The sequence below is a fragment of the Bacillus sp. V3B genome (genome assembly GCF_024494465.1).
Taxonomy (GTDB): Bacteria; Bacillota; Bacilli; order Bacillales; family Cytobacillaceae; genus Bacillus_BD.
The window spans coordinates 173,015-230,685 of the sequence record NZ_JAETXM010000002.1 but is presented as its reverse complement, the minus strand read 5'-3'; the positions used below and the strand labels follow the sequence as shown (position 1 = coordinate 230,685).

Below are 57,671 nucleotides of genomic sequence, written 5' to 3'. Positions count from 1 at the left end.
AGGTTTAAAATATTATATTGTCTAGATAAATCACCATAAGAAATTTGAATAAAAAATTCCTACTTTGATAAGGAGAAGCAATTCATGGCGTCAAAGCTTTTAAGAGGAACATTTATATTAACTCTAGGGACTATCATTTCTAAGATGCTTGGTTTATTTTATGTCATACCCTTTAATGCAATTGTTGGACAAGAAGGGACGACGCTTTATCAATACTCGTATGTACCATATACTATTTTCTTAAGTATAGCAATTGGTGGTATTCCTCTGGCTATTTCAAAATTCATTTCCAAATATAACGCACTTGAAGAGTATGCAGTCGGTAGAAAGTTGTTTAAATCAGGATTACTGATCATGCTAACAACAGGTATTGCCTCTTTTTTAGCTTTATATTTTTTAGCTCCTCTATTAGCGGATATGGTTATCAGGGATACTGACCAGGTGACGAGTGCAGAAGACGTGGTAACTGTTATTCGTGCTGTTAGTTTTGCCCTGATTGTTGTACCGTTTATGAGTTTAAACAGAGGGTTTTTTCAAGGCCATGAATCCATGGGACCAACAGCTGTTTCACAAGTAGTGGAACAAATCGTGCGCATCGTTTTTCTATTAGCTGGTGCCTTTGTTGTTCTATATGTGATGAAGGGCGAGATAGTAACCGCAGTTAGTGTGGCGACATTTGCGGCATTCGTTGGTGCCGTTGGGGGCCTCGCTGTTCTATTTTGGTATTGGTATAAACGAAAGCCCTATTTAGAAGAGTTGCTGCTGCGTGATAAAGGAACCGTTGATATTTCATTGAAAGATATGTATAAGGAAATCCTTGTTTATGCGGCACCATTTGTTTTTGTAGGTATTGCCAATCCATTATTTCAATTTATTGATCAAATTACCTTTAACAGGGCAATGGTTGAGATCGGATTAGCAAAGGAAGCGGATTTTTCCTTTAGTACCTTAAACTTTTATTCCCACAAGCTAGTGATCATACCTGTTTCCTTGGCAACAGCCTTTTCTTTAACATTGGTTCCAAATATCACAAAGACATATATTACACAGGACCATCTTGGATTGAACCGACAGATGAATCAAACATTTCAAGTGATCTTGTTTTTAGTATTACCGGCTGTTATTGGACTGTCGCTGCTTGCAGAACCTGCTTATACCGCATTTTATGGGCATGATTTATTTGGGACAGAGATATTACGACTTTATGCACCCGTAGCGATTTTATTTTCCTTATTTTCCGTTACCGCAGCTATTTTGCAAGGGATAAATGAACAACGATTTACGATTTTAAGTTTATTAGTAGGCCTGCTTATTAAATTAAGTTTAAACATCCCTTTTATTAAATTGATGGAAACGAAAGGCGCTATTTTAGCAACAGCCCTCGGGTATGGGGCTGCAGTTATCATAAACTTAGTGGTTATTAAGGTTTATACTAGTTATTCGTTCAAGCTCGTTTGGCGGAGAAGTCTTTTAATTATTTTCTTTACCATCCTAATGTCTGCAGGAGCATGGGGGACCTATAAATTGCTTTCTTTCTTCTTGACCCCTCAATCTATCTGGCAATCAGTATTGATGATTCTTATTTGTGCGATCGTTGGGATCCTTATTTATGGTTATTTAGGATTAAAATCAGGACTTGCGAACTCCTTGTTTGGTGATAGGGTTGAACGCTTGAAGCAAAAATTGCATCTTAAAGGATAAGAGAAAGGGTCTCCATATCAGGAGACCCTTGTTATTAGCTAAAAAAGAATAGATTAAAGTTGGAAAAGGCTTTAGCCTTAGTACTCGTTTGATTAATAATCTCTTCCTGGGCCGCCGAATCCAAGTCTTCTTTCAATTCGATCTACACGGCGATCTAGTCGAGTTAATTGACGTTCTAATCGATCTAACTGACGTTCAAGTCGATCAAGACGTTGACTCGTGCCTCCCCCTGGAAACCCCCCTGGAAACCCCCCTGGAAACCCTCCTGGGAATCCCCCTGGGAATCCCCCTGGACTTGGAAAGAATTGTCCTTGACCTTGTTGACGATAATCCACCTCTGGGGTTGGTAAAAGTTGATTGTGGTATGAATAATCCACCTCTGGGGTTGGTAAAAGTTGATTGTGGTATGAATAATCCATCATCATTGACATCTCCTCTTTCACTTTTTTATTGGTTTTATAGGGAATGTTGGTGAAAGAACTTTTTCAACAAAAAGGGGCCTATAAAACCTAGAAATAAAGGTGCTAGCTAAAAACGACAATAATGTAAAGACGTTCGTTTAGTAGCATGATAACAGTCTATGGATTTTTGCTAATTTGGAAATGGATAATAGCCTATAATAATACAAGAGGAGTGATCTTTTTATGCGGATCGATAAAATGTTGGCGAATTTAGGATATGGAAGTCGAAAGGAAGTAAAACAACTTTTAAAAGACGGGGGTGTCAAAGTTAATGAGAAGATGGTTAAAAATGCAAAAGAACAAGTTGACCCTGAAAAGGATACGGTCACTTTAAACGGAGAAGTTATCGAGTACAAAGAGTATATTTATTTGATGATGAATAAACCACAAGGGGTGATTTCCGCGACAGAGGATAATCATGATCAGACAGTGGTTGATTTACTTGAAATGGATGATGCCGTGTACGGTCCTTTTCCTGTAGGAAGACTTGATAAAGATACAGAGGGGTTATTATTGCTCACAAATGACGGGAAATTGGCCCATCGACTATTGTCCCCGAAAAAACATGTTCCGAAAACGTATTTTGCTGTGATTGATGGTGAGGTTACAGAAGAAGATATTGAGGCTTTTCAACAAGGCGTCGTTTTAGATGATGGATATATAACAAAACCTGGTGAGTTAAACATTATAAAATCAGGCATTCGATCAGACATTGAGTTAACAATTACGGAAGGGAAGTTCCATCAGGTGAAGAGAATGTTTCAAGCAGTAGGAAAAAAAGTGGTTTATTTACAAAGGATTTCAATGGGACCCCTCAAGCTTGATGAAAGCCTAGAGTTAGGTGAGTATCGCGGATTAACGGAGGAGGAAATCTTTCAATTACTAGAGCACAATCAGAAAGAATAAGTCACCGGCGACTTATTCTTTCTGGTTTGTTTAAAAGAAAGTATAGAATTTTAAACTTTGATTACTGTCTAGCTCAGGCGCCATCGGCTCGAGTCATAAGCCAATCCGTCAAGAAGGTTAAAGAACAACCTTCCTGCTGGCTCGTCTTATGCTTGCGGCCCGCAGGATGCGGATCATGCAGACGAAGACATACGGATGTGGCGTTCTTAGTCTACGTTCTTCATAGGCGGGCGCCTTGCGCTTTTCTTATGATGAAAGTTTTACTTTCTTCGTGGTTGTTGTCCATTTTCCACGACTTGGGCTTCTGACTAAATCGTTGTAAGCTAAGACATTTAAGTCTCTTTGAATCGTTCGAGGAGTGATTCCAAATTCTTCTACAAGCTCCTGTGTTGTTACAGTTCCTCGATTATTAATAAACATGTAGACGGATTTGATACGGTTTAACATCCGGTTAGTTGACGGTTTCAATAAACCACTCCCTATCCTTATTCACACCTTTGACAAATTCTAGCATCCAACATTTTAGTGAAGATCGTAATCTTCGAGAATTTTCGCTTCTTTTCCTCGGACAACCCCTTTTCTACAACATATAGTACATGTTGTGAAGTTTAACATCTACTTATATAATATCCATATTATCACAAAATTTCCACTATGGAGATCGAATTTACAAAAGATTAATTATATATATATATATTTTCTCCTTAATCTTTAATGGATACTATGGATATTTACACCAATATATGTTGGATATTCAGATAATATTAAAGGTATTTTTCTACTTATGATTGATTATCTCCTTTTGTATATTCCATGTTAGTTTGGAAATGCTGATTTAAGAGAAAAAAAGTAGAGTTTGTCTATGCTTGTCATAATAGAGAGTATGATATGATTTATTTAACTATTTTTTGCGCTTTTTAAGTTTGAGAAGGGTCTAGCTCAAGGCGTTAGCGACTCGATGTCATAAGCGGACACCTTGAGCTTTGCATATTGGAGGGTTTTTAAATGGAACAATTAAATTGGTTTGATGAAGTAATGAAAAGGAAAGCTGCACTGATTCTAGATACACAAAAATTATTACAAATTAAAAGTGTGTTGGACGAGGAGAATACCTCCCCAGATGCCCCGCTTGGTCATGGTGTGAAAGAAGCGCTACAATACATGCTTCAAATGGGTGAAAACGATGGATTTGTCTCGAAAAATGTTGACAATTTGGCGGGACATGTGGAGTTCGGACAAGGGGAGGAGTGCTTAGGGATTCTTTGTCATGTAGATGTTGTTCCTGAAGGAGACGGATGGTCTAGCGATCCCTATAAGGCAGAAATACGCAATGGGAAAATTTATGCTAGAGGGGCTATTGATGATAAAGGTCCTACGATGGCTGCATATTATGCCATGAAAATAGTAAAAGAATTAGGCCTGCCTTTAACGAAGCGTGTTCGGATGATTATTGGAACAGATGAAGAGAGTGATTGGAGATGTGTCGATCATTACTTTAAACATGAGGAAATGCCAACGCTGGGATTTGCACCGGACGCTGATTTCCCGATTATTTTTGCTGAAAAAGGAATTTCGGATTTCGATCTGGTTCAGGAAAAGGTAGTAGAAGATGATCCAATAGACGATATAAAAGTAGAAGTAGTTTATTTTCAATCTGGTAGAAGGTATAATATGGTTCCAGATTATGCTAAAGCTATATTACTTGTTCAAAAGGAAAAAACAGATGTTGTACAGAGGTATAATGAATTTTGGAAGCTTCATGGTTTAAAAGGAAAAAGTTATGTGGAGAATGGTGAGTTGATTCTTGAATTGGAGGGAGTTTCTGCCCACGGTATGGAACCTGATCATGGAAAGAATGCGGGTCTTTACTTAGCACAATTTATTGTGGAAAATAAAATCGATAAGCAAGCAGATGGTTTCTTTACCTTTACATCTCAATTCTTTTATCAAGACTCAAGAGGGAAGAAACTAGGTATTGATTATTCTGATGATATTTCTGGAGAGCTCACGATTAATATAGGTAAAATGGAATATGACCAGGTAAAAGGTGGCATGTTAGGACTTAACCTTCGTTATCCAGTGACAAATGATATGGCAAAGACAAAAGAGAAGATAACAGAAGTAGCAAAAGAAAAAGGCTTTAAAATGGAAAATTCCACTGATTCAAAGCCGCATCATGTTGATGAAAATAATGAGTTGATTCAAATATTAAAAAAAGTGTATGAAGAACAAACAGGAGAAAAAGCAGAGCTTTTGGCGATTGGCGGGGGGACATATGCACGTTCTTTAACATCTGGCGTAGCGTTCGGTCCTCTATTCCCAGGAAGAGAAGATATTGCTCATCAAAAAGATGAATACATGTATATCGATGATTTATTAAAAGCAACCGCTATTTATGCTCAAGCGATTTATGAATTGGCAAAATAACGAATAAAAATGAAATTGGATGTATGAAGGAGCACTCACTATTCTATTAGTTGGGTGCTTCTGAGCTACTATATAAATAAATGGAGTAAAAGAGTGAGGTGCGAAATGGAAAAGAATCCGCATTATTTCTGGGCCATCCGATTACCGGATTATACAAAACAGTCAATTCATACTCAGTTAACAAGTGTAAAAAAGTTTTTCCCTTTTAAACGCTGGGTTCATATGGAGGATTATCATATTACTCTTTCTTTTCTTGGTGCTATTGAGAAACAAAACCTTGATGGAGTAGTAGAGTTAGTCGACAGGGCAATAAAAGAAGTAAAAGCTTTTTCGTTACATATTCAAGGTCTAAATATCTTTGGAAATAAGAAGGCACCTCGGATCTTTTGGACTTCTGTTACACAAGAAAAGCAACTCGAGAGCCTCCAATCACTTGTTTTTAAGTCCTGTTTAGAGGCTGGCTTTTCATTAGAGACCCGTCCGTTTACCCCTCATATCACATTGGCGCGTAATTGGACGGGTTCCGAATTTGAACACAAATGGTTGGAACAATATAATCCCTTTAAGACTGAATCGCTGTCCTTTATAGCAGAAGAGGTTGTTTTATATAAGACAAACCTAGAAAAGACACCAAAATATGAACCGATTGCAACCATTTCGCTACTAGTTGAATAGACTATAAAAAAGCGGAAGCGCCTTGGGTACCCCCGAATAGCACAAGACGAGCCTCACGGAAAGGTGTTCTTTCCCTTTCTGGGAGGATTGGCTTGTGACCTCGAGGGGGTAGGCGCTGGAGCTAGACTATAAAAAAGCGGAAGCGCCTTTGGAACAAGGGATAATTAGACAGAGAGAAACGGAAGCCATAGTAAGGAAGATGATAATGGGACAGTTAATTAAATTACAAGATTATTCATCTCGGTATGAACAAAATATATTTCATTACCCTTCACGATTTGTGACACTTAAAAAGCAACAGTGGGAGAAATTACAAAAAAGTTGGGGGAATCCTGAAAAACAGACTTTTTCTCCACCAATGAACCAACCTAATATTGAATGGGAGGTAGAAGAAAAGCACCCGCTATTAAATAAAATTAAAACACTCTTTAACCGAAAATCTGCTAAAGAAACCGAGCAGGAACTAAGCCCTTCAGTTCATGATTTTGAAAAAGACTCAGTAGAACTTGATGTATTTCCTTCTTTCACTCATCAGGCTGAAACGATTGAAGAATTAAAACAGCAGTTTCTTAACCAACTTTTTGATTTCCAAATGAAATGGGCAACCTCAACATTAACAGAAAAATCGTTTGTGAATAAAAAGTTCTTTTTTGATGAAAACTTAAAGTTTTTTCTACAGCGTTTCCCTGACACGTATCTCGTGTTATATCAGCCTGTTTTTTTATTGAAAAAAGCAACGGTTGAGGTTGAGACGATTTTAATCAGCCCGACGGAGGTCTGGTGCATCACTTTTCTTGAAGATCAAAATTCGTCTGTATTCGTGGGTTCTAATAAAAAGTTCTGGAACGTAAGAAATGATCACAATGAAAAGATAATTGTAAACCCCGTGATTGCTATAAATCGAACAGAGACAATTGTCAAAAATATCTTTAAACATTTTGAAATCGATTTGCCGGTCCATAAAGTCTTACTTTCACGGAATGGATATATTGATTTCCCTGCAGTACCCCGAGATGTTCAATTGGTTGATCAGCGACAATATGGAGATTGGTTTCATTCATTACGTAGCTTAAAGTCACCGCTGAAAAACACGCAGCTTATGGGAGCCAAAGCATTATTGCAATTTTGTTCTACATCTTCTATCAAAAGAATTGAGTGGGAAGTAGTGGATAAGAAATAAGTTTTCTATCGTCATGCGTACGTGTTTTTGATCAACATTTATTACGTCTCTGTCTTCACCTAGGGACTCGCCAATCGACGAGTTTTCTTTATCGGGGGTAAGCGGGGCGTTTTCGCTTTTCTATTAAAGAAGTGAAGGAGTTGAATTCAAATGACTACGATTGAACGGGATTATCAAGCATACTTAGACGAGATGAATGTAATTACGATTCTAATCCCCCATGACTACAATCACGATGTTATGAGCTCCTTTCTATTAGAATGTGATGATGAAGAAATACCGCTAATGATTGTTGAGAAAATAGACCTAGATGAGTTTGTGAAATATGTTTGTCATACACAAGAAGAAGTGAGAATAGGTCGGCATTATTGGGTAAAAGATGCTTTACAAAGGAAAACCGACTTGCAAATGGGGGCCGTGACAAGAACCGATCGATTTGATGAAACATTCTATTATGATGGAGAGTTAGGGGTTTGTTATCAACCAAACGAAACCATCTTTACGTTATGGGCACCAACTGCAACGGAAGTAAAACTTAAGTTGACGTCCCCTGATGAAAGCAATCAAGAAACCATTGATTTAATAAAAGGGGATAAAGGAATTTGGACGGCAATAGTTAAGCGTGATGTTGAAAAATTTCGCTATACGTATTTAGTATGTGTGAATCTGCAATGGAAGGAAGCGGTCGACCCTTATGCTGTTGCGGTAACAGCTAATGGAACGGAAGGCGTTGTTATTGATTTAACAAAAACAACGTTTCCTAAACGGCCCTTGTCCCCGTTGGAGCATGCAGTTGATAGCGTTATTTACGAAACACATATAAGGGACTTGACGATACATCCAAACAGCGGTGTTTTGCATAAAGGAATGTATACAGGTGCCGCTGAAATCGATACAAAAGGCTCCAATGGGAGTCCAACTTCCCTCTCCTATATAAAAAGTCTCGGTATTACTCATATAGAATTCCTTCCACTTTATGATTTTGTGGGGGTGGATGAACTTGGTGAGAAGAATGATTATAACTGGGGCTACAACCCGCTACATTACAATGTTCCAGATGGAAGCTATAGTCTGGACCCTAATGACCCTTATAAACGAATAAACGAATTAAAATCATTGATTGATACCCTCCATCAAAATGAAATTCGCGTGATTTTAGATGTTGTCTACAATCATGTGTATGAAAGAGAAACCTCCTCTTTTGAAAAAATTATCCCTGGTTACTACTTCCGTCATGATAAACATGGAATGCCATCAAATGGAACCGGTGTAGGAAATGATATCGCTTCAGAGAAGAAAATGGTACGGAAGTTTATCGTTGATTCAGTTCTTTATTGGCTTAAAGAATATGATGTTGACGGCTTTCGTTTTGATTTAATGGGTATTTTGGATACGGTTACAATGAAAGAAATTAGAAACGTAGTTGACCAGATTGATCCCTCTATATTGATTATCGGGGAAGGGTGGGATTTAAACACCCCCTTGCCGCTTGAAAAAAAAGCTAATATTCACAATCAAACAGATTTACCACGAATCGGTCAGTTTAATGATTGGTTTCGCGATTGTATTAAAGGAAGTACGTTTAACCTTTATGACTTAGGCTATGCATTCGGAAATGAACATTATTATGGGTCAGCGATCCAAGTAATAGCAGGGAGTGTTGGACTTGGAAATCCAGCAGAAGGGTTATTTGATGAACCTAACCAAAGTGTGAATTATGTAGAGTCACACGATAACCATACATTATGGGATAAACTGGTTGTCTGTTTTCCGGATGAAGAAGAGGAAATTAGGAAAAAATATCATCGTCTCGCCACCACGATGGTTATCCTTGCACAAGGGACTCCATTTCTTCACAGCGGTCAGGAATTTTTTCGTACAAAAAAAGGTATCGGGAATAGTTATCAATCACCAAATGAAATTAATCAGCTTGATTGGGATCGGAAAAATGAATATGATCAACATGTAGAATATGTGAAAGGAATAATTGCTATTCGGAAATCTCATCGTGCTTTTCGCCTTCCGACAGCTGCTCTTATTCGGAAACATATTCGTTTTCTCCCTTTGAAAAAGCCACTCATTGGTTGGATTCTTCAAGATGTAGGGAAATATGGCCCGTGCCAATCTATTATCGTTCTCATTAATCCTATGAAGATGGAAGAAGAGATTGATTTACCTGATGGGAGCTGGAATGTACTAGCAAATGAAGATATAAGCGGGGTTTCGCCAATTTACCGAGTGAATAATCATAAAATCAGATTAAAAGCAGTTAGTTCATATGTGTTATTTGGGGAATGAATGTTAAAATGAATGCTGAAAACATGAGGATACTCTTGACGGACCTTCCATGTGACGATAGAATTTATAAGATGGCTATTGTAAAATATTATTGTTCAATAGCTGTCTTTTTTATCTAATATGAAAGTATACCTGTCTGAAGTTAGATAACAAGTCTAGCTTCGCCATATAGGATATATAAGTGCCGACGAAGATAATAAGGACGTAGCGACTTTTAGTTGGCGTTCTGTAGCCAAGGCGCTTGCGCTTTTCAAGCAGTAAACAGAAATTGCAGGTGAACAGCATTGGAACACTTTTTTGGACATGATTGGGAGATTGTTCCCGCAGGCGGAGCAACCGGGGAAGCCTTTTATGCACAGCACGAAGAAAATCAATATTTTCTAAAACGCAACACTTCTCCATTTTTGGCGAGCCTATCAGCGGAAGGAATCGTTCCTAAGCTTATATGGACAAAAAGATTGGAAACCGGTGATGTTTTTACAGCGCAGCAATGGTTGAATGGTCGGGAACTTCAGTCCTCAGAAATGAACCAGGAAAATGTGGCTAAGCTCCTCAAAAAAATCCATAATTCAAAGCCATTACTAAGTATGCTAAAACGTCTCGGAAAAACTCCTGTGCAGCCTGTAAAAATTCTGCAAAATTTAAAACAAGAATTAGATAAGAATATTCTTGAGTTGAATTCTGTAAAAGATTCACTCGTATTCCTTGAAGAAAATTTGGATGGAATTTACTATGAGGATACAGTCGTATGTCATTGTGACGTCAATCATAACAACTGGCTGCTAGATGAAAACAACCAGTTGTATTTAATTGATTGGGATGGTGCAGTGGTTGGGGACCCGGCCATTGATGTTGGTACTTTATTATATTGGTACATACCACGAAATGATTGGGAAAGTTGGCTAGAGCTTTATGGTATTCCATTAACTGATAGCTTGATCTTACGAATGAAATGGTATGTGTTGGCTGAGACGCTAAATTCGATCCAATGGCATAAAAATAAATCCCGTTTAGAGGAAATGAATAAATGGATTCTTATGTTGGATCAATATCTTTTATTATGAAAATTGATCAATGTTGTTAACCCATTGGGATAATTGCTGTTGATGGGATTCAATATGCTCATCTAAGTTGGCTGAACCAACACCATTATGACTATATGAATAAATTTGATCTAGAACTTGCTTACTATTTTGATCGATATTCGAATTAACCATTAATGATTTGATTATGCGTTCTAATTGTTCGCACTCAGACACAGAACCACAACAATCTGTCTGATGGTTAGTTAAAATATCCTTTAATAAATTTACTTGATCCTGATACTGAAGTGGCATGATAAAACATCCTTTCTGTTAAACTCCTCGGGCAAATATAAAAGGAGAATTCACGATTTATTTTGTGAGTTCTTTTTCAATTTATTCATGCTAAGTGGAATTATTTTAGACCTTGTTTAAGATAGTAGGGAATTAATAATAGTATTAATAAGGTTACTGAACAAAAAAGAAATATTTTATATAGGGGTGTTACCATGCGTTTAAGACACAAACCTTGGGCAAAGGATAAAATTCAGCAGTACCCGCAATATGTCATTTCTAATCCCGAACAGTTAAAAGGAAAGTGGGGATCCGTCTATGAAAAGGATCAACCTGTTCACATCGAAATTGGTATGGGAAAAGGTCGTTTTGTGACTGAAATGGCAAGATCAAATCCAGATATTAATTATTTAGGTGTTGAATTACAAGAGAGTGTTATTGTATCTGCTCTTGACCGACTGATTGAAGCAGAGCTTCCAAACGTAAAGTTACTAAATGCGGATGCAGCTAATTTGCCTTTGTATTTCTCAAAAGGAGAAGTTTCTAGAGTATACTTGAACTTTTCTGATCCATGGCCAAAAACACGTCATGAAAAACGTCGTTTGACGTATAGTAGCTTCTTGAAGCTGTATGAAGATATTCTTCCCAATCAGGGTGAAATTCATTTTAAAACCGATAATCAAGGTTTATTTGAATACTCATTAATGAGCTTTTCTGCCTATGGATTATTGTTGAAATATGTAAGTCTTGACTTGCATCAGAGTAATTTTGAAGGGAATATCATGACGGAATACGAAGAGAAGTTTTCAGAAAGAGGAAATCGAATCTATCGTTGTGAAGTTCAATATCAATAATAGAGAGAAAAGAGGCTGCTTTTGAGTCAGCCTCTTTTTTCTGGGTTCTAGCCGATTCAATAACATTGAGTAGAGCATGCTTAAAAATAGTTAGAAACGAGTAGAGATAAAAAGTAATGCGTATAAAATATTTGTAATTTTATAAATAGTTATATAAATTAAACATAAGAATAATTTCATTTGAATAATGGAGGTCTAATCGTGGAAACATTACAGTTACCCAATATAAAGTTGACATGGCTAAATGGTGGGGTCAATAATATGGACGGTGGAGCCATGTTTGGTGTTGTTCCAAAGCCATTATGGGAAAAGAAATATCCTTGTAATGAAAAAAATCAGATCGAACTAAGAACGGATCCAATTTTCATTCAAATGAAAGGGAAAAATTTTCTTGTTGATACAGGGATGGGTAATGGAAAGTTAACCGATAAACAAAAACGAAATTATGGTGTTCATGAGGAGCCAAACCTAGAGGAACAACTTGAAAAACTTGGTTTAACGACTAGGGACATTGATTATGTATTAATGACTCATTTGCATTTTGACCATGCTTGTGGACTGACAAAGTTTAAAGAAGATCAATATGTTTCCGTGTTTCCACATGCTAAAATTATCGTGAATGAAATTGAATGGAATGCGATGAGACAACCGAATATACGTTCTAAAAATACATATTGGAAGGAAAATTGGGAAGCCATTCAAGAGCAAGTCGAAGTGTTTAAGAACGAATGGGTATTGGAAGCCATAAAATTGATTCATACTGGTGGACATAGTGACGGGCATTGTATTTTAGTGATTGAGGATGAGGATGAAACGGTTATTCATATGGCAGATATTATGCCGACACATGCTCATCAAAATGTTTTATGGGTGCTTGCGTATGATGACTATCCAATGGATTCAATAGCTGCAAAACAAAAATGGCTTCAATATGGACTTGATCGAAAAGCATGGTTTGTATTTTATCATGATGCATTTTACCGTGCTATCAAGTGGGATCAAGAAGGAAATGTGACAGGTGAAATGAAGAGGGAATGATTTTAATAAAAGGCTGTGTTAATGATCATTACTGCTAAATGGCCACATACATCAAATTTATTAGACCATCAACCACATGGTTTAACAGAGCCTCATAAAAAAATCCCCTTGAATGGGGATTTTTTAAAGTAAATAAGCGTCAAGAATGGCTCCTGTTACGGTGTCAACGATAAATTCATACTGCTCTGTTTGGTCGTTAACAAGCCTTGAAATTCCTCCAATATAGACTTCATATTGAAGAAGTGACTTTGTATAGGGTTGTTTTTCCATTTGAATCCATGATCCTTGGATGGGACCATGTTTTTTAAATGCTGTTTTTGCATTCGCTAAAGCTTTTTCAGCCGTAATCCTCTGATTTTTAGCGATAGCATCCCGTAGGACAAGTCCAGCTACTAGACCTGTACCTATACCTGTGAGAAAGGTTTTCCAATTCATGATTGAACCTCCTTTTTAAAAATAACTATATATTCTTTTTAATATACTATCAGAAATATTGATCATTCGTAAGATATCGTGATTAGGGGAATACTTTCTTGTAGAAAAATGGAGAAGTTAGAGAAAGTTCTGTAATATGAAAGAGAGAAGTAGACTACATATAGATCAATAATAGAGGAGTGTGTTTGTATGAACGAAAAAACATTACAACTTTTTAAAACGTTAACAGAACTTCCAGGTACATCAGGGAATGAACATGTTGTTCGCAATTTTATGCGCGAGCAGTTAGGTCAGTATACAGACGAAATTATTCAAGATAAGTTAGGCAGTATCTTCGGTGTGAAAAGGGGAGACGAAAAGGGTCCAACTGTCATGGTTGCCGGTCATATGGATGAAGTTGGCTTTATGGTTACTTCGATTACAGACAACGGGATGATTCGCTTTCAAACGCTAGGCGGTTGGTGGAGCCAAGTTATGCTCGCACAAACAGTTGAAATTATGACAAATAACGGTCCAGTTCCAGGAGTTATTGGATCAATTCCTCCACATCTTCTTGATGAGGAACAACGAAAAAAGCCGATGGAAATCAAAAATATGTTGATTGATATTGGTGCGGATGATCGAGATGATGCAGTTAAGATCGGAATAAAGCCAGGACAACAAATTGTGCCAGTATGTTCTTTTACGCCGATGGCCAATAACAAGAAAATTATGGCAAAAGCGTGGGATAATCGGTATGGCTGTGGATTAGCAATTGAGCTCCTTGAAGAACTCCAAGGTGAAACATTGCCCAATATTCTTTATTCCGGTGCTACTGTTCAAGAAGAAGTTGGTTTAAGAGGAGCACAAACCGCGGCGGGCATGATTAAGCCTGATCTTTTCTATGCACTTGACGCTAGTCCAGCGAATGATGCATCAGGGAATAAGACTGAATTTGGACAACTGGGAAAAGGGACTTTATTAAGGATCTTTGATCGAACAATGGTCACTCATCGTGGGATGAGGGAATTTGTCCTCGACACTGCTGAGCAGAATGATATCCGCTATCAGTACTTTGTATCACAAGGGGGTACAGATGCAGGGCGTGTTCATCTATCGAATGAAGGTGTCCCAAGTGCGGTGATTGGAATCTGTTCTCGTTACATTCACACGCCTGCAAGCATTATTCATGTAGATGACTATGCCGCCGCAAAAGAATTAGTCATTAAATTAGTGAAGGCATCTGATCAAACCACATTAAATACGATTCTGCAAAATGGGTAATACGAAAAATGAAGCGATTACTACGGACATCGAGGATATTTTCCAACGATATCAAACTACTCAAGAAGCCACAAAGAAGATGATTGAAAAATGAGTAGCCGACTTTGATCGAGAAGGTACGATTGCTGGTTATACATTTAGTAGCATGGTTAGTGAAATGGCATCACTAAGTGAACCGGTCCGAAATGCTTGTTCGGATCTTTACATAAAGATTCAAGGGATTTATTCGAACAAGTTAGTAGAAGAAGGGTTTTCGAAAGAAAGTGTTCATTCCATTGCTCTCATGATGACCGCTTCTATTGAAGGTGGAATGATGCTTTGTTTAATACAAAAATCTAGTGAACCACTAAAAATTATTTCGCAAGTATTACCCAATTTATTGAAGGAGTTTAATAAATCAACACGCGTGTTAAAATAACTACATTGCGTTTTATTGGTCCAACTTGTTTAAGTCTGTTAAAATCAGAGTACCTTAATGAATAATTACTGGAGGAGAATGTATTGAAAAACCTTGAATCAATTGAACAATTTGCTGATCTACGTGATAATGGTAAACATATCTTTTTATTTTCTGCAGACTGGTGTGGTGATTGTCGGTTTATCGATCCATTTATGCCAGAAGTAGAAGAAAAATACGGTGACTATACATTCGTTCATGTAGATCGTGATCAATTTATTGATTTATGCATTGAACAGGACGTCTTTGGAATTCCAAGTTTTCTTGCTTTTGAAGATGGTCGTGAATTAGGTCGTTTTGTTAGTAAAGACCGAAAAACACAGGAACAAATCGAACAGTTTATTGAAAAATTGAACTAAAAGGGGGCTTCCCCATAAGGTGTCTGACATCCACAAAGTTGCATTTATCTAGCATCATGTTCAATCTATTGATACTAGATGTGTATTGAGGTGTCTGACACCTTTGCTATTGGAACAGTCCCGTGTAAAATAAGTGGACGTGTTAAGCGTTATGATTTAACAAAACCCCATAATAAAAGATCTTTAAAAGGGAGGGAAATAATATGAAAATGGACAGTATCAAAATGAAAAATGAACTTCAAAAACGCCTTGCCCATCCAGAGAGAACATTTGAATATGATCGTAAAAATGATCAACTCCGAATTGAACATAGTGAAACCGGAAAAGGGATTACGATCTCTCTTCCTGGTATCGTAGCTAAATGGCAGGAACAAAAGGAGAAGGCAATTGATGAAATTGTTTACTATGTAGAAGAGGGATTACAAGCATTGAAAGGGGATGCTGAACTTTCAGGGAAGGAAAAAAAGATCTTTCCTGTTATCCGTTCCACTTCTTTTCCGTTAAACACGAACGAGGAAGTGCCCTTTATATATGATGACCATACAGCAGAAACGAGAATTTATTACGCCCTTGATCTTGGAAATACATATCGGCTTATTGATGAACAACTGCTCAAAAAAGAACAATGGGATGAACAGCGCATAAAGGAGATAGCTTTATTTAATGTCCGATCCTTATCAACCGAAATGAAAACAGACCGAGTAGCTGGAAACACATTTTATTTTCTAAATAAAAATGATGGTTATGATGCTAGTCGAATTTTAAATGATGCTTTTTTAAAAGAAATGAATCAAAAAATAATAGGTAAGATGGCTGTTGCTGTTCCACATCAAGATGTTCTGATTATCGCTGATATTGAAAATGATACAGGATATGATATTCTTGCTCAAATGACGATGAGCTTTTTTGCTAGTGGACGAGTTCCCATAACAGCTCTATCCTTTTTATATGAAGAGGGAGAACTCGAACCAATCTTTATTTTAGGAAAAAATAAAAAAAGATAAATAATAGATGAAAAGAACCCTATGTGGTTCTTTTTTCATAAAAAAGAAATAGTAGTTCATGTGATGGTAAGTTTTATTATCTGAAAATAATAGGTATTTTGAAAAAACTTCCATTTCATCTTCCGTTTGTATCATTCTGCGAATTTATCTCGTAATTTTAAGAAATACTGCTAAAATAAGAATGATAGAATGATAGAAAGAGTGATAAAGCTTGAGTTGGATACAAAGGTTATTTCGATTTATAAAAGATAAAGAAGTGGAAAATATTGAAGAAGATTTAGAACGTACGCCCGAGGTTTCTAAAAATATTACTACAATTAGGCAAAAAGGGGATAGTGGAAGGGCAATGGAGGCGAAAATTGCCTATCATTACCCGAAAGGAGCTTTTCGCTTTCCTTTAATACCAGATGAAGATAAATCAGATGAAGATAAATCAGAAGAAAATCAAACGATTGCAAATAAGGAGCGGAAGAAGGAACCATATAAGGCATCGCAGAAGAAGGACTGGAATGAAAAGCGAAAAAGCCCTCAAAAAGACTGGAATGAGAAACGAGTAGTTCCTCAGCAAGAGTGGGGAAAGAAACGAGTAGTTCCTCAGCAAGAGTGGGGAAAGAAACGAGTAACCCCTCAAAAAGAATGGGGAAAGAAACGAGAGGTTCCGCAACAATCACCTGACATACAAGAGTCTGTTGTTAAGAAAAAGACTCCTGAAAAGGAAAAGAGAGGAACAAGGGCTTTTAAACCAACCAGAATTCCTTCTCCTATCTATGGGTTTAAGGAGCGGCCAGAGCATGTTAATGATGTTTCACAAGTTGAGTTTGAATTAAAACCACTTGAAAAAAAGGTCCCGTTTACCCAAGAACCTTTGCCGTTTCATGATCAGCAGAAGGATGAGGTTTCTGTATTAAAGAAAAATACCGTTATAACGAATGAGTCGAAACTTAGTGAAGATCAAGCAGTGGACCTTGATAGATTAGAAATAGTCGAAGTAAATAACGGATTACCAAAAGGAGCAACTGAAGGAATTCAAGTTGACCTAGTGACAGAGAAAGATTTTGAAGTCATTGAAAAATTACAAACAGCTGTAGTTAAGAAAGGCCAGTTTGAATTTCAATTAGAGGAAGTGGAGGACGTAGTTGAAGAAATTCAACTAGAGAAAACGAACGAAGATGATTCAGAAGTTACAATCGCGTCGGAACTCACCGTATTCTCAGAAGGTAAGATAGAGGAAGTTGAGGCAAATGGGGGACAACCTGGATTAGTCGATGATACACAAAACGTTGTACAGGAAAAAGAAGTAGAAAATCTTGAGAATGATACACAAACTGTTGTGCAGGAAGAAGAAGCTCTAAAGCTTGAGAACGTTATACAAACGGCTATACGGGAAGAGGAAGTAACCATTGAAGCGGATACACAAACAGTTATACAGGAAGAGTTAGTTGCTGAACAACTAGGGGACGATCAGACTATTGGAGAGCATGAAATAACAGAAAAAAGCATACAATCTGAACAAGAGACACCTCCTATTTCAAGTAATGAGAGTTCAAAAGGTCGATCCCCAATTCCATTCAATGTGATCATGCTTCAGCAGGACAAACGAATGATAGAACTGAAAAATCAAAAGACCGCTGTTTCTGAAAGCCTTGCTGAAGTTGTAAAAAAGGAATCTTTGCAGGTAGCAGAGACAGGACAAATGGAAGATATTAATTATCTGTTCCCTTCATTTCAGCTATTAACACCTCCAGTTGTTGTGGAGGAAAATAATCATTGGATAGAGGAACAAAAAGCACTATTGGATACAACCTTAAAGAATTTTAATGTAGGTGCTGGGGTCGTTAATGTCACGCAAGGTCCATCTGTCACTAGGTTCGAGGTTCAACCGGAGCCAGGTGTAAAAGTAAATAAAATTACAAACTTGTCTGACGATATTAAATTAAGTCTAGCTGCCCGAGATATTAGGGTTGAAGCACCAATTCCCGGTAAACATACGATTGGCATAGAGGTACCGAATGAAAAAAGCAGACCTGTTTTATTAAGTGAAATTGTCAATAGCCCTGAATTTAATCGTCAAGCCTCACCACTTACAGCGGCACTAGGCCTTGATATTTCGGGAAAACCAATTGTGACTGATTTACGAAAAATGCCCCATGGCTTAATTGCGGGTGCAACGGGTTCAGGAAAAAGTGTTTGTATTAATACGATTTTGGTCAGCCTGCTTTATAAAGCAACACCGGAAGAAGTAAAATTGTTATTAATTGATCCGAAAATGGTAGAATTAGCTCCTTATAATTATATTCCACATCTTGTCAGCCCTGTTATTACAGATGTTAAAGCGGCAACAGCTGCTTTAAAATGGGCTGTTGAGGAAATGGAGCGTCGTTATGAATTATTTGCTCATACAGGTGTCAGAGACATTAGCCGCTTTAATGAGTTAGCAGAAAAACATAAGCAATATGCTGATAAGTTACCGTATATGGTCATTGTAATTGATGAACTAGCTGATCTAATGATGATGTCCCCGGCAGATGTAGAGGAAGCAATTTGCCGTATTGCACAAAAGGCACGTGCTTGTGGCATTCATTTAATTATCGCAACGCAGAGACCTTCAGTAGATGTGATCACTGGATTAATTAAGGCAAACATACCAACAAGAATTGCTTTTTCAGTTTCCTCGCAAGTAGATTCTCGTACCATTATTGATATGAGTGGAGCAGAAAAGCTGCTTGGAAAAGGAGATATGCTGTTTTTAGAAAATGGTTCTTCAAAATCAGTACGTCTTCAAGGAACATTTGTTTCAGATGAAGAAATCGATGAAGTTGTTGCACATGTGAGGGAGCAGGGGGAACCAAACTATTTGTTTGAACAAGAGGAACTTCTTAAAAAGGCACAAATTAGCGAAGAAGAAGATGAACTTTTTTATGAAGCATGTGAGTTTGTCATCGAGCATGGCGGAGCATCCTCTTCCTTGCTACAAAGAAGATTCAAAATTGGCTACAACCGTGCTGCAAGACTGATTGATATGATGGAGCAACAAGGCTATATTTCTGAAGCGCGTGGTAGTAAACCGAGAGATGTATTCATTACTGATGCAGAGTTAGAAACTTTGCAATAAATAGACAAAATGAGTAAGTCATTTTACCCTATTTACCTTAGAGAACAAGAGGAATAATTTATTGCCATTTTTTTCGTAAATTATTCCTTCTATTCATGCTTATATACATATTTATATATGCTTTGTTCTAATGGAAAATTTGAAGTTTTCATTAGATGTCAAAGGTGTTATAATGTTTGAATATTGATCAGACCGAATAGAAATATAACTATTCTTGTGACGATAAGGAACTTAAGATTCAGAGTTTAGTTAGCAAAAATTAATAAATAATCATATACTGTTTTTACAGATTGACGATGGTTGGAGGTTCTTTAGATGACTAATTACCATTTTGTGGGTATTAAAGGGTCTGGAATGAGTGCTTTAGCACAAATTCTTCATGATATGAACTTTCAGGTTCAAGGATCCGACGTAGAAAAACATTTTTTTACGCAAATTGCTTTAGAGCAATCAGGAATAGAGATCCTTCCTTTTCAAAGAGAAAATATTAAGCCCGGCATGACGATTATTGCAGGGAATGCTTTTTCAGATACACATGAAGAAATTCAAGAAGCGATGAAGCTAGGGCTTCCGATCGTACGTTACCACCGTTTTTTAGGTGATTTTATGAAACGTTTTTCAAGTATTGCTGTTACGGGTGCTCATGGAAAAACATCCACAACGGGATTACTTGCTCATGTTATTGGAGGCGGAAAGCCGACCGCTTATTTAATTGGGGATGGTACGGGGAAGGGTAACGAGAAAGCCGAATATTTTGTGTTTGAAGCATGTGAATATCGGAGACATTTCTTATCCTACTTTCCGGATTATTCCATTATGACGAATATCGATTTCGATCATCCTGATTACTTTGCAAATATTGATGATGTTTGCTCAGCGTTCCAAGAAATGGCATTTCAAGTAAAAAAAGGGATTTTTGCATGTGGTGATGATGAACATTTGCAAAAAATACAAGCGAATGTTCCGGTTCTTTTTTATGGTTTCAATGAAGAAAATGATTTCCAAGCACGTAATATTGTCAAGACAACAGAAGGTACAACGTTTGATGTATTTATTCGGAATACTTTTTATGATACTTTCACGATTCGAAGTTTTGGCGATCATAATATTTTAAATTCTTTAGCGGTTATCGCTCTTTGTCATTATGAAGAGATTGATACTGAAGTGGTACGTAGCCAATTATTGAACTTTGAAGGAGTTAAAAGGCGGTTTTCAGAAAAAAGAGTAGACTCGCAAATATTAATTGATGATTACGCACACCATCCAACAGAGATTAAGGCGACGGTTGATGCGGCAAGACAAAAGTACCCTGAACGTGAAATTGTGGCTGTTTTTCAACCCCATACTTTTTCTCGAACACAAGCATTTCTAGGAGAATTTGCTGAAAGCTTAAATTTAGCTGATAAAACGTATTTATGTGAAATATTTGGTTCTGCTCGTGAAAATCATGGGAAATTGTCCATTAAAGATCTACAGAATAGGATACCTGGAGCAGAAATCATAAAAGAAGAAGACATGAATTCTCTTAAGAGCCATGATGATAGCGTGATTATTTTTATGGGTGCTGGAGATATTCAAAAGTTTCAGGCTGCGTATGAAAAAATTGTATAAAATCAATTGACAAAAAAAGAAGTACACTTGACTATCGGTCATTCGTTACTTCTTTTTTGTCTTTTTTGTAGCACCATATTATTCAATTCACAAAAATTTGAACAATAATAGAGGTTATGAATTGAAAGTCCTTATGAGTATGGTAAGATTTTAGATAGGGAAAACGAAAGATACATAGGAATATCTGGAATTGGTGGGTTTATATGCCATGATTACAGGGGAAAAATAAAATAGGAGGTGAATTCATTTTGATTTTGATCTTATATTTAAGTGTAGCTTTAATAGCGATCGCCTTTTTGATTTTGGTTATTTATTTATCCAAGACCTTAAAGTCACTACAGGGAACTCTTGATAATGTAGCTAAAACATTATCAGGTCTTGAAAGACAACTAGATGGTGTTACAAATGAAACAACGATCCTTTTGCATAAAACAAATGAACTCGCAAGTGACATTCAACAAAAGTCAGAAAACTTAAATAGTGTAGTAGATGCTGTAAAAGATGTAGGCGATTCAGTACGAAAATTTAATGGCTCCATTCAGTCGATTACGACTGTAATGAATAATCAATTTGAAGAAAATAAAGATAAAATGGCACAAGTAGTACAATGGAGTCATGTTTTTCTTGAATTGAAGGATAAATGGCAGAGTAGAAAAGAAAAGAAAGATGTTATACATTCATTTGAAGAAAGTTATGAACCGAAAAGAAAGAGAGCAAGGTATTAAAAAAATTAGGGGGGAATTAGGATGGCTGGAAATGAAAGAAATTATTACGAGTCCAATAAGGAAAGAGAAAATAATATTAATGCAAAGGATTTTTTAATAGGGACTCTAGTTGGCGGGATTGTCGGTTCACTTGCGGCATTACTTCTAGCTCCTAAGTCAGGGAAAGAATTGCGTGATGATTTGAATAATCAAGCCTATGTAGTACGAGAAAAAACGGATCATCTTCGTGAATCTGCCATGATAAAAGGCACTGAGTTAACGTCAACGGTAAAAGACAAAACAACGGCCATTTCTAAGAAGGTTTCTGAGCAGTCAGCTGATATTGTTAAAAAAGTAAAGGGATTAAAAGCTGATGGAGACGAACCTATAGACAGCACGAACCCTGTAGATGAATTATTTGACCAAAGTTCAAAGTCAGATATTCAGAAGGAGCTTGAGGAGACGAAAAAAGCATTTGATGAAACTGAGAGTAAAATCAATCAATAAATAGTGAAGCGCTTGCGCTTTTTAGAGGAGAATGAAGAAAATGAATCAACTGAATACGATAGAAGAATTTGATCAGGTTATTCAAAAAGAAAAGGCTGTTTTTGTATTAAAACACAGTACCACATGTCCAATAAGCCAAGCGGCATATGGAGAATATGAAAAATTCACTAGAGAAAATAACGAGATACCAGCTTATGTTTTGATTGTTCAAGATGCACGTCCTTTATCCAATCATATAGCTGAAAAATATCAAATCAAACATGAATCACCACAAGCGATTCTCTTTTCCGAAAATAATGTCATATGGAATGCATCGCATTGGAAAATAACAAATAAGTTATTAGCGGAAACAGTAGAGGAAAATAAATAAAGAAAAACATCCACGAGCCTCGTGGATGTTTTTCTTTATTTATTTTGTGACTGGCCAGACAATTTTTAAGTCGTCTCCAGGTTCAATTTTTCCAAAGAAGGTGGTTTGTTGGTTGTTTTTCAATAACATAAACCGACCGGTTGCCTTTTCTGGCATATTAATTTGAACATGATTAAATAAATCTTGAAAAATAAAAGGTTCCATTTTCTTTTGATCATACGTGATATGATCACCATCATAGATCAAATCCTCTTCAGATAAGGTTTCTTGATCACGAATAAATTCCGTTAATTTCTTCTTTATTACGATTTGTTTCCCATTAAAAGAGACAGGAATGCTTTGAGAAAGAGTGACTTGCTTTATTTCTGCCAATTCTTTAACAGTAGGTTGCTTTTTATTTTCAATGGTTAATTCATCTAAATGTTCATAGCTATTTGATAGTTTCACTTCAATTCCATTTCGATAGAGCTTCCCAGAAAAAGGAGGAATAAATGTTTCTTTTCCGTTAAGTTTTACCCGAAATGGACGACATTTTTCTAGCTCATCTTGTAAGTTTAACATAGTGAGCAATGCTTCTATCGATTCTGGAAATTTGTATTCAATTTTATCCCGATCAGAAATAAGCTTATCAGCAGTGGTAGGCAAGCCATTGCAGGTGATTTTGGCAGTGAATGTGTAGGGTTTTGCGTTAATATTGACTGTCTTTTCTGGTAAGTCGTCAAGCAAATCTTTTATATAGACTTTAGGTGATTTTCCATCTTTACCTTGAACGACCACAAGATGGTCTTCATTTTCAACAGGGTCATCTAGACTACATGGCACATCGTTTCTCGTAATCAAAGGTGCTTCACCATAACCGCCAGGAATGGTAATGGTTTGGTCATTAAGAGAGATGATCATAGCCATACCTGGCTTCCCATAGAGCTTATTCATTTTCATTCCACTTGCAAGTAAACAGTCACCAATGGTTAGTTTTTTAACCTCGAATAAGCGAACCGGTTGTTCATTCACATAAACTGTACGATATTGGACAGGAGACTTTTGTGCTGCAATAGCAATCCCAATAGGGGTGACAAGCTCAGGTCCTCTTTCAATATGATCAGCAATTGATACAGAAGAAATGGCGTTACTGTCTCTTATGGCAACCCGATTTTCTGGTAAATTCATCTTTTGAGCTATTCTATTCGTTATTTCTGGTGTTAAACTTCCACCGCCCACAAGCATAATCGCTTTCAGTGAATGATGATTATTTAATTGCATAATCTCATCACAAATTGATTGGGTTAGTTTTTCAAGAACCGGTGTAATTTTGGTGATGACTTCTTCTCTAGATACTTCGGTTTCAAAACCAAGAATATCTGTTAACCCGATGGTTTGATTCGTGAGGAGATCTCGTTTCGCTTTTTCTGCTAAGGGAAAATCAAGCAAATATTGATCACTAATGGCTTCAGTTACTTCATCACCGGCAATTGGTACCATCCCATAGGCAATGACTGTGCCCATATCCGTAATCGCAATATCGGACGTTCCAGCACCAATATCAACAAGGGCAACGTTTAATCTCCTCATCGATGGTGGAATTAGAACATTAATAGCGGCAATAGGCTCTAGCGTTAGTGCTTCCATTTCTAAATCAGATCTATGGAGTGCAGCAATTAATGATTCAACGACAACTCTTGGTAAAAAAGTAGCAATAATTTCAACTGAAGCTTCATCTCCTTGCTGATCAATTAAACTGCCAATCTCCTCATCATCAAGCCTGTAATAAAGAACAGAATAACCGACACAATAATAATATTGATGTTTTTCTCCTTTTTTGTGTTTTGCTGCAACAGAGGCTTGTGCTTGCTGAACAGCACTTAATTCAAAATGAAGAATATCTTCTTTTTGAATCATTGGTTTTCCAGCGATATTTACCGTCACTGTTGCACGTTCTGTCTTCAACGCTCGACCTGCAGCCGCAACATTCACTTTTTTAAGCGGCCCATGTTTTTTTTCTAGTTCTTCTTTAATTTCCGAAATAATGCTTGAAACAGCTAATACATCATGTATTTGACCGTCTAACATCGCTCGCTTCGAGTGTTCCTTTGATAAAATATCTGTAACATGGTAGCGTTCGTCACTCATTTCATCTATTATAATTCCGACGACAGAGCGGGTACCAATATCTAAAGCAAATAGCTTTTTTCGTCCTTCCAAATAGATGCACCTTCTTTAATAGGTTTTAATATTACTTTAGCGCTTAAAAGCGTTTAAGCGAAAAAGAAAAAAGACGTGACAATGACAGATAATTCATATATAATAACCGTAATCATAAAAAATGTATCATATTTTAGCATGTCGTTAAAGCATATATGTGTTTATCTTTTTTTATTGCTTTGCGGCAAACATAAAGGAGCGAAAAATGATGGGGAACAATGAACTGGATCAACTACGACAGAGAGTCGAAGAACTTAACTTAGAGTTGCTTACACTTATTAATGAGAGAGCACGTACTGTACAAGAGATTGGTCGCGTTAAGGAAACTCAAGGAGTTAATCGCTATGATCCAGTACGTGAACGTCATATGCTCGATTTAATAACGGATAATAATGATGGACCATTTGAAGATTCGACAATCCTACATCTTTTCAAGCAAATTTTTAAAGCGGGTCTTGAATTACAAGAAGATGACCATAGAAAAGCATTGCTTGTTTCACGTAAGAAAAAATCAGAAGATACTGTTATTAATTTAAAAGGCGAAATTATTGGTGAGGGAAATCCTAATTTTGTCTTTGGACCATGTTCTGTTGAATCATATGAGCAGGTTGCAGCGGTTGCAGCTTCTGTTAAAGCAAAAGGACTTAAACTTTTGCGTGGTGGAGCATATAAACCGAGAACTTCACCTTATGATTTCCAAGGTCTTGGTGTAGAAGGTTTGAAAATATTAAAAAGAGTCGCTGATGAATATGATTTAGCTGTTATTAGTGAAATTGTTACTCCAACGGATATTGAAACAGCCCTTGATTATATTGATGTGATTCAAATTGGTGCTCGTAATATGCAAAACTTCGAATTACTAAAAGCAGCTGGTTCGGTAAACAAACCGGTATTATTAAAACGAGGTATGTCTGCTACTATTGAAGAATTCATAAATGCTGCTGAATATATTATGTCACAAGGGAACGGGCAAATTATTCTTTGTGAACGTGGAATCCGAACATATGAAAAAGCTACAAGAAATACATTAGATATTTCAGCTGTTCCAATTCTTAAACAAGAAACGCATTTACCTGTATTCGTTGATGTGACGCATTCAACCGGCAGAAGAGACTTATTGCTTCCATGTGCGAAAGCAGCGTTAGCTATTGGTGCTGACGGTGTAATGGCTGAAGTTCATCCAGATCCAGCTGTTGCGCTTTCAGATTCAGCTCAGCAAATGGATTTGAATCAATTTGATGCATTCTACAATGAAATTCAGAAATCTGCTTACATTAAAGCATAAGTAATAGTCAAAGAACCTTTCACGATGAGTGGAAGGTTCTTTCTTTTACTAAGGCTGTGTTTATGATAATTGTTAATAAATGGCCTTTGGTGTATGTGCAGTATGTAATTTTTTATTCCATTGAATAACTTAATGTCTGCGTACACCGAAAGCTTGTAGAGTAGCAACACTATTATTTAACAAAGCTTTTGTTAAAAATATAAAATATGTGTTAAAATGTATAGTTCATATTGCGACTTTTGGTTGTCTAGCGTATGATTAAGTACATAAATCAGTAGAGAAGGATTGACTTGTGAGAGTCATTCGTTTGAGTTTTTTGGGAACTTGTGTAAAGAGAGAATTGTGGACAAAATAATACAAAGAAACTAGATGACGTAAATTTACTTTCCTATTTTAAAATAATGAAGGAGTGTTATAGATGAACATTACTATATATGATGTTGCTCGGGAAGCAAATGTCTCCATGGCAACTGTTTCACGAGTGGTAAATGGAAATCCGAATGTGAAACCTACAACAAGAAAAAAAGTATTAGAGGTTATCGAGCGACTTGGGTATCGACCAAATGCGGTTGCTCGAGGTTTAGCTAGTAAAAAAACAACAACAGTCGGGGTTATTATTCCTGATATTTCCAATGTATTCTTTGGCGAATTGGCAAGGGGAATTGAAGATATTGCGACGATGTACAAATACAATATTATTTTAAGTAATTCTGACCAAAATAAGGATAAGGAGTTACATCTTTTAAATACCATGCTTGGAAAGCAGGTTGATGGACTTGTCTTCATGGGTGGAAATATTACAAATGAACATGTTGAAGAGTTTGAAAAATCACCTGCTCCGATTGTATTAGCTGGATCGATTGAAGAAACGGGAACGATTCCTTCCGTTAATATTGATCATGAACAAGCCGTTTATGATGCTGTAACGACTTTCATTAATGAAGGACATAGAAAGATTGCGATTGTGATTGGTCCTTTACATGAGCCGATTAATGCGGTTAAAAAGATGGCTGGATATAAACGAGCATTAAGTGATGCTGGAATTGAGTACAATGAAGACTTGGTAGCTGAAGGTGATTATACGTATGACTCAGGTATTGAGGCTTTCGAAAAGTTTCTTGAATTAGAGAATAAGCCAAGTGCTATTTTTGTTGGTTCAGATGAAATGGCATTAGGAGTTATACATGGGGCTAAAGATAAAGGGTTTGTGGTTCCAGATGATTTTGAAGTAATCACATCTGATAATACAAGATTGTCCTTAATGGTGCGTCCACAATTAACAACCGTTGTTCAACCTTTATATGATATAGGAGCAGTAGCAATGCGACTATTAACAAAGCTAATGAATAAAGAAGAAGTACCTGAGCTTAAGGTCATTCTTCCACATCGAATTGAAAGAAGGAATTCAACGAAATAATAAGAGAATTGTGATTGGAAATTTGCCTTAGGGGTGTCTTTGCTATAAATGTGTAGCACTTTATAACGCACCCCTCCGTACAGGCACTAATTCCTACTTATAGAAGGAATAGAATTTTTAAAAATTGTTTATTCTGTTATTTTTGACGATTCTTTTCTATTTCGAATGGAATATAACGCTTTTTCAAGTGTTTGTTCGTTCTTTTCTGTGATTTCTGCTTTGCGCGGAATAGGTGGATAGATTTGATCTTCATCTTCCAATTTTAACGGGAGTGTATAAGACGTTTTTTCTTGCCATTCGGCAATCCAGTCTGATGGAAGAAAATCAAAGTTAGAGAAATTTTCTGTCATTTCAAGCCATATTAATGACCAGGCTCTAGGAACAACCCTCCAAATATCGTAACCACCACCCCCAACAGCAATCCATTTACCATCACAATATTGATGAGCAATTTCATGCGCAAGCTTTGGTATTTCCTTATAGGTTTTCATTGTAACAGAAAGGTGTGTTAACGGATCCCAAAAGTGCGAATCTGCCCCGTTTTGCGTCAAAATAATATCTGGTTTAAAGAATGCTGCTACTTCATGAATGGCCTTTTTATAGCAATCAAGCCATGATTCATCTTCTGTAAAGGCATCTACTGGAATATTAAAGGAGTATCCATACCCTTCTCCTTGTCCTCTTTCATTGATACTTCCTGTTCCCGGAAATAAATAACGTCCTGTTTCGTGAATCGATAGTGTACACACGTTAGGATCATCATAAAAGGACCATTGAACACCATCACCATGATGGGCGTCTGTATCAATATATAATACGCGGGCATGATATTTCTCTTGGATGTATTTCATCGCAACAGAGCAATCATTATAGATGCAAAAGCCAGATGCTTTCCCACTGAAACCATGGTGGAGACCGCCACCAAGATGTAATGCATGTTTTGCTTTTCCACTCATGACATAATCAACAGCGGTTAAACTACCTCCAACAAGTAATGAACTGACTTCATGCATATTTGGAAAAATAGGTGTATCTTCTGTGCCTAGGCCATAGCTTTCGGCTAGTTCTTTTGAAAGTTGTCCATGACCGGCTAACTTTACTGCATCAACATAGTGAGGATCATGGATGAGAAGCAATTCTTCTCTTGTTGCAGGACGTGGAGGAATCATACTTTTTGTTTCAATGGCATGGCTCTTTTCTAATAGATCAAGAGTTAGTTTTAAGCGTAATGGATTAAATGGATGATCTGAATTAAATTTATAGTTTAATAGTTCAGCTGAATAAATAAAGATGGATTCCTGTTTCATTTGTTTATCTCCGGTAAATTAGGCCAAAGGGTTTCAAAACCAGCCTGTTTTAAATCTATTATTAATCGAGTAGGATTAATAGTTTGTACTCTAATGACAACGATTTTGAATCGATTATCCTTTTTATTAGGGTAGATAAGTACGCTTAATATATTTGCTTTATGATCGCGAAAAACAGTAGTAATTTCATTTAGAACTCCTGCTCGATTTGGGGCTTTAATCTCCATTTGTGATCCAGGTTGATGGGCTCCAGTAAGTTCAATCAGTGTATGTAAAAGGTCTATTTCGGTTATAATCCCAACTAACTGGTGCTCTTGTACAATGGGTAAACAGCTAATATGATGTTCATAAAAAACAGTCCCAATTTCTTCAACAAAATCAAGGGGATGACCTGTAATAAGGTTGGTACTCATAATCGTTTTAACCGGGTTTCCAAGAACATGATTTTGTTCTGTAGGATTACTTAAAATAGAAGGGGCAGCATCTCGTATATCTCGATCAGACACAATTCCAATTAAGTGACTCTCTTCGTTGAGGACAGGTAGATGTCTGACTTTGTGTTGAAGCATAAGCTTATGCGCGTCATAGATAGACTGTTCCGGAGATAGAGTGATAATCTTTGTTTTCATGATTTCTTCAACAATCATGTAAATCCCCCTTGTTTAAAGAATTAATTGTATAAAATTTTTAAACTTAAATCATCATTTAACACAAGAGACTTACGCTTTTCCTTTAGTACATAAATCGGTTCATGAAGCGTATTTGGTCGAATTTTTGAACGGATTCAGGAGGAATTCGATTTCCGATTCTGACCATTAAGCAATTCGCGGGGTGTGAACAGATTTCAGGATCATCTGTTGCATACCATTCTAAACCAACGGTGTTCATCATTTTCTCCATGATTTTTCGATATTCCCATACATTTAATCCAGTACGCTTTAAATCCCAATGCCAATAATATTCAGTTGTGATAATAATATAATCTTCCATTGCGTCATCCATCATAGAAACAATTAAGAGGTTTTTTCCAACTCCTGCTCCGCGAAAAAGAGGGATAATTTCAATCGCGCCCAATTCGATTAAATGATCGATATTCCCTTCTGACCATCGTTCAAGTGGGTCTGGGTATAAGAAGGTAACATATCCGATAATGGTTTGACCAGATCTAGCAATGATGATTCTTCCTTCTGGTAAAAGGGCAATCTCTATAAGTGCTTGATGCTGTGTGCTGGCAGGACGAAAGGCAACAAGGTCGTTGTGAAATTCATATTGGGCTAATTGTTCAGCATGAACGGGACCCTCAATCAGTAAATGGCCAACTGGAGTTGTTAATTCTTTTTGATAATATGTTTTTTTATGTTCCATCTATTTTCCCCACCTCCTAGTAGCATCTTTTTATTGTTGTTACATTTGATTACACCGGTAATGAACTTTTTTCCTTGGTAGATCAGAAGGAGTGAAAGAAGTATTATTACCATTATACATAAAATTCTAACAATATAACTTATTCTTTATCAATTTTTACTAAAGATTACAATAAAAGGACAGAATAATATTTATTACTTGAATATTTTAAAAATTAGAAATATAATAGTTCTGTACTATAATAGATCAAATAGTAAATAAAGGAGGAAGTACTAAATGAAATTAGAAGCTGTACCCACAGTACAAGGAGATTATAATTTAACTAGTTATGAAGAAACATATAATAATTTTGATTGGAAAGAAACAGAGCAGGAGTTTTCTTGGTATACAACAGGACGAGTGAATATGGCTTATGAGGCAATTGATAGACATGCGGAAGGCTTCCGGAAAAATAAGGTCGCTCTTTATTATCATGATGGACTTAGGAAAGAGAAATATACTTTCAAAGAGATGAAAGAGCTTTCAAATAAAGCTGGGAATATTTTAAGAACATACGGAAATGTTGAAAAAGGTGATCGGGTTTTTATTTTTATGCCTCGTACCCCTGAATTGTATTTTTCAGTATTAGGTGCCATTAAACTGGGTGCAATCGTAGGTCCTTTATTTGAAGCGTTTATGGAGGGGGCGGTTCGTGATCGACTAGAAGACAGTGAGGCAAAAGTGCTTGTCACGACAAAAGAGCTTTTGAAACGAGTTCCCGTTCAAGAACTTCCCTTATTAAAACATATTATTGTCATTGGTGAAGATGTGGAAGAAAATGATTTATATATTGATTTTCACAAAAAAATGAATGAAGCAAGTTCAAAGCTTGATATTGAGTGGGTTGAACGAACAGACGGATTGATTCTTCATTATACTTCTGGTTCCACTGGAAAGCCGAAGGGCGTTTTACATATTCACAATGCCATGATTCAACAGTATCAAACCGCGAAATGGGTTCTTGATTTAAAAGAAGAGGATGTGTTTTGGTGTACAGCAGATCCAGGCTGGGTTACCGGTACGTCATATGGAATTTTTGGCCCGTGGTTAACTGGTACGTCAAATTTGATTGTAGGTGGACGCTTTAATCCAGAAACATGGTATAAAATGATTGAGGATTACGGTGTAACAGTATGGTACAGCGCTCCAACGGCATTTCGCATGTTAATGGGGGCAGGAGATGAAGTTGTGAAAAAGTTTGATTTAGCCGATCTACGTCATGTGGTAAGTGTTGGGGAACCGTTAAACCCTGAAGTCGTCCGGTGGGGCATGAAAGTATTTGATTTAAGAATTCATGATACATGGTGGATGACTGAAACAGGGGCACAGCTTATTTGTAATTACCCATGTATGGATGTAAAACCAGGTTCAATGGGAAAACCAATTCCAGGTGTACAAGCAGCGATTGTCGATGATCAAGGAAATGAGTTACCAGCTTATCGAATGGGGAACTTAGCGATTAAAAAAGGTTGGCCATCAATGATGCATACAATTTGGAAAAACGAACAGAAATATGAGTCTTACTTTATGCCAGGAGACTGGTATGTATCAGGAGATTCTGCTTATATGGATGAGGATGGTTATTTTTGGTTTCAAGGCAGAATCGATGATGTGATTATGACTTCAGGTGAACGGGTTGGTCCATTTGAGGTAGAAAGTAAGTTAGTGGAGCATCCTGCTGTAGCAGAGGCGGGGGTGATCGGAAAGCCAGACCCCGTTCGTGGTGAAATCATTAAAGCGTTTATTGCATTGCGTGATGGCTATGAGCCATCAAACGAATTAATTGAAGACATTCGTCAGTTTGTCAAAAATGGACTTGCTGCACATGCTGCACCAAGAGAAATGGAATTTCTTGATAAATTGCCGAAAACAAGAAGTGGTAAAATCATGCGTCGCGTTTTAAAAGCATGGGAACTAAAATTACCTACAGGTGACTTATCGTCAATGGAAGAATAAAGTAGGAAAATAAGTAAAAGAGGCTGACTTTGTCAGCCTCTTTTACTTATTAATGGGTTATATATTAGCTTTGACGTTTTGGTCTTAAGTGTTTTTTCTTATTTCCTTAACAGACTTATGACTCAGTTTCATTTGTAGGTGCAGAGGACGGTTGCGAATCTGGAGGTGAGTTTGCATCTGCATCTGCTTCCACTTCTGTTTTTGTTTTTGTTTCTGTTTCTGTTTGATCTTCAATTGAATCCTCAATTGGATCCTTAATTGGATCCTCATCAGGTTCCCCTACAGATATCGTATTGGACGGCGCTGACTCATTTCCGGCTATATCTACTGCTGTGACATAATAGGAGCTATTCTCAGCTTGGTATGATAGGCTTCCGCTTGCTTTTATGCTAGCAACCTTCTTACCTTCACTATATACTCTATAGCCGACAACGTCATTTTCAGGATGGTTTCCCCAATTCATGCTGCTACTCGAGAATGAAACATCAGGAGCAGAAGGTATTTTTCCATTGTCTTTCATAGTTGCATCTGGAATTGATGCATTAGCTAAGCCACTACTTTTTGGTAATAACTGATTTGCATTCGTTGTTATGCCAAATAGTTTCTTCATAGAATCAGGATTCACCATTAAGCCAGATTCGGTAAATTCTGCTGGTGTCGAATCAAGAGCAATGTATTTTTTATCTCCAATTTGGACATATTCTCCACTCGTTAAACTATCATCGACTTTTGTTGGTACGAATTTCTCGTTAAACAAGTCAGTTCGAACAAGGCCTGCCTCTGAACAGGCATCAGAAGGTAAAAGACCAGAACTAGCGCAGAATGAACGCCTAACGATCCCACTTGGCATTTTTAAAGTTTCACTTGGATCCACTAATTCAGGTGAAACATCGTATGCAGCATTCATGAAATCAGCCCATAAATAAATGTTGCGTATATAGTAGGATAAACCTTTATAGTTAACTTCCATTGGCTTTGGTTCATCATAGCCAATCCAGGTTCCGAATGATACATTCGGATTAGTTGCTACAAACCAAACATCTTTATAGTTTTGTCCAGTACCCGTTTTTCCAGCCCAATCTGAGCTGAATTTCAATCGTTTATTTAAGGGTGTTGCTGTACCATCCGTAATGACATCTCTTAACATGTCATAAGTTAAGTAGGCCGTTTGCGGACTAAATACATCGACTGGCTTGACTTCATGCTGAAACACAACATTTCCTTCTTTATCGGTAATTTTATCAATCAGATAGGCATCAATAAATTGCCCATTATTAGCAAAGGTACCAAACGCATTTGTATTTTCTTCAACAGATACACCGTTAGTCAAACCACCTAGGGCAGTCGAACGGTTGATATAATCACTTTCAGCTAAAGAACTAAAACCCATTTTTTCAAGGTATTGTGCTGGTCGTTGATCTAAAATATCAACATATGCTTTAACAGTAGGAACATTATAAGAATCAGCTAAAGCTTCTCTAGCTGTCATAAGACCATGATAACGTCCATCAAAATTGGAAGGCCATAGTCTGCTAGGAGATCCCGGATCTAAATTCAACGGTACATCAGGTAGGATACTGCCTGGAGAAAGGGTACCCAGTTCGATGGCTGGCGCATAAACAAGCAGCGGTTTTATCGTTGAACCATTTGACCGGACGGCATTCGTTGCGTGATTAAGTTGTTCCCTGTTATAATCACGTCCACCAACAAAGCTAATAATTTTACCTGTACGATTCTCGATTAGAATAGCACCGGTTTCAACTGGATTGGCAACACTTTCGGCCTTACCTGTTTCGGGGTTTATGACTGTTTTTGTTCGGTCACTCCCGTAATATTGAAAGTTTTCTGCTACTTCTTGCATGGTGTCATAAATATCCTTATTAATGGTACTGTGAATTCTATACCCATTTTGGCGGATATCTCGATCAGCAAGAGTGAGATACTTTTCTTTTAGTGCATCGTCCTGCTCTAGGTCTTCTTCTGTAAAGCCGTCTTTCTCAGCTAGAAGAACAGACATGACATTAGTTGCCCGTTTCTCAATTTCAAATGTGACCCATGGATATTCCTCAATTGGATTTTCATGTAGGGTAATAAAATCGTTTGTTATATCGTAAGCCAGGGCTTCTTCATATTGTTTTGTATTTATCTTTTCGTCATCGTACATCCTCTTTAAAACAGTTTTCATTCTATTTATGCCGGGTTCAAGATTTTGTTTAATTTCCCCTCTATTTGTAAAAGGCGTATAGCCAAATGGACTTTGGGGAAGTCCAGCAATAAAGGCTGCTTGCGGTAAGTTTAATTCTTTTGTGCTAACTCCGAAAATTCCTTTTGCTGCGGATTGAACGCCAGCAATATTTCTTCCTGATGAATTGCGTCCAAACGTCGATACATTTAAATAGGCTTCAAGAATTTCCTCTTTTTCAAAGAATTTTTCGAGTCGAAGTGCTAGTAAAATTTCTTTTGCTTTTCGTTCAAACGAAACTTCATTTGTTAAAATTTGATTTTTGATTAACTGCTGTGTAAGTGTACTTCCGCCTGATTGAATGGAGGAATTGGTTACCTCTTGAAAGATCGCACGAAAAATGGCTTTCGGTACGACACCGTCATGTTTGTAAAAATATTCATCTTCAGTCGAAATAACTGCGTTAATCAAATCCTGTGATACATCCTCAATTTTTACTTCTTCTCTTTCAAGATCTGTGTAAAGCTTACCTAAATAGACGTCATTGGCAAAATATAACTCAGATGTTTCTTCATAATTATAGATATCTTTTTTCATACTATCATAGGAACGAAGAGGTTCGTCTTTTACTAATGAAGCAAAGTAACCTGCACCAAGACCACCAGCAAAGGCAGCTCCAAGTACGATTACAATCATGAATAAGAGAGCAAGATTCCAAAGAATCTGATACGTAATGCGGACATTTTTAGCTGCTTTCTTATTGGTGAATATATTCAGTATCGATTTTAATTTTTTTTCCCAGTCTGATTTATCAAATTTCATGTAATCAATCCCTCCAAAATCATCATCTATTATAGCATAAACAAAGGGAAGGAAACGAAAATTATGTTGGAATTTGTAGAACCTATATGGTCATATTTGACAACGATATTTTATTATGGTAAAAATGCAATATTAAAGTTAAATATTTAAAAGCAAAGATGGGACCTAGTAGTGCTTTTATCCCTGCCAAAGAGAGCCAGCGGTCGCTGTAAGCTGGTGCAAATAGAAGAATGAATTACCTCCCTGAGCTTTCATTGTGAACGATAAGATAGGGTTTGATCTCTTTTTTTATATTGTCTAGCTTCGGTGTCTAGGGACTTGAACCCTTTAGTTGTGTCGTCCCTAAATGAGTCTCCTTAGCCTTTCAAGTAGCAATGACCGGTTAATCCGTTATCTTTTTGAGTGGAAGAAGAATCTATTCTTCAATTTTGGGTGGTACCGCGCATATTCTGCGTCCCTGCATATTCTGCAGGGGCGTTTTTTATTTTTTGACGATGTTAATGGTTATTGTTGATAAATAGCTTTTGGTGTATGTAGCCATGTGTTTTATTTAGCATGAATAACTTAATGGACGCGTACATCAAAGGCTATTAGAATATCAACACTATTGTTTAACATAACCAATTTTTAAAATAATCTAGTTTCAGCATTTTACCAAAGCATTTACGCTTTAATTTTAGGAGGATATTTATGAATTTACTTGAAGATTTACATTGGAGAGGAATTGTTTACCAACAAACAGATGAAGTAGGAATTCAAGAGACATTGGAGAAGGAAAAGATCTCCTTGTACTGTGGAGTAGATCCAACAGCAGATAGCATGCATATTGGTCATTTGCTTCCTTTTTTAACATTGCGTCGTTTTCAACAGCATGGTCATCGACCCATTGTACTTGTAGGTGGTGCAACGGGGATGATTGGTGATCCAAGTGGTAAAAGTGAAGAACGCAAGCTTCAAACTACTGAGACTATACAACATAATGTTGAATGTATCCAAAAACAGCTGAGCCATATTTTTGATTTTGAAGGCAATAACGGTGCTATGATGGTTAATAACTATGATTGGGCTGGCTCTATGGATATCGTTACTTTCCTTCGTGACTATGGAAAACATGTTGGTGTGAACTATATGTTGGCAAAAGATACGATTTCCACACGTCTTGATACCGGAATTTCATTCACGGAATTTACGTATACGATTTTACAAGCGATGGACTTTTTACATCTTTACGAAAAACATGATTGTAAAATTCAAATTGGTGGAAGTGATCAGTGGGGAAATATTACAACAGGACTTGAACTCATTCGTAAAATGATGCCTGAGGGTTCAAAAGCATATGGTTTAACGATTCCGCTAGTAACGAAAGCGGATGGAACCAAGTTTGGTAAAACAGAAAGTGGAGCTGTATGGTTAGATCCGGAAAAAACGTCACCATATGAGTTTTATCAATTCTGGATTAATACCGCAGATGCAGATGTTATCAAATACTTAAAGTTTTTTACTTTTTTAATAAAAGAGGAAATTGAAGTATTGGAACAGTCTATCGAGTCAGAACCACATTTACGGAAAGCACAAAAAGCGTTAGCCGAAGCAATGACCGAAATGATTCATGGAAAAGATTCACTTGAACAGGCAGTGAAGATTACTGAAGCGCTTTTCAATGGTGATATTCAAAAATTAACAGCTACTGAAATCAAACAAGGGTTTAAAGATGTGCCATCTTATGAACATACAACAGGGGAAGAAATAGGCATTGTTGACCTTCTGATTGCGGCAAAAATTGTTTCCTCTAAGAGGCAGGCTAGAGAAGATGTTTCAAACGGTGCTATTTACGTGAATGGAGAAAGAGTGACAGAAACAGGATACGTGATTTCTGAAAGTGATCGAATAGAAGGACAATTTACAGTCATTCGTCGTGGGAAAAAGAAATATTACTTGATTAAATACTAAGAAGAAAAGCGCAAGCGGCTTAAACGTGGACGTCAGCATATCCTGTGCAAGTCCAATAAGCACAGGATGCCCTCATGGAAAGGTGTTTTGACCTCGGGTAGCCGTTTACGCTAGAAAAAAAACCTTGCCAAAGCGGCAAGGTTTTTTTTAAGGCTATTATTAACGAGAATAGAATTCAACGATAAGTGATTCGTTAATTTCAGCTGGAAGTTCAGAACGCTCTGGTAAGCGAGTGAAAGATCCTTCTAAATTATCAGCATCAAAAGCTAAGTAATCAGGAACAAAATTGTTCACTTCGATTGCTTCTTTAATGATATCAAGGTTGCGTGATTTTTCACGAACACCAATTGTTTGACCAGCTTTTAAACGGTATGAAGGAATATCAACACGTTTTCCATCTACTAAAACATGACCGTGGTTAACAAGCTGACGAGCTTGGCGACGAGTACGCGCTAAACCTAAACGGTAAACAATATTATCTAAGCGAGATTCTAAAAGAATCATAAAGTTTTCACCATGGATACCAGTCATTTTACCCGCTCTATCAAAAAGATTGCGGAATTGACGTTCAGTTACACCATACATATGGCGAAGCTTTTGCTTTTCTTGTAATTGTAAACCATATTCTGATAGTTTTCTACGTTGATTTGGACCATGTTGTCCAGGAGCGTAAGGACGCTTTTCTAATTCTTTACCAGTGCCGTTCAAGGAAATACCAAGACGACGAGACAGTTTCCAACTTGGACCTGTATAACGAGCCATTAATGACTCCTCCTCTATGTTTTTATTTTGGTAAAATAAAAACAGATGTGATGATTCTTTCATGGACATTTTGTTTTCATGTACTTTCGCCCTAGCAGCAGAGGGTTACACAGTACCCCATCATTGAAATGCGTGAGGCACCTGCTTGTCGCAGATGGTGCTTGAAGCTAGACTATCTTCTAACTTCAAAAAGAAAAAAATTTCTTATAACACATTCGAGGAACAAAATGAAACCAAAAAAGTATTCACATAAGCTGCGATATTTTACACAAAGGATATTATATAATTATATGGAGGTTAATGTCAAGGAGATTTTAATTGAATAATTGAATGAAGAAGAGTAAAATGAGTTAAGTGTAAATATTAGTTAAAAAGTAGAATATACTAGTTTTCTGTTTTTTTGAAATAAGTCTGCTAGTACTGTCGATAACGCGTACAAAATTTGTAAAAAAGGAATTTATAGTAACAGTGATATTATGTTTGGTGAAATGAATTAAATAACTGTATAATAATTAATATTAACATAAGGAAAAAGTCCTGATTTTATATAGAAATTTCCATTAAGATTGAAAACTAGGTGATGTTTAAAATGGAATTGCTCGAAGAACGTTTTATGTTAGATTTGAAAAGTCGGTTCTTTGACATTATCTCTACAGATAATGGTCTATTTCAATATGATTCTATGGTAGAAAAAATGATTTTGACCATTAAAGCATTGATGAGTGCTAAAGAAGTAACTATATACCGATATAGTGAATGTAAACAACAAATATTTGTTGTGGCTTCAACAAATTCAGAGATGAAGTTGAAGCAGGGCACATTAGATATTTTTCCTGAAGAACTTGAAGAAATAGCTCAATGTACAAGGATTTTTCGTAAACCATCTCATATTCATACGTTTAAACAATATGATTTATTAATTCCTCTAGAGCTTAAGGGGGAAATTCAAAACTATCTTTTACTAAAAGAAGAAGGTCCTTTTATGACTCAGTTATCGGACTTTGTTCTTGAAAAGCTAAGTGAAGAATGTGAATGTCTTTTGCAAAGGATCCAGCAATTAGTCACATTGGTTTTGGAAGAGAAACGATATAAGCAGTTATTTCGTGTAACGGAGAAAGTTCATTCTTCAATGAACATGGAGTCAGTACTGGGTGAAATTATCGATACTTTACAAGCGGTTTATCCAAGTTTTACTTATTATCTTCTCTTATCCCAAGATCATAGAGGGTATGAAGGGTTGCCAATAAAAGAATTAGATTACGATGATAAAAATATGACGATTATGGAAGCTTATGTGACAGGTACCATTCAATTTGAAGATTCCATTTCTGATAAAAGATCTGTTCTGTATGCTCCTTTGAAAGGAAAGCAGGGTGTCTATGGCGTATTACAAGTGACTGCGCCTAATACACTTGTGTTTCCCACAAGTGAAGTGGAATTTATTACTTTACTTGCAAATACAGCAGGAGGAGCAATTGAAAATGCCCAACTGTATGAACAGTCTCAGCAATTAATTGCTGATTTACAGCTCATTAATGAGACAAGTCGTTGTTTGAATTCTAATCTTCGACTTTCAGAAACGATGGAATATATGTCTAAACAAATTGTGGAATCACTTAAAGCAGAGGAAGTTGGATTTATCCAATGCTCTTCCGATTATGAAAAGGCCAATGTCCATCCAGGGAGCACCCGTTTCTTTTTTACTGAAGATGCCAGAAAATACACAGATTATTTTAAAGAGAAAATTCTTTATGATCATGAACCTTTATTTATAGGTGATTGGAAATGGCCTCATGATCCAACACAATATACCCCTTTTAAATCTGTTATGGTTGTGCCAATGATCCAATCGAATGTACTTAATGGGTTTGTCCTTGTTTTACATCGTGAGCCATATGCTTTTTCATTTGAGACTTTTAAACTATTCTTGTCCTTAATCCACCATTCAACACTTGCTTTTACAAATACAATTCTGAGAGAAGAACTAGAAAAAATGGTTATAACCGACCATTTAACAAAATTGTATTCACGAAATTATCTTGATGAAAAAATTCAGCAATCGATGGAAGTAGATGGTGGAGGAACCTTCATCATGATCGATATTGATAATTTTAAGTCCATTAATGATACATATGGACATCAAATTGGGGATGAAGTGATCGTTCAGGTGGCAAATATTATTCAAGCGAATATTCGTGGAACTGATATTGGTGCTCGTTGGGGTGGAGAAGAATTAGCTATTTATTTACCACGAGTATCATTAGAAACGGGAGTGCAAATTGCTAATCGGCTTGTAACGAAGGTAAGTGAATCTTCAAATCCGCGTGTAACCATATCTTGTGGTGTTTCACATTGGAAAAAAGAAGAAAACGATAATTATAAATCTGTCTTTAAACGAGCGGATAAAGCATTGTACACGGCAAAAGAAACTGGAAAGAATCGAGTCGTGGTTCAAAATTAGTACAACAAATGAGAATGAAGTTTGTTCAAAAATCTCCTGAAGGCTATTGGGAGGTTTTTTATTTTGCTCAGTAAGGTGCTAATTTCCTGTTTAATGACAAATTTCAGCAGTAATAAAGTTGCTAAACTAATCAATTTGGCGGATAGACATGAAAAGAAAAAGTTTTTGTCGAGAATTTTTTAAAGGATTGTGAGAATAAAGACCGAATTGTAGTTTATAGATAGACCTGCCTTTTATCCTTTGAAATGTGAGGTACTAGTGATGAAGAAAAATTCGAAAGATGCTATTGTCCAAGCGGCCATTTCATTATTTAATACAAAAGGATTCCATGGGACGACAGTCCGAGATATAGCAGGAAAGGCAAATGTGAACATTGCTAATATTTCCTATTATTTCCAAAATAAAAATGGTTTATTAGAATATTGTTTTACCAATTATTATGAAAAATATATAAATGAATTAGAAAATGGAATATTGGAATTGGAATCGGGTGCTTATTCTAGTTTAAAAATGGTTATAGGTAATATTTTGAACTTTCAATGCGAAAATATTCATTTAACACGATTTATTTTACGAGAACTATCGCTTGATACTCAAATTGTCCGTGAAATGATGTCTACTTATTTAGTGAAAGAACGGTACTATCTTACTAAAATATTGGAAGTAGGAGTGGCAAGGCAAGAATTTAAAAAAGTCAATGCGAATTACTTTATTATTCAGTTGAAAGGCCTTTTGTCCATGCCTTTTCTAAATAGCCAATATCTTTCAGAAGTTCTTCATGTTTTCCCACATGAAAAGTATTTTGCCGATAAATATTTAAAGGAAATATTTGACTGGCTAGACGGCATGTTAATACCAAAGCAAATCCAGCCTAGCCAATATAGTGTTGCAACTCCATATACAATGAAAAGAGTCCCGCTATATAGAGCGAAGCGAGCACAATATGGAGAAGTGAGTGGGGGCAACCTTCGTTACATTTTAGAGAGAAACTAGTCCAGCATGGTAATTTAGTGGCTAACTGAACAAAATGAAATGTAGCGAAGACCCCTAACTGTATACAAAATAAGTGATTGACTAGCTATTTAAATGAAGGTGTAATTGTTCGAAAGCTTGTCCAATCTCTTTTGCTTGATGTGCATCAGATCCATAAACAAGGGGAATGTCTAATTTTAGAGCCTCCTCAATGACCCAATTAGGGGGATAAGGTTCGCGACACAATGGTTTGGCTGTACCAGCACCATTATAATCAAGGGAATAACCCTGTTCCTTTATTTCTTTTAATAGATGTAATAGAGGAACCCTCTCATCACCATCAAAAGGAAAACGATTTTGAAATTTATGAACAAGTGTAATATGTCCGATTCTTTTTGGTTTATAGGAACCTAACTCTGCTTGAACAGATAATTGCACTGTTTCGTAATATTTTTGGTAAATCTTTTGTATGGACCCGTAAACATGGATCATTTCAGCAAAGCCTTGTGGACTGTAATCAAGGCAATCGTATGTTTGATTATGTTTTAGAAAATGAACAGATAATATCGCATCATCAAGCTTTGGACCTATTTGGTTTAACGCTTTTTTTATTTCACTTTCAAATCCTTCGATGTAATCGACTTCAAGACCGGCATTTATTTTTATTTTTCCTTCATATATTTTTTTTACTCGATCTATTTCTTCAAAGTAGTGGTCTAGTTCTGAATAACTCATGCCACTATCTTTTGTTGGTGTTGTATCGATAAAACCTTCTGGCAGTGGAGCATGTTCGGTAAAGGAGATTTCCTTAAAACCAAGCGTAAGGGCTTTTTCAATATATTCCTCGAAGTGATCATTTGACCCGTGTGGACAAAACGGTGTATGTATATGGCCATCCTTTTTCAATTTGTTCCATCCTCCAATTCTCAATTAAATTTCTATGTGAAAAGTTCAATTCCTTAAAAAGGTTTTACTTTTATGATTTAATGAATATACGGACTTATATGATTTTAAGGCATTATTTTAAGTGAATTGGAAATAAATCTACAAAAAATTGAATTTAATAGTCAAAAATTGTCGTTTACATGGTATCATAAAAACATTGAAAAGAACATGTACGGAGCCTCTAATTGATTTGGGTTTTCATGGCCTCGGCTCTTCTATAGCTTCCTCCTCAATCCACTCCAATGCTAATCTTCAAGGGTGTAATCAATGATGGAAGTTTTTATTGGAAATCAATAGTAAACATGCTCTTAAAACTAATGATTGTTTTTGACTATATAATCGGCTCGTTATAGAACAAGGGGGCATATAATGAAATATATAATCGGGGGAATAGCAGTCTTATTTTGCATATTCCTAGCGGGGTTTTTTATGAAAAAAAAGTATTATAAGGAAATGGATCGGCTAGAAGAATGGAAATTAGATATTACCACTCGCCCTGTACTTGATGAGTTGCAAAAGGTTAAGCAACTAAATATGAATGGTGAGACGGAAGAGCGTTTTGAACGTTGGCGCAGTATATGGGATGAAATTGTAGCGGTTCAGTTACCGGATTTGGAAGAGCTCTTATTTGATGCGGAAGAGTATATTGATAAATATCGTTTTAAAAAAGCAAAAATAAATCAAATGAAGATCAGTAACGTATTAACGAATATAGAAGAACAAATTAAGGAATTGTTAAATGAATTACAAGAGCTTGTCGGTAGTGAGGAAAAGAATCGAATTGAAATAGAAGACTTGAAAGAGACTTATCGAGAAAGTAAGAAAATGCTGCTAGCTCATCGTCACTCATTTGGAAAAATGGAAAAGCACCTTGAGCAAAGGCTAGAGGATGTTTCACAGAGTTTTGTTCAATTTGATGAGAATACAACAAATGGAAATTATTTGGCTGCTCGAGAGATTGTCTTAAGAATTAAGGGAATATTAGAAAAGGCAAAAAAGGATATGGAAATGATTCCAAGTATTCTTATCGAATGCCAAGCAACGCTTCCTTCACAATTGTATGAGTTAAAGGAAGGGTATAAAGAAATGTATGCCGAGGGGTATATACTTGACCACATCCAAGTGGAAAAAGAAGCAGAAAGAATCTCGCAAGAAATAGTAGAATGTTTAAACCAGATCGAACAATCTGAAATGGAAGAAATCCAAGGTAAAATAGATCAGTGGAAAGAAAACATTGATGATTTATATGATTTGCTTGAAAAAGAAGTATTAGCTAAGCATGAGATTAAGCAGGGTGACCGAGAAATTTTAGAAATGCTACAGACAGCAACAGCGGTAAATAATGAATTAAATGATGAATTGATCCAAATTCAATCTAGTTATCATCTTCAGGAATCCGATATGGAAGTTGTTGGGGAATTATCGAAAAAGTTAGATCAGCTATTTTATCGATTTGAGTTAATAGAGATTAAAACAAATGAAAATCAAGCAGCTTATTCGCATTTAAGGGAAGAGATGTTAGCTGTTAAAGTGATTTTAGGAATGATTGCTGAAGAACAAGCTGATTTTGCGGAAAAATTACAGGATTTGCGGAAAGATGAATTAGTTGCTTGGGAACAAATAAACGAATTAAAGAAAAGTGTAGCTGAAACCATTCGTCTAATTTCTAAAAGCAATATACCAGGTGTACCACAAGAGTATAAATATTTAATAGAAGAGGCCCAGGAAAGTATTCAACAAGTCATGGAAAAGTTTGACGAAAAGCCTATCGATATTCCAGTGTTACAAGAATTCTTAGAAGTGGCTGTTCTGACAGTTGAAAGGGTAACCAAAAAAACAGCCGATCTTTTTGAGATGGTTAGGCTGGCTGAGAAATTGATTCAATATGGGAATCGTTACAGAAGCAAGTATGCTTCCGTTGACAAAGGATTAAAAGAAGCAGAAGAATCTTTTCGATCTTTTGATTATAAAGAAGCATATGAACAAGCGGCTGACACTATTGAAAAAGTAGAACCAGGTGCCTTAAAGAAGATAGAAGATTTATTAGAAGTATAGGGATACACAAAAGGTTTGCTCAAAAGGCAAACCTTTTGTGTGTGCTGAGAACTTTAAATATTTGAGTGTTTTTCAAATCACATTGATTGTGTTAATATCTTGAGTTAGCGGGAGAATGATCGCTAACAGGAAGGAGAAATGATGATTTATTTTGATAATAGTGCAACAACTAAACCATTTCCGGAAGTCATTGATTCTTTTGTAAAGGTTTCTACTGACTATTTTGGAAATCCCTCTTCACTGCATGGACTGGGAGGACAAGTGGAAAAATTATTGAGTCAAGCAAGAACTCAAACAGCAACACTCCTTTCTGTGAAACAAAACGAAATCCTTTTTACGTCAGGTGGAACGGAAGGTAACAACCTAGCGATAAAAGGAGTTGCTTTAGCCTATAAAGAAAGAGGGAAGCATCTTATTACAACGGCGGTTGAGCATGCTTCTGTTCGAGAGTCCTTTAAACAGTTGGAAGATATGGGATTTGACATCACAGCTGTTCCGGTTGATTCGAATGGACGAGTTCATGTAGATGATATTAGGAAGGCTATCCGGCCCGATACCATTTTTGTGTCCGTAATGCATGTAAATAATGAGGTTGGTACCATTCAACCAATAGAAGATATTGGTCAACTTTTGAAAAACTATCCGAAAATACGGTTTCATGTTGACTATGTACAGGGAGTTGGAAAAGTACCATTAGATTTGAATGAAAGTCAAATCGACCTCTGTACTATTTCAGCTCATAAGTTCCATGGCGTTAAAGGAATTGGTTTGCTATTTGTTCGAGAAGGAGTTAAACTTCATCCGTTATTTACTGGTGGCAGTCAAGAAAGAAAAGTAAGAAGTGGAACGGAAAACGTTGCGGGTGCTGTAAGTATGGCAAAAGCATTACGCTTGACTTTAGAAAAGATGGACAATGAAACCGATCATTTAAATAGAGTGTCGCATGAATTGCGAAAGGGATTGGAGAAAATTTCTGGGGTGATGCTGAATACCCCAGAAGAATTTTCAGCACCACATATTTTGAATTTTTCCATTCCACATATGAAATCAGAAGTAATTGTTCATGCTTTAGAAGAAAAAGAGATCTATGTGTCAACTACTTCCGCATGCTCTTCAAAACAAAAAACAATAAGTAACACACTTGTAGCAATGGGAATTCCTGAGGAACGTGCGGGTAGTGCTATTCGTGTTAGTTTGTCATATAATAATACAATGGATGAAGTAAAAAAGGTTCTTTTAGCTGTGGAAGAAACTATTTTTACGTTAAGAAAGGTTATGAAGTGATATGAACTATGATCAAATACTAATCCGCTATGGGGAGCTTTCGACAAAGGGGAGAAACCGAAGCAAATTCGTAGAAAAACTAGGAAATAGTGTAAGAAGAATTTTACATGATTTTCCTAAAGTAGGGATTAAATGTACACGTGACCGAACGTACGTAATTTTAAATGGTGAAGATGGAAGTCAAATTCTTGAACGGTTGAAGAACGTCTTTGGAATTCAGTCTTTTAGTCCGGTAATGAAGACGGGGAAAGATATAGAGGAAATGAAAGATGTGGCACTTCAACTGTTTAAAAAAGTTTATCAAGAAGGTCAGACATTTAAAATCACAACAAAGCGGGCCGATAAAACTTTTTTTATGGAAACAGATGAATTGAATCATACGTTTGGTGCTCATATGCTACAAAATGTCCCGAATTTAAAGGTAAATGTAAAACAGCCAGATATTAATATGCAAATTGAAATTCGAACAGAGGCGACATATATTTCTTGTGAAACAATCCAAGGTGCTGGGGGGCTTCCAGCTGGCTCAAGTGGAAAAGCAATGCTTATGCTTTCAGGAGGAATCGACAGTCCAGTGGCAGGACATTTATCGATGAAAAGAGGACTTGAAGTAGAAGGAGTTCACTTTTTTAGTCCACCTTTTACGAGTGAACGTGCGAAACAAAAAGTGCTTGATTTATCAGAAAAGCTAGCCTATATGAATGGACATTTTGTGTTACACATTGTCCCGTTTACTGACATTCAACAACTAATACAAAAACAAGTACCCGAAAATTATTCGATGACAACCACAAGGCGATTAATGCTGCGTATTACAGATGCGATTAGAGAAAAGCAGGAGGCGTTAGCCATTGTGACAGGTGAAAGTCTTGGACAAGTTGCAAGTCAGACACTTGAAAGTATGTATGCAATCAATGAAGTAACAAATACACCTATTTTAAGGCCACTTATTATGATGGATAAATCAGATATTGTCGACATTGCGCAGTCCATCGATACCCATGATATATCGATTAGGCCTTATGAAGATTGTTGTACGATTTTTGTTCCAGCATCTCCAAAAACAAAACCTAAGCGTGAAAAGGTCATGCGTTACGAAAGCTTTGTTGATTTCGAGCCGTATATCCAAGAGGCAGTTGAAAATATTGAGACGATTATCATTAAACCCCAAGCAAACAAAGCTGATTTATTCAACGAGCTTTTTTAGTACCTAACTAGCTTTAAGGTCTTACTCTTTTCTTACATTTCGTGAACAATTTACCAGCGTTGTTGCTGTATGAAGCGATGTGATTCTACACATTCTATACTCACAAGGAGGTGATATCACATGGCAAACAACAGCAACTCAAACCAATTATTAGTTCCTGGTGTAGAACAAGCTCTTCAACAAATGAAATATGAAATTGCTTCTGAGTTTGGTGTAAACCTTGGTGCTGAAACAACTTCTCGTGCTAACGGTTCCGTTGGTGGAGAAATTACTAAGCGTTTAGTTCAAATGGCTGAGCAACAAATGGGTGGAGCTTCAAGATAATAAAAAATATAAATAAAGATGGCTACAAGGAGTGGGACAAAAGTTCCCACTCCTTTTATGTGTTTTATTTAAAAGTCTGGAAATGAACCATCTAATTAGGATCTACTCATAATAACTGGTTAAAAGTTTGTACTAGAAAAATTACTGTAGTGTGGTATCATGAAAAGCAGATAATTTTGGAGGCGAAAAAAGATGAAACGAGAAGATTTGATTGCGCCATTACAGTACAATCTTGTTTCAGAAATGGAACGTTTTGCAAAACAAAAAGAGAAAATAGCAGTTAAATGGGAGAGTTATGAAGGCCAAACAGAAGAAATTACATATGAGACATTATTAAAAAAAGCTAATAAAATTGGAAATGTATTGTTAGAAAAAGGTTTGCAAAAAGGGGATGTTATCCTCATTATCATTCCCAGATTAATTGAAGCTTATGAAGTATACTTAGCGGCACTAAAGTTAGGCCTTGTTGTGATTCCAAGCTCTGAAATGCTGCGAACGAAGGATCTCCAATACCGAATTACACATGGGGATGTAAAAGGAGTTATTAGCTATTATCCATACACAGGTGAATTTGAACCTATTCATGAAATGGATTCTATCGTAAAGTTTGTTATTGGCGGAGAGGCAGAAGGCTGGGAACGTTTAGATGAAGAAATGAAAAAAGTATCTGAAGATCTAATATTAGCAGATACAAGTCGAGATGATATGGCATTCTTATCTTATACATCAGGTACAACGGGTAATCCGAAGGCAGTTGTTCATACACATGGCTGGGCTTACGCACATCTTCGGACGGCTGGATCCCACTGGCTTTGTATCAATGAAGGGGATACGGTTTGGGCAACAGCTGGACCTGGTTGGATGAAATGGATTTGGAGTCCATTTTTAGCTGTATTAGGTTCAGGTGCGACAGGGATCTCTTATCACGGGAAATTTGAACCGGAAAAATATTTACAATTACTTGAAAAATATCAGGTGAATGTTCTTTGTTGTACACCAACTGAATATCGTCTTATAGCAAAAGTAGATCATCTTCATGATTATAATCTTTCTGATATCCATAGTGCTGTTTCTGCCGGTGAGCCACTTAATCGGGAAGTCATCGATATCTTTAACAAACAGTTCAATCTCAAAGTTAGAGATGGCTATGGTCAAACGGAAAACACTCTGTTAGTGGGGATTACGAAGGAAATGGAGTTAAAACCTGGTTCGATGGGAAAACCTACACCAGGTAATCGAGTTGAAATTATCAACGATAAAGGCGAAATTTGTGATGTAGGAGAAGTCGGGGACATTGCTGTTCATAAAGATACTCCTGCCTTATTTAAAGAATATTATAAAGAACCAGAAAGAACAGCCAAACAATATCGTGGAGATTATTATGTGACAGGTGATCAAGCAAAGAAGGATGAAGAAGGTTATTTTTGGTTTGAAGGACGAAGCGATGATATTATCATTAGTTCAGGCTATACAATTGGACCATTTGAAGTAGAAGATGCCCTTGTTAAGCACCCGTATGTAAAAGAGTGTGCGGTTGTAGCCAGTCCAGATAGGGATCGTGGGAATGTTGTAAAAGCATTTATTATTCTAAAAGACGGAATTACAGAAAATGAAGCTGATCTAGTGAAAATGCTTCAAAGTCATGTAAAAGAGATGACGGCTCCGTATAAATATCCGCGAAGAATTGAATTTGTGGATGAACTTCCAAAAACATCTTCTGGAAAAATTCGACGTATCGAACTAAGGAATAAAGAGTTAGAGATCTTAAGCAAAGACTAAAAGTAGAAAAGAGAAAAGCGGACGATTTTGTCTGCTTTTCCGTTTTCTACTCTTGTTTGTTGCGCAATTCTATTTTAAATCCGCTAGAATTAAAGTTACACAAAGACTCGTTTTACTTTTTCCCAAAATGAGTTGTCTTTTAACTTTAGTGTATTAATCTTTTTGTCACTTAGTTTAATTTCTATTTTTTCAAGGTTATGGATACTGACGGCCTCGTTATCCATCGCCATTGTTGGATGTTCGTTTCCTTCTTTTACGATCTTTAATGTTAAAACCCGATCTTGGCTTAATATAAAAGGTGAACCAAGTGTACGGTAATGATTATTATTTAAAGAACCAAGCTCAGTAATTTGCATGCATGGAAGTAACGGGTCTACAACAGCTCCATTTACTGATTTATTATAAGCTGTACTACCAGTCGGGGTAGAGACAACTACTCCATCCCCTCTAAATGTTTCAAAATGTAAAGTATCAATAAAGACATCCATTATAAAGGTTTTTACAATATTAGATTGAATGCTAAATTCATTTAAACAATTGTAAGTAGTATGATTGTCAATGGTTACTTCAATAGTCGGTTTGCTCCGTACTTCCATTTGTTCTGATGTCATAGCATCCATTAGGTTTGATGCATCACGCAGGTGGAAATCACTATAAAGGCTTAAGGAATCAGTGGTTGAAATACCAACATACACGCAGTCTTCACGAAACCTGGTCTGGCGAACTGCTTGTAGGAAAGTCCCATCTCCACCAAGACTTGCAATAATATTTGCTTCTTTAGAATGATGAACAACTGTGAATCCATATTGGCTTGCCAGAGTATTAAGTGAATCAATTTCCTTTTGTATTTCTGGTTCATGTTTGTGATAAAAGTAAATGTTACGATCTTGAATCATATGTATATTCCCTCCTTAACTTAATAATACTAAAATTATTTAAAATTTTCAAAAATTTTGTTTTTTAGTAATTATAGATGTTTTGAAACAATTTTCCAGTTAAATCGTATAAAATAATAATACATAGAAAACAAAGGAGGACGATTATGTGAGTGGGAAACGTTGGGCAGCACTTGGCATTGCTGCGGCATTGCTTATTTTCTCCATCGTAATAAATACTTTTACGACTATTTTTAGCAAAGATTTTCAGGAGACGATGGGTGAGTTTATGAATCCAACAAGTGATTTAATGAATGAAGAGATAATTGAGGAAGGCAACGCTAGGAAAAAAATTGTCGTACTTGATGTAAATGGTACGATTCAAGACACAGGAGAGCCATCGTCAATTTTTGCCACAGTAGGTTATAACCATCAAGATTTTCTTGAAAATCTTGATGCTGCGAAAGAAGATTCTTCTGTAAAGGGAATGATTATTCGAGTGAACACTCCTGGCGGTGGTGTTGTGGAGAGTGCACAAATTCATGATAAGATTGTTGAAATTCAAGAAGAAACAAAAAAACCAGTCTATATTTCAATGGGCTCAATGGCGGCTTCAGGTGGTTATTACATATCAGCTCCGGCTAATAAAATTTTTGCAAGCCCAGAAACATTGACAGGCTCCCTCGGAGTTATTATGCAAGGGATTAATTATGCTGGGCTTGCTGAGAAATATGGTGTTAAGTTTGAAACGATTAAGAGCGGTGAGTTTAAAGATATCATGAGTCCATCAAGAGAAATGACAGAAGAAGAGAGAGCTATTTTACAAGATATGATCAATAATTCGTACGATGGTTTTGTAAAGGTGATTTCTGAGGGTAGGGATATGGATGAAGATAAAGTAAGGAGAATTGCTGATGGAAGAATCTATGATGGTCGACAGGCGAAGGAATTAAACTTAATTGATGGCTTTGGCTATTTTGAAACAGTGGTTGATGAAATGCAAAAGGATTATAAATTAGAGGATGCACAAGTCATTAAGTATACTGAGGATCTTGGATTTGGTTCACTTTTTGGCATGAGTGCTCGTCAATTGATAGGGCAGGATGATGTTGAACTCGCTGGATTACTTCAGTTGTTGTCACAACAAAATTCACCACGTTTGATGTACTTGTATGCAGAATAGGGGGGTGAAGAAATGGATTCAAAACAAGAAGATTTAGATAAAGTAGATAAAAAAAATGGTGATCATTTGATTTCACAATCAATGAAGGTTGAAGATGATGCAAATCAACATGTTGAAAGAGCGATGCTTCTAGAAGACACTTCTGTTTTTTTAGATGATAAAAGAGTGGAAGCACCCTATTATAAATATGCCGGCTTTTGGATGAGGTTTTGGGCTTATTTACTGGACTTGGTTGTTATTGGTAGTATCAATGGAATAACCGTTTATCCCATTTTTAGAGCATTGGATTTTTCTCGAAGTGATGCAAGTATGTTTGCCCCTATATCAATCGTAACGGCAGTGACCTTTTACGCTTATTTTGTATTTATGACAAAATTCTTTGGTCAAACAATAGGAAAGATGGTATTTGGTTTGAAGGTCATCTCTCTTCAAGGTCAAAAGCTAAACTGGTCAACCATTATATTTCGAGAATGGATTGGGCGTTTTATTTCGGGAACGATTCTGATTCTGTATGTTGTGGTTGGTTTTTTACCGAAAAAGCAAGGAATTCACGATTTGTTTGCAGACACTACTGTTGTTTATGAACGTTCATAGGATTTTGATATGTATGAAAATAAACCTGCCTTAACAAGGCAGGTTTATTTGTTCCTTTTTTTGCCAATAATAATATAAGCTGAAAGGTGTGAACAAAAGTGAAGTGGATCTTGTTCGGTTGTTTACTTATATTGATCTTGTTATTGATCATCATTATGACAAAAGTAAAAGTAGGGATCAATTATTTTCATGCTCAAGATAATGATTCTTTGAAAATTGAGTTTAGGGCATTATTTGGGCTTATCAAATATAAATTAGATGTGCCTCTCGTTAAAGTAGATGATAATTCGCCAACAATCGTTGTGGAAGAAGAGATTCAAAAGGGAGAGAAAGAAACAACGCAAAAAGGAACCAAGCAATTTTCTGCTGAAGACTTTTTAAATAGCTTCAAAGATATGAAAACCCTTTTGGAACATGTTGTATCGTTTCATCAGATTGTTCGTCATTTTTGTCATAAAGTAAATATTACACAAGTAGAGTGGCAAACGGTGATGGGGACAGGTGATGCTGCTTTAACAGGAATGTTGACAGGGGCTGTGTGGACAATTAAAGGAAGCATCATAGGGATAATTAGCCATTATTTTCGAATGAAAAACAGCCCCCATCTGTCTGTCCAACCACATTTTCAACTAGCAGTTACGCAAACTTCTTTTAAATGTATGCTTCAATTTAGAATCGGGCATGCTATGGTTGCAGGAATTAAACTGGTGAAATTCTGGAAAGGTGGATGGCCACAATTTACATCAAAGCCGTTATCCACTCTGTTTCAGAATAAGTCAAAACCAGTCTCATAAAGGAGGAAGTAAACAATGTCCGATCATCCAATTCAAGGATTAATGACAACCGCGATGGAAAATTTAAAGGAAATGATTGATGTAAATACCATTATTGGAGATCCGGTTGAAACCCCTGATGGAAGTGTCATTATAACCGTTTCAAAAGTTGGTTTTGGTTTTGCTGCTGGTGGCAGTGAATTTGTTATGGATAATCAATCTGGCGGGGGAAGTCAAGGGTCTGAAAAGCCAAAGGTTCCATTTGGTGGTGGTAGTGGTGGTGGTGTTTCAATCACACCAATCGCATTTCTAATTGTGAATGCTCATGGGGTAAAAATGGTTCATCTTGATGAAAACACTCATTTGTATGAACGGATTTTGGATTTAGCGCCACAAGCAGTGGATAAAATTCAACAAATGTTTGAGAACAAAGGAAACAGTCAATCAAGTTCACAAGATCCATCAAGCTCACAGGGGCAATCAAGTTCACAACAATCAAAAGAACCATATAACGGTCCAAAACAAGATTTAGACTTATAAAAAAGGTGCAGAGGTTAACTTTCGTGTTAGGGAGTTAACCTTTTTTGTCGTGCCACCTATTTTAATGTTAGGCACCACGTATAAACAATTTATCCTAATTTGTATTTTTTGGAGCTTGATATCGATTTTTGAATGCAAAATAATTGCAATAAAGGGGTCTAGACGATATAGTTTACACTGTACATAAATTGTTTAAGGAGGAAATTTATATGGCATCTGTAACATTTGGTGGAAACGCAGTAACTTTGTTAGGAAATGAAGTAAAAGTAGGGGACAAGGCTCCAAATTTCAGTGTGTTAGCGAATGATTTATCACCTGTTACTTTAGAGGACTCAAAAGGAAGTGTACGTATCATTAGTGTTGTTCCATCAATAGATACGGGCGTGTGTGATGCACAAACACGTCGTTTTAATGAAGAAGCTTCTAAACTTGAAAATGTTCAAATTTTAACGATTAGTGTTGATCTTCCTTTTGCTCAAGGTCGTTGGTGTGCAGCAGCAGGAATTGATAAAGTACAAACATTATCAGATCATCGTGATCTTTCTTTCGGTGAAGCTTATGGGGTAGCAATTCAAGAGTTACGCTTACTTGCTCGTTCAGTATTTGTTGTCGATTCAAATGATAATGTAACATATGCTGAATATGTAAGTGAAGTAACAGATCATCCTAATTATGAAGCGGCTATTGAAGCAGCTAAACAAGCAAAATAAACAACATACATGTTTAACAAGATAGAAATTATGTTAACACTGTAGAAAGTCGGCAATCTGTGCTGGCTTTCTTTTTTTCTGAGATTTCCAAATAAATATATATAGTCCTACACTTTTGTTATGAACTTGTATATCATGAAAAACCTCGATAGAATTAGGAAAAGAAATTAAATACAGGAGGAATTGCAGTGAAAACCACTCCGGTTGAAGAATTATTTACAGTTATAAACGAAACGGCAGTATTATTGCAAGAAGAGTTAAACGTAAGCTATATAGAGGCATTAGCAGAAACAGGGGAAAATATATTTCACCAATCCGTTTTACAGAAGGAACTTAGTGAACTGACTGTAAAAAGGCTTAAAAAGATCTACGAAGACATCCAAATCAATAAATTCACAAAAGAAGAGATTCGAAAGTCCTTTCAACTTGCCATCTTAAAAGGGATGAAGGAAAGTGCCCAACCCAATCATCAAATGACCCCTGATTCAATTGGCATGCTCGTAGGATACTTACTACATAAACTTGTGAAGAAAAATACTTATCGATTAATGGATCCTGCTGTTGGGACAGGGAATTTATTAACAGCTGCCATGAATCAAGAAATTGAGAAAACGATTGAAGGAGTCGGAATTGATATTGACGATCTTTTAATTAAGTTAGCTTATATGAATGCTAATTTACAAGAACACCCCATCGATTTTTTTAATCAAGATAGTCTAGAACCTCTTTTTGTTGAACCAGTTGATGCCGTTATAAGTGATTTGCCTGTTGGCTATTATCCCAATGATATAAGAGCAAATGATTATGAATTGAAGGCAGATGAAGGCCATTCTTACTCTCATCATTTGTTTATTGAGCAGAGTATTCGTCATGTGAAGCCAGGAGGCTATTTAATCTTTATTATTCCTAATGGACTTTTTGAAAGTGAGCAAGCGGAAAAACTCCATCAATATTTCAAAACAACGGTACTGATTCAAGGAATTATTCAATTGCCTGAAAGTATGTTTAAGAACAAACAGACTTCAAAGAGTATTTTGATCCTACAGAAAAAGGATGATGAGGTACAACCACCAAAACAAGTCCTGTTAGTAAACATGCCTAGCTTGTCTAAAGGGCAAGAAGTAGAAAATATACTTGGTAAAATTAACCAATGGATTATTGAAAATAAAGGGAAATAATGGAATAAAATGGGGATGTAAACGTTACCTTTTATATAATTTAATTAGTCTGAAAATCTGAATATAATTACTTTTTAATGATAGCTAGTTTTATGGAACTATCCCTTGAAAATCCATACAGACAGTGCTTAAATAAAAAATTAGAGATAGAAATAAAACCAGTTGGACAAACTATCGTAGTACGACTTGGTTTTTATTAATTCAGATATATATATATAAGGAGCGGGAGTACTTATGGCAAAAATTATTGCAATTAACGCCGGCAGCTCATCTTTGAAATTTCAACTATTTGATATGCCGAGTGAAGATGTTATTACAAAAGGATTAATCGAAAGAATTGGCTTAAATGATGCTGTTTTTAATATTACGGTAAACGGTGAAAAGCAAACAGAAACAACAGATATTCCAAATCATAACGTAGCAGTTGAGCTTTTACTAAGTAAATTAACAAACTTAGGTATTATTGAATCATTAAATGAGATTGAAGGAGTCGGACATCGTGTTGTTCACGGAGGCGAGGAGTTTTCAGATTCTGTTTTAATTAATGATGATGTTTTACAAAAAATTGAGAGCTTATGCGAAATTGCTCCACTGCATAATCCAGCCAATATAACTGGAATTAAGGCGTTTAAAGAAGTACTTCCTAATGTACCATCTATTGCTGTATTTGATACAGCATTTCACCAAACTATGCCTGAAAACTCATATTTATATAGCCTTCCTTATGAATACTATGAAAAATATGGGGTTCGTAAATATGGCTTCCACGGAACTTCTCATAAATACGTGTCAGAGCGTGCGGCAGAAATACTTGGAAGACCTTTAGATCAGCTTCGTCTGATTTCTTGTCATCTTGGTAACGGTGCAAGTATTGCCGCGATTGAAGGTGGAAAATCAATTGATACTTCAATGGGGTTCACTCCACTTGCGGGTGTTACAATGGGTACACGTTCTGGTGATATTGATCCTGCACTCATTCCGTATTTAATGGAAAAAACGAACACCAGTGCCGAGGAAGTTGTAGATGTATTGAATAAAAAGAGTGGTATGCTTGGTTTAACAGGATTTTCAAGCGACCTTCGTGATATTGAACTGCAAGCGGCAGAAGGCAATGAAAGAGCAGAAGTTGCGTTAGCCATTTTTGCTAGTCATATTCACAAATACATTGGTTCTTATGCAGCACGTATGTCTGGTGTTGATGCGATTATTTTCACAGCTGGAATCGGTGAAAATAGCGATGTCATTCGAGCTCGAGTGTTAAGTGGACTTGAATTTATGGGTGTCTATTGGGATCCAGCGCTTAACGCACTTCGTGGTGATGAGCGTTATATCAGCTATCCACATTCACCAGTAAAGGTTATGGTTATTCCAACAGATGAAGAAGTTATGATTGCAAGAGATGTTGTTCGGTTAAGTAAATAACAATATATAAGAAGACAAAGGTTTAATCGCCTTTGTCTTTTTTATGCTCATTAGGGTGATGGAGACAAGTATTTTGCTAATCGATTATGTTATACTGATAAAAAATAGTTATATGTACGAATAGGTTTCATCAAATATCAAGATGAACTGGAGGAGTGACAGTGACACTAACAGATCGGGAAAAAAAGATATTCCATGAAATCAGTGAATGGGAGAATAAAATATATGCTTACGAATCAAATGATTTTCAATTAGTATATGACAAGTATATTGAACACTCGTTTCAACTTTTGCCGCTGAAAAAAAGACAACAATTTCTTTCATCTCTTGATAATTGGTTATTCCATCTTCATGCTCTTATTCAAGGATCAGAATTACAAATTGATGCGAAAGAAAGAATTCTTGCGAGTGGAAGAATCTTTCAGGATGATATTCAAACAATTGAAGAAATGGGATCGCTTACGATTGATCAATTACAATACATAGCTGAGCAGCAAATAGCTCGTCATCGTCTATACTCTTTTGCTCAAGGAGGAATGTCAGGGACTGGAGGGACCATTTTACTCGGTGCCGATATTCCAGGAATGGCTGTTATTAATTTAAGAGTTGTACAATTGATTGCCATGACGTACGGTATTGAAGTGAATACACCGTATGAAATGATGACATCCTTAAAAGTCTTTAATGCATCCACACTTCCTCTAAGGTTACAAAGCCAGGGATGGGAAGAATTGATGAACGACCTTCAACATACGAGTGAACGCTATTTCTATGAAGGAAATGAGGATTTGGCCAATACGGTGTGGATTGATCAGCTATTGAAACAAGGGCTGAAAGGGCTAGCCATTGTGATATTTAGAAAAAAATTAATTCAAGGAATTCCTTTTATTAGTATGGCGATCGGTGCAGGGGCAAATTATCAATTAACGAGAAAAGTGACTGATTTTGCTCATAAATATTATCAAATGAGATTTCTTTTACAGAAAAAAGGAGAATTAGAATGAGTATTCAAGAACATAAACAAGAAGCTCAGAAAAGTGTAAAATGTAAAGTGATAACGGTTAGTGATACAAGAAATAAAGATAATGATAAAAGTGGACAATTAATGATGGAGCTTCTTAAGAGTTCGGGACACCTTATTGTTGATTATGTAATTGTGAAGGATGAGAAGGAGCCTATTCGAGAAGAAGTTCTGAAAGGCTGTAGTCATCCGGAAATCGATGTTATTTTAACAAACGGGGGAACAGGAATTGCGTTAAGAGATGTAACGATTGAAACGGTCCAATCATTATTTAATAAAGAAATTACGGGATTTGGAGAATTATTTAGAATGCTAAGTTATCAAGAAGATATCGGATCGGCCGCCATTCTTTCTCGTGCAATTGCTGGAGTCATCGGAAATAAAGC

48 protein-coding genes, 2 pseudogenes and 1 other annotated feature (1 of these 51 cut by a window edge) are annotated in these 57,671 nt (G+C 36.4%); of the genes and pseudogenes, 38 read left to right on the top strand and 12 right to left on the bottom strand.

Features of this window, described 5'->3' with window-relative positions; all coding sequences use genetic code 11:
- Positions 1-84 precede the first annotated feature (84 nt).
- Positions 85-1,701 carry a putative polysaccharide biosynthesis protein gene (locus JMM81_RS05530; protein ID WP_256240531.1) on the top strand — a complete coding sequence of 539 codons (1,617 nt, stop codon included), beginning with the start codon at positions 85-87 and terminating at the stop codon, positions 1,699-1,701.
- 92 nt (positions 1,702-1,793) lie between these two features.
- Here JMM81_RS05530 and JMM81_RS05525 read toward each other — a convergent pair whose 3' ends face one another.
- Positions 1,794-2,126: a hypothetical protein gene (locus JMM81_RS05525; protein WP_305367711.1), complete on the bottom strand. Its 333-nt coding sequence runs from the start codon at positions 2,124-2,126 to the stop codon at positions 1,794-1,796.
- Positions 2,127-2,345: 219 nt separating this feature from the next.
- Here JMM81_RS05525 and JMM81_RS05520 point away from each other — a divergent pair, with 219 nt between their 5' ends.
- Positions 2,346-3,068, top strand: coding sequence for a pseudouridine synthase (locus JMM81_RS05520; protein ID WP_256240530.1), 723 nt, complete (start codon positions 2,346-2,348; stop codon positions 3,066-3,068).
- Between the two features lie 246 nt (positions 3,069-3,314).
- On the opposite strand, the gene JMM81_RS05515 is transcribed toward JMM81_RS05520, so the two are convergent.
- Positions 3,315-3,536 carry a DeoR family transcriptional regulator gene (locus tag JMM81_RS05515; protein ID WP_256240529.1) on the bottom strand — a complete coding sequence of 74 codons (222 nt, stop codon included), beginning with the start codon at positions 3,534-3,536 and terminating at the stop codon, positions 3,315-3,317.
- Between the two features lie 537 nt (positions 3,537-4,073).
- Here JMM81_RS05515 and pepV point away from each other — a divergent pair.
- From pepV to JMM81_RS05490, 5 genes are all read left to right on the top strand, one after another.
- A complete protein-coding gene (pepV, locus tag JMM81_RS05510; protein WP_256240528.1) occupies positions 4,074-5,495 on the top strand; it encodes a dipeptidase PepV in 1,422 nt (473 codons plus the stop codon).
- 105 nt (positions 5,496-5,600) lie between these two features.
- The gene (thpR, locus tag JMM81_RS05505; RefSeq protein ID WP_256240527.1) at positions 5,601-6,170 is read left to right on the top strand and encodes an RNA 2',3'-cyclic phosphodiesterase; all 570 of its coding nucleotides are present in this window, start codon (positions 5,601-5,603) and stop codon (positions 6,168-6,170) included.
- A gap of 205 nt (positions 6,171-6,375) precedes the next feature.
- The gene (locus JMM81_RS05500) at positions 6,376-7,350 is read left to right on the top strand and encodes a nuclease-related domain-containing protein (RefSeq protein WP_256240526.1); all 975 of its coding nucleotides are present in this window, start codon (positions 6,376-6,378) and stop codon (positions 7,348-7,350) included.
- A gap of 150 nt (positions 7,351-7,500) precedes the next feature.
- Positions 7,501-9,648, top strand: a complete 2,148-nt coding sequence (gene pulA, locus JMM81_RS05495) for a type I pullulanase (protein ID WP_256240525.1) — start codon at positions 7,501-7,503, stop codon at positions 9,646-9,648.
- Between the two features lie 284 nt (positions 9,649-9,932).
- Complete coding sequence (locus JMM81_RS05490; RefSeq protein WP_256240524.1) at positions 9,933-10,712, top strand: phosphotransferase family protein; 780 nt, start codon at positions 9,933-9,935, stop codon at positions 10,710-10,712.
- On the opposite strand, the gene JMM81_RS05485 is transcribed toward JMM81_RS05490, so the two are convergent.
- Positions 10,707-10,985 (bottom strand): YtzH-like family protein, encoded by a 279-nt coding sequence (locus JMM81_RS05485; RefSeq protein ID WP_256240523.1) that lies wholly within the window; start codon positions 10,983-10,985, stop codon positions 10,707-10,709. The two genes, JMM81_RS05490 and JMM81_RS05485, sit on opposite strands and share 6 nt — an antisense overlap.
- Before the next feature lie 194 nt (positions 10,986-11,179).
- On the opposite strand from JMM81_RS05485, the gene trmB reads away from it, so the two are divergent.
- Both trmB and JMM81_RS05475 read left to right on the top strand, forming a co-directional pair.
- On the top strand, positions 11,180-11,818 hold the full coding sequence (gene trmB, locus JMM81_RS05480) for a tRNA (guanosine(46)-N7)-methyltransferase TrmB (RefSeq protein WP_256240522.1): 639 nt from the start codon (positions 11,180-11,182) through the stop codon (positions 11,816-11,818).
- A gap of 201 nt (positions 11,819-12,019) precedes the next feature.
- Positions 12,020-12,856 carry a YtnP family quorum-quenching lactonase gene (locus JMM81_RS05475; protein ID WP_256240521.1) on the top strand — a complete coding sequence of 279 codons (837 nt, stop codon included), beginning with the start codon at positions 12,020-12,022 and terminating at the stop codon, positions 12,854-12,856.
- 123 nt (positions 12,857-12,979) lie between these two features.
- Here the strand turns inward: JMM81_RS05475 and JMM81_RS05470 are convergent, their stop codons facing one another.
- A complete protein-coding gene (locus JMM81_RS05470; RefSeq protein ID WP_256240519.1) occupies positions 12,980-13,291 on the bottom strand; it encodes a PepSY domain-containing protein in 312 nt (103 codons plus the stop codon).
- Positions 13,292-13,480: 189 nt separating this feature from the next.
- Between JMM81_RS05470 and JMM81_RS05465 the strand changes: the two genes are divergently transcribed.
- The 9 genes and pseudogenes from JMM81_RS05465 to ytxJ all read left to right on the top strand — a co-directional run bounded on the left by JMM81_RS05465 (position 13,481) and on the right by ytxJ (position 22,678).
- Positions 13,481-14,554, top strand: a complete 1,074-nt coding sequence (locus tag JMM81_RS05465) for a M42 family metallopeptidase (RefSeq protein WP_256240518.1) — start codon at positions 13,481-13,483, stop codon at positions 14,552-14,554.
- A 112-nt stretch (positions 14,555-14,666) separates the two neighbouring features.
- Positions 14,667-14,972, top strand: a pseudogene (locus JMM81_RS05460) (LmrA/YxaF family transcription factor); the annotation flags it as partial.
- 83 nt (positions 14,973-15,055) lie between these two features.
- Positions 15,056-15,370: a thioredoxin family protein gene (locus tag JMM81_RS05455; RefSeq protein WP_256240516.1), complete on the top strand. Its 315-nt coding sequence runs from the start codon at positions 15,056-15,058 to the stop codon at positions 15,368-15,370.
- Positions 15,371-15,579: 209 nt separating this feature from the next.
- Complete coding sequence (locus JMM81_RS05450; protein WP_256240589.1) at positions 15,580-16,374, top strand: DUF1444 domain-containing protein; 795 nt, start codon at positions 15,580-15,582, stop codon at positions 16,372-16,374.
- 1,708 nt (positions 16,375-18,082) lie between these two features.
- Positions 18,083-19,486 (top strand): annotated as a pseudogene (locus tag JMM81_RS23275) (DNA translocase FtsK); the annotation flags it as partial.
- A gap of 315 nt (positions 19,487-19,801) precedes the next feature.
- Positions 19,802-21,097 carry a UDP-N-acetylmuramate--L-alanine ligase gene (murC, locus tag JMM81_RS05440; RefSeq protein ID WP_256240514.1) on the top strand — a complete coding sequence of 432 codons (1,296 nt, stop codon included), beginning with the start codon at positions 19,802-19,804 and terminating at the stop codon, positions 21,095-21,097.
- 248 nt (positions 21,098-21,345) lie between these two features.
- Positions 21,346-21,822 (top strand): DUF948 domain-containing protein, encoded by a 477-nt coding sequence (locus JMM81_RS05435; RefSeq protein WP_256240513.1) that lies wholly within the window; start codon positions 21,346-21,348, stop codon positions 21,820-21,822.
- Positions 21,823-21,843: 21 nt separating this feature from the next.
- Positions 21,844-22,308 (top strand): YtxH domain-containing protein, encoded by a 465-nt coding sequence (locus tag JMM81_RS05430; RefSeq protein WP_256240512.1) that lies wholly within the window; start codon positions 21,844-21,846, stop codon positions 22,306-22,308.
- A 40-nt stretch (positions 22,309-22,348) separates the two neighbouring features.
- A complete protein-coding gene (ytxJ, locus tag JMM81_RS05425) occupies positions 22,349-22,678 on the top strand; it encodes a bacillithiol system redox-active protein YtxJ (RefSeq protein ID WP_256240511.1) in 330 nt (109 codons plus the stop codon).
- A gap of 39 nt (positions 22,679-22,717) precedes the next feature.
- Here the strand turns inward: ytxJ and JMM81_RS05420 are convergent, their stop codons facing one another.
- Positions 22,718-24,877 carry a cell division protein FtsA gene (locus tag JMM81_RS05420; protein ID WP_256240510.1) on the bottom strand — a complete coding sequence of 720 codons (2,160 nt, stop codon included), beginning with the start codon at positions 24,875-24,877 and terminating at the stop codon, positions 22,718-22,720.
- Positions 24,878-25,085: 208 nt separating this feature from the next.
- Here JMM81_RS05420 and JMM81_RS05415 point away from each other — a divergent pair, with 208 nt between their 5' ends.
- Positions 25,086-26,162, top strand: coding sequence for a bifunctional 3-deoxy-7-phosphoheptulonate synthase/chorismate mutase (locus JMM81_RS05415; RefSeq protein ID WP_256240588.1), 1,077 nt, complete (start codon positions 25,086-25,088; stop codon positions 26,160-26,162).
- Between the two features lie 418 nt (positions 26,163-26,580).
- Positions 26,581-27,579: a catabolite control protein A gene (gene ccpA / locus JMM81_RS05410; RefSeq protein ID WP_256240509.1), complete on the top strand. Its 999-nt coding sequence runs from the start codon at positions 26,581-26,583 to the stop codon at positions 27,577-27,579.
- A gap of 128 nt (positions 27,580-27,707) precedes the next feature.
- Here the strand turns inward: ccpA and JMM81_RS05405 are convergent, their stop codons facing one another.
- The 3 genes from JMM81_RS05405 to JMM81_RS05395 all read right to left on the bottom strand — a co-directional run bounded on the left by JMM81_RS05405 (position 27,708) and on the right by JMM81_RS05395 (position 30,251).
- Positions 27,708-28,886 (bottom strand): acetoin utilization protein AcuC, encoded by a 1,179-nt coding sequence (locus tag JMM81_RS05405; protein ID WP_256240508.1) that lies wholly within the window; start codon positions 28,884-28,886, stop codon positions 27,708-27,710.
- The gene (locus JMM81_RS05400; protein WP_256240507.1) at positions 28,883-29,533 is read right to left on the bottom strand and encodes an acetoin utilization AcuB family protein; all 651 of its coding nucleotides are present in this window, start codon (positions 29,531-29,533) and stop codon (positions 28,883-28,885) included. The genes JMM81_RS05405 and JMM81_RS05400 overlap by 4 nt, the downstream gene beginning before the upstream one ends.
- Positions 29,534-29,618: 85 nt before the next feature.
- Positions 29,619-30,251: a GNAT family N-acetyltransferase gene (locus JMM81_RS05395; RefSeq protein ID WP_256240506.1), complete on the bottom strand. Its 633-nt coding sequence runs from the start codon at positions 30,249-30,251 to the stop codon at positions 29,619-29,621.
- 276 nt (positions 30,252-30,527) lie between these two features.
- On the opposite strand from JMM81_RS05395, the gene acsA reads away from it, so the two are divergent.
- Entirely contained in the window at positions 30,528-32,246 is a 1,719-nt protein-coding gene (gene acsA, locus JMM81_RS05390) for an acetate--CoA ligase (RefSeq protein WP_256240504.1), read from the top strand.
- 115 nt (positions 32,247-32,361) lie between these two features.
- On the opposite strand, the gene JMM81_RS05385 is transcribed toward acsA, so the two are convergent.
- Positions 32,362-35,250 carry a transglycosylase domain-containing protein gene (locus JMM81_RS05385; protein ID WP_256240503.1) on the bottom strand — a complete coding sequence of 963 codons (2,889 nt, stop codon included), beginning with the start codon at positions 35,248-35,250 and terminating at the stop codon, positions 32,362-32,364.
- Positions 35,251-35,396: 146 nt separating this feature from the next.
- Positions 35,397-35,712 (top strand) — a binding site (T-box leader).
- Between the two features lie 228 nt (positions 35,713-35,940).
- Here JMM81_RS05385 and tyrS point away from each other — a divergent pair.
- Positions 35,941-37,200, top strand: coding sequence for a tyrosine--tRNA ligase (tyrS, locus tag JMM81_RS05380; RefSeq protein WP_256240502.1), 1,260 nt, complete (start codon positions 35,941-35,943; stop codon positions 37,198-37,200).
- A gap of 159 nt (positions 37,201-37,359) precedes the next feature.
- Here the strand turns inward: tyrS and rpsD are convergent, their stop codons facing one another.
- Positions 37,360-37,962 carry a 30S ribosomal protein S4 gene (rpsD, locus tag JMM81_RS05375; protein WP_256240501.1) on the bottom strand — a complete coding sequence of 201 codons (603 nt, stop codon included), beginning with the start codon at positions 37,960-37,962 and terminating at the stop codon, positions 37,360-37,362.
- A gap of 589 nt (positions 37,963-38,551) precedes the next feature.
- Between rpsD and JMM81_RS05370 the strand changes: the two genes are divergently transcribed.
- Together JMM81_RS05370 and refZ are read left to right on the top strand one after the other, a co-directional pair.
- Positions 38,552-40,423: a sensor domain-containing diguanylate cyclase gene (locus tag JMM81_RS05370; protein ID WP_256240500.1), complete on the top strand. Its 1,872-nt coding sequence runs from the start codon at positions 38,552-38,554 to the stop codon at positions 40,421-40,423.
- Positions 40,424-40,684: 261 nt separating this feature from the next.
- Positions 40,685-41,416, top strand: a complete 732-nt coding sequence (gene refZ / locus JMM81_RS05365) for a forespore capture DNA-binding protein RefZ (protein WP_256240499.1) — start codon at positions 40,685-40,687, stop codon at positions 41,414-41,416.
- Between the two features lie 81 nt (positions 41,417-41,497).
- Here refZ and hisJ read toward each other — a convergent pair whose 3' ends face one another.
- Entirely contained in the window at positions 41,498-42,301 is an 804-nt protein-coding gene (hisJ, locus tag JMM81_RS05360) for a histidinol-phosphatase HisJ (RefSeq protein WP_256240498.1), read from the bottom strand.
- A 408-nt stretch (positions 42,302-42,709) separates the two neighbouring features.
- Here hisJ and ezrA point away from each other — a divergent pair, with 408 nt between their 5' ends.
- The 5 genes from ezrA to mbcS all read left to right on the top strand — a co-directional run bounded on the left by ezrA (position 42,710) and on the right by mbcS (position 48,989).
- Positions 42,710-44,395 (top strand): septation ring formation regulator EzrA, encoded by a 1,686-nt coding sequence (ezrA, locus tag JMM81_RS05355; RefSeq protein WP_256240497.1) that lies wholly within the window; start codon positions 42,710-42,712, stop codon positions 44,393-44,395.
- Positions 44,396-44,536: 141 nt separating this feature from the next.
- Entirely contained in the window at positions 44,537-45,679 is a 1,143-nt protein-coding gene (locus JMM81_RS05350) for a cysteine desulfurase family protein (RefSeq protein WP_256240587.1), read from the top strand.
- A 1-nt stretch (position 45,680) separates the two neighbouring features.
- On the top strand, positions 45,681-46,886 hold the full coding sequence (thiI, locus tag JMM81_RS05345) for a tRNA uracil 4-sulfurtransferase ThiI (protein ID WP_256240496.1): 1,206 nt from the start codon (positions 45,681-45,683) through the stop codon (positions 46,884-46,886).
- Between the two features lie 120 nt (positions 46,887-47,006).
- The gene (locus tag JMM81_RS05340) at positions 47,007-47,210 is read left to right on the top strand and encodes an alpha/beta-type small acid-soluble spore protein (RefSeq protein ID WP_256240495.1); all 204 of its coding nucleotides are present in this window, start codon (positions 47,007-47,009) and stop codon (positions 47,208-47,210) included.
- A gap of 192 nt (positions 47,211-47,402) precedes the next feature.
- Positions 47,403-48,989, top strand: coding sequence for an acyl-CoA synthetase MbcS (mbcS, locus tag JMM81_RS05335; RefSeq protein WP_256240494.1), 1,587 nt, complete (start codon positions 47,403-47,405; stop codon positions 48,987-48,989).
- Between the two features lie 95 nt (positions 48,990-49,084).
- On the opposite strand, the gene JMM81_RS05330 is transcribed toward mbcS, so the two are convergent.
- Positions 49,085-49,885: an NAD kinase gene (locus JMM81_RS05330; protein WP_256240493.1), complete on the bottom strand. Its 801-nt coding sequence runs from the start codon at positions 49,883-49,885 to the stop codon at positions 49,085-49,087.
- 148 nt (positions 49,886-50,033) lie between these two features.
- Here JMM81_RS05330 and sppA point away from each other — a divergent pair, with 148 nt between their 5' ends.
- From sppA to JMM81_RS05285, 9 genes are all read left to right on the top strand, one after another.
- Complete coding sequence (gene sppA, locus JMM81_RS05325; protein ID WP_256240492.1) at positions 50,034-51,047, top strand: signal peptide peptidase SppA; 1,014 nt, start codon at positions 50,034-50,036, stop codon at positions 51,045-51,047.
- A 123-nt stretch (positions 51,048-51,170) separates the two neighbouring features.
- On the top strand, positions 51,171-51,641 hold the full coding sequence (locus JMM81_RS05320) for an RDD family protein (RefSeq protein WP_256240586.1): 471 nt from the start codon (positions 51,171-51,173) through the stop codon (positions 51,639-51,641).
- A 98-nt stretch (positions 51,642-51,739) separates the two neighbouring features.
- Positions 51,740-52,435, top strand: a complete 696-nt coding sequence (locus tag JMM81_RS05315) for a DUF2953 domain-containing protein (protein WP_256240491.1) — start codon at positions 51,740-51,742, stop codon at positions 52,433-52,435.
- Positions 52,436-52,450: 15 nt separating this feature from the next.
- The gene (gene ytfJ, locus JMM81_RS05310; RefSeq protein WP_256240490.1) at positions 52,451-52,954 is read left to right on the top strand and encodes a GerW family sporulation protein; all 504 of its coding nucleotides are present in this window, start codon (positions 52,451-52,453) and stop codon (positions 52,952-52,954) included.
- Between the two features lie 209 nt (positions 52,955-53,163).
- Positions 53,164-53,664 carry a thiol peroxidase gene (tpx, locus tag JMM81_RS05305; RefSeq protein WP_256240489.1) on the top strand — a complete coding sequence of 167 codons (501 nt, stop codon included), beginning with the start codon at positions 53,164-53,166 and terminating at the stop codon, positions 53,662-53,664.
- A gap of 188 nt (positions 53,665-53,852) precedes the next feature.
- On the top strand, positions 53,853-54,842 hold the full coding sequence (locus tag JMM81_RS05300) for a class I SAM-dependent methyltransferase (RefSeq protein ID WP_256240488.1): 990 nt from the start codon (positions 53,853-53,855) through the stop codon (positions 54,840-54,842).
- 234 nt (positions 54,843-55,076) lie between these two features.
- Positions 55,077-56,264, top strand: a complete 1,188-nt coding sequence (locus tag JMM81_RS05295) for an acetate kinase (RefSeq protein WP_256240486.1) — start codon at positions 55,077-55,079, stop codon at positions 56,262-56,264.
- Positions 56,265-56,425: 161 nt separating this feature from the next.
- The gene (locus JMM81_RS05290) at positions 56,426-57,268 is read left to right on the top strand and encodes an EcsC family protein (RefSeq protein WP_256240485.1); all 843 of its coding nucleotides are present in this window, start codon (positions 56,426-56,428) and stop codon (positions 57,266-57,268) included.
- On the top strand, positions 57,265-57,671 hold the 5' portion of the coding sequence (locus tag JMM81_RS05285; protein WP_256240484.1) for a MogA/MoaB family molybdenum cofactor biosynthesis protein. 109 nt of this gene lie beyond the right edge of the window; 407 of the gene's 516 nt are visible here — the first part of the coding sequence; the start codon lies at positions 57,265-57,267; its stop codon lies beyond the right edge, outside the window. The genes JMM81_RS05290 and JMM81_RS05285 overlap by 4 nt, the downstream gene beginning before the upstream one ends.

Bases quoted from the DNA above. Each gene is read 5' to 3' on its own strand.
- JMM81_RS05530 (WP_256240531.1), top strand. From the start codon at position 85: ATGGCGTCAAAGCTTTTAAGAGGAACATTTATATTAACTCTAGGGACT.
- JMM81_RS05465 (WP_256240518.1), top strand. From the start codon at position 13,481: ATGAACGAAAAAACATTACAACTTTTTAAAACGTTAACAGAACTTCCA.
- JMM81_RS05470 (WP_256240519.1), bottom strand. From the start codon at position 13,291: ATGAATTGGAAAACCTTTCTCACAGGTATAGGTACAGGTCTAGTAGCT.
- JMM81_RS05350 (WP_256240587.1), top strand. From the start codon at position 44,537: ATGATTTATTTTGATAATAGTGCAACAACTAAACCATTTCCGGAAGTC.
- thiI (WP_256240496.1), top strand. From the start codon at position 45,681: ATGAACTATGATCAAATACTAATCCGCTATGGGGAGCTTTCGACAAAG.
- JMM81_RS05370 (WP_256240500.1), top strand. From the start codon at position 38,552: ATGGAATTGCTCGAAGAACGTTTTATGTTAGATTTGAAAAGTCGGTTC.
- JMM81_RS05385 (WP_256240503.1), bottom strand. From the start codon at position 35,250: ATGAAATTTGATAAATCAGACTGGGAAAAAAAATTAAAATCGATACTG.
- murC (WP_256240514.1), top strand. From the start codon at position 19,802: ATGACTAATTACCATTTTGTGGGTATTAAAGGGTCTGGAATGAGTGCT.
- JMM81_RS05295 (WP_256240486.1), top strand. From the start codon at position 55,077: ATGGCAAAAATTATTGCAATTAACGCCGGCAGCTCATCTTTGAAATTT.
- JMM81_RS05320 (WP_256240586.1), top strand. From the start codon at position 51,171: ATGCTTCTAGAAGACACTTCTGTTTTTTTAGATGATAAAAGAGTGGAA.
- acsA (WP_256240504.1), top strand. From the start codon at position 30,528: ATGAAATTAGAAGCTGTACCCACAGTACAAGGAGATTATAATTTAACT.
- JMM81_RS05405 (WP_256240508.1), bottom strand. From the start codon at position 28,886: ATGAAACAGGAATCCATCTTTATTTATTCAGCTGAACTATTAAACTAT.
- trmB (WP_256240522.1), top strand. From the start codon at position 11,180: ATGCGTTTAAGACACAAACCTTGGGCAAAGGATAAAATTCAGCAGTAC.
- ytfJ (WP_256240490.1), top strand. From the start codon at position 52,451: ATGTCCGATCATCCAATTCAAGGATTAATGACAACCGCGATGGAAAAT.
- mbcS (WP_256240494.1), top strand. From the start codon at position 47,403: ATGAAACGAGAAGATTTGATTGCGCCATTACAGTACAATCTTGTTTCA.
- ezrA (WP_256240497.1), top strand. From the start codon at position 42,710: ATGAAATATATAATCGGGGGAATAGCAGTCTTATTTTGCATATTCCTA.
- ytxJ (WP_256240511.1), top strand. From the start codon at position 22,349: ATGAATCAACTGAATACGATAGAAGAATTTGATCAGGTTATTCAAAAA.
- rpsD (WP_256240501.1), bottom strand. From the start codon at position 37,962: ATGGCTCGTTATACAGGTCCAAGTTGGAAACTGTCTCGTCGTCTTGGT.
- thpR (WP_256240527.1), top strand. From the start codon at position 5,601: ATGGAAAAGAATCCGCATTATTTCTGGGCCATCCGATTACCGGATTAT.
- tyrS (WP_256240502.1), top strand. From the start codon at position 35,941: ATGAATTTACTTGAAGATTTACATTGGAGAGGAATTGTTTACCAACAA.
- pepV (WP_256240528.1), top strand. From the start codon at position 4,074: ATGGAACAATTAAATTGGTTTGATGAAGTAATGAAAAGGAAAGCTGCA.
- JMM81_RS05330 (WP_256240493.1), bottom strand. From the start codon at position 49,885: ATGATTCAAGATCGTAACATTTACTTTTATCACAAACATGAACCAGAA.
- JMM81_RS05520 (WP_256240530.1), top strand. From the start codon at position 2,346: ATGCGGATCGATAAAATGTTGGCGAATTTAGGATATGGAAGTCGAAAG.
- pulA (WP_256240525.1), top strand. From the start codon at position 7,501: ATGACTACGATTGAACGGGATTATCAAGCATACTTAGACGAGATGAAT.
- JMM81_RS05450 (WP_256240589.1), top strand. From the start codon at position 15,580: ATGGACAGTATCAAAATGAAAAATGAACTTCAAAAACGCCTTGCCCAT.
- refZ (WP_256240499.1), top strand. From the start codon at position 40,685: ATGAAGAAAAATTCGAAAGATGCTATTGTCCAAGCGGCCATTTCATTA.
- JMM81_RS05525 (WP_305367711.1), bottom strand. From the start codon at position 2,126: ATGATGATGGATTATTCATACCACAATCAACTTTTACCAACCCCAGAG.
- tpx (WP_256240489.1), top strand. From the start codon at position 53,164: ATGGCATCTGTAACATTTGGTGGAAACGCAGTAACTTTGTTAGGAAAT.
- JMM81_RS05340 (WP_256240495.1), top strand. From the start codon at position 47,007: ATGGCAAACAACAGCAACTCAAACCAATTATTAGTTCCTGGTGTAGAA.
- JMM81_RS05400 (WP_256240507.1), bottom strand. From the start codon at position 29,533: ATGATTGTTGAAGAAATCATGAAAACAAAGATTATCACTCTATCTCCG.
- JMM81_RS05395 (WP_256240506.1), bottom strand. From the start codon at position 30,251: ATGGAACATAAAAAAACATATTATCAAAAAGAATTAACAACTCCAGTT.
- JMM81_RS05430 (WP_256240512.1), top strand. From the start codon at position 21,844: ATGGCTGGAAATGAAAGAAATTATTACGAGTCCAATAAGGAAAGAGAA.
- JMM81_RS05500 (WP_256240526.1), top strand. From the start codon at position 6,376: ATGGGACAGTTAATTAAATTACAAGATTATTCATCTCGGTATGAACAA.
- JMM81_RS05415 (WP_256240588.1), top strand. From the start codon at position 25,086: ATGGGGAACAATGAACTGGATCAACTACGACAGAGAGTCGAAGAACTT.
- ccpA (WP_256240509.1), top strand. From the start codon at position 26,581: ATGAACATTACTATATATGATGTTGCTCGGGAAGCAAATGTCTCCATG.
- JMM81_RS05485 (WP_256240523.1), bottom strand. From the start codon at position 10,985: ATGCCACTTCAGTATCAGGATCAAGTAAATTTATTAAAGGATATTTTA.